The following is a 57,671-nucleotide window of genomic DNA, read 5'->3' as shown; positions in this document are numbered from 1 at the left end:
TGTAATGTAAAACATACCGGTTATTCTTCTTTGGTCTTTCTTTATAGGGCCAACCTCTTCATAATCGGGCATTTTCCGTCCCAGGGCATCTGTTGCAACCCATGTGTCAGAGTATAAATCCCTGTAATTACCTATTGTGTCGTATACAGCATTTTGTGTATTATTATGCGTTTCAATATAGGCTGCAGGTATTTTGCTGCTTGCTATATAATTGGAAGATAATAGAACAATAGATGATAGTAATATTCTGTATAAACTTTTTTTTTTCATTTCTTATTAATCGTGAAGCCATCCTGACTTTTTCAACACAGAGTAAAAAGAGTAGAAAAGAGTATTATTTTATGTAAATAATGAATATTTATCATAGATAGTGTATTCAATTTCACGTTAAAAAGAAAAAACTCCTTTAACTCTTTTTACTCTGTGGTAAAAAGGTAAAAAGTCGAGACGACTTTAGTCTTTAAACAATACAAGTGTGGGAGATAAAGCTTAAATTAAAATCTTTATATATTACCATTAAACCTATACCTTATTTACCTCCCACCTTGCATTACTTCATGTATTTTATCTAACTATCAATAATCCCATCCCGGATTTTGCCAGTTTTCGCCAGTTTGAGAGCGTATTTTATATAACTCATTCCTGTTTATAGGGAATATCAGGAACTTATCGGTGTTACATTTACGTTCGTCAAAGACAAACCTGTTATAGATGAAGTCTTTTCCATCTTTCTCAATTTTCATTCCTGAAATGTTCTTGTCTGTTTCGTTCAGTATTTTCCACCGGCGTACATCGAATGAACGGTGTCCTTCGAATGCCAATTCTATACGGCGTTCGTTTCTGTATTTCTTCTCAAAGTCGGCGGCAGACATTCCAGCCGGGAAGTCCGGCATCTGTGCTCTGGCTCTGACAGCATTCACTGCATCGCGTGCGCTCATGCTCATTCCCGGGCCAATCTCTACCTTAGCGTCCGGTCCGTGCGATTTGTAGGCGGTTTCAGCAAAATTCAGATAAAGCTCGGCTAACCTAAATACGCGCATAGCTCCGTCTTTGTTGGCTCCCTGTTTTGAATCGAAATGTGCATACTTACGGGTATAGTAACCAGTAGGAGTATGTTGTTTGTTTCCGATTTGTTGTCCATCAGAACCTCCTACATAGGTTTCTACCATATTTCCGACAGTTGGAGTAACTACGTTGATCTGGAAGTTTTTGAGATGTATGACAGCACCGGGTTGGTTACCAATATCGAAACGGATCCTGTGCCATTCAAATCCCCATCCCCAATTATAATAAGCTTCGGTTATATCATATTCGAATGTAGTCCATTCAGTTGCAGCGGCAATGAATACATCTTCACCAGTAGATACTCCACCTTCGGCTAAAGCGCGACCGTAGAAAAACTGAGCATTGTCTATATCTCTGTTCAGTTTGTAATCGAAGGTGATAGTTACCTTTGGAGGATCGTTCGGTACATTCAGGTTGTCCATCAATGGGCCGGAGTATACGTTAGGGTCGCCACCCAATGTAGTTATTATACAATAATCGCCTTTGTCCTGATAATCTATATCCCAAGGGAATACTGCCGGGTCTAATCCTATCATGAAGTGATCGTCTCTGACATTATCATCCGGAGGTGTTAGCAATCTCGGCGCTCCGTTATAATATATCGATGCTTCAAATCTTGGATCGCGTCCGGCATACGGATTTTTCTCATCATAGCCGGAAGCCGGATTTATTACAGGTATCAAGCCGTTGTTGTCGCTGTATCCTGTGATAGGGCTCAAGCCTGTTGCCTGCATTTCGTAGCTGTCTACTATATTCTGGCTTGGACAATAGCCTGCGCTAGTTTGCCCCGATGTGGAAGGTAAACCACATTCGTTCCAAAGAGACATTTGTCCGCCGACTCTGTAAATGGTTTCTTTGTCGGTCGCCCTTCTGTCATCAAGTGTGAGAAAATACAGGGCGTAGGCGTTTTGGGCCTGATCGGATGTAGAGTTAAACAATTCATAACCATGCGAAAGACATTCATACAAGGCTCTTCCTGTAATCTGTGTAGCATATTCTTTCGAGATACTGCCATCATCCCATAAGGGGCTGGTGGCATAGGTTACAGCCTCAGACATTACAGCATGTGCTCCTGCCGGGGTTAAATGTCCTTCCATTCTGTCCTGAAATCCCCAAGGGTAACCTATCGCTGTATCGGGCCCTTCCAATGCTTTTTCACAGTCGGCTATTACTTGCCTAACCACATCGCTGAACGGAGCTTTCTTGTCTGCCGTGAAATCATGATCGGGCTGTATTACATCAAGGAATAGAGGTACACCACCATACCTTTTTGCCAGTTGCCAATAGTAGTAGCCACGCATGGCATAAACTTCCGATTTCCAGCCTTCTTTCTGATCACGCACCAATCCGGCAGTTTCTTTATCAATATATGACAAGAAGATGTTACATCTGCGTATCATCCCGTAAGCACCGGCCCAGGGATCTCCTCCAAATGGATTTATAGGGTGGGTGTCTGTTGTTATCTGGCCTGTATACCACAAGTTAGTATTGTTGTCTTCATGGAACGAGGCATGCTGCCCTTCGTCACTAAAAGCCATACTCCTCAGGTCGGGTCCTATCAGGCCCGAAAGGCAGCTGTTATAGTAATTCTGTATCTTGTCCTGGTTTTTAAATATTTCTTCAAACTCGATACGTCCGTCCATTTCTGCATCGAGTGTATCTGAGCAAGAAGTATATAATACAACTGATGCAAGTATTGTTAGTAAAACTATATGTTTTTTCATATCTATTTTGTTATAAATTCGCAATATCAAAATTGAATACCAAATCCTAGGTTATACACTCTGAAAACCGGCAGGTGGTTATAGTCTCCAGCCTCAGGCCCAAAGTCATATTTATCCAGATGGTCCCATGTGATCAGGTTCTGGGCGCTTAATGAGATCCGGATATTACTTGCCCTTATAGCTTTTGATATTCTGGATGGCAGGCTGTATCCGATTTCAATATTCTTCAGCCTCAAATACGATCTGTCTACCAAGAAGTAATCGTTGACCTGGGTGTTTGCACTTGCACTTTGCAGGGTAAGTGCGGGATGAAGAATTTCTTCACCTGCATCATACCGATCTTTTGTCCATGCTTTAAGGTGGCGCGACGAATAGAGCCCATCGGTGAAGAAACCTTCGTTTATACCCAATGTATTGGAAGAACATGTCTTGTAATTCTCTACACCCTGAAACATTACACTGAAATCGAAGTTTTTGTATTTAGCGCCTAATGACAAAGCAAAATAATAGTTAGGTATAGCACCAGAACCTATTGGAGCCTTATCTTTATCGTCAATTACGCCATCATTATTCAAATCCTTATACTTAATATCACCCAGTCTTGGCTTATTGAAAGAATATGTAATACGCGACTGGTATTCATCCAGTTCTTCCTGGCTATTGAACAAGCCATTGCCGTTCGAAAAATCGGTAAGATATCCCCATGTTTGACCAACGGCATAGCCGACTGTACGATTTGGGTAAACATAGTCATCACCTCTGATTTCTTCTACTACTCTTGTATATTCATTCTTATTATACGAAAGGAATCCTCCGATATTGAAAGACAGGTCTTTATTCACATTTTTGATGTAAGAGGCTTCCAGTTCATATCCTTTGTTCTTTTTAGCGCCAGCATTAAGGCTAGGGAATACACCGGTATTGCCATGATAAGACGGGATATTGGAAGACACGTTTATATACATATTATCCATTTTGTGCCTGTATAAATCGAAAGATATATGCAGTCCGTCAAATAGTCCGAGTTCGATTCCATAGTTTTGCTTTTTCACCATTTCGGGGCTATAGTTAAGGTTGGCTATGAAACCCTCATCTACACCTTGTACGTTATTTATATAAGGATAGCGAGGAGCTCCGGTGTCATCATTTGCATTCTTTCCGTAAGAAGCCTTAAACTTCAATAACGATAACCATTTTACATTTTTCAGGAATGACTCGTTGGAGGCAATCCATGCTCCGGCAATAGCAGGGGTGGTATGGAAACGGTTTCCTTTGGCAAAGTTATCCGAACCCGAATATCCTGTACCAACAGAAAGTATATACCTGTTGTCGTAATTGTAAGAAGCCTGTATACCCGAATAGATATATTTAAGAGGAAGGTTCTCCCATCTTACTATCTCCTGATACATGGCATAGGCATAAGCGCTGACATTGTGTTTGCCAAAGCTGGCAGCATAATCCAATGCTCCCTTATAGTTGAGATTATAATAATTATACTCACTTTTGCTATATGAGAGGAATGTGTCTTCATTTGTTCCTTTTTTCTCAAATTTCAGTTCATCCCAATCAGATGGGGTATCAGTAACCCTGATCCAGCGTTCGTAATCCTGTGTTGTAAAAAGGCTTTTCCTGTTGTTATTCATAAACCCTACAGTTCCTGTGGCTTTAAGGCCGGGAGTAAGGAAAGACATATCCAGTTCGAGCCCAAAATTAGAGTATATCGAAGTAGTTGTATGCTGGGTATAGCCCTGGCGGTTAATCCTACCATAAACGTTATTGTCTATATTAGGAGTTACCAATATTTTCCCGCCTTCTTGTATTATTTCTCCGGTAACGGGGTCTATTATCTCCGGTGTAACATTTCCGTACAGAGTAGGTGGTAAGTCGAACATGCCTTGATATACATTTGTCATGTTTGCTTCGGTCGTTTTTTCCCTTTTCAGGTTTCCTGCAATATTAAGAAATGCTCTGAAATGTTTACCCAGATTGGCGTCGAGATTTGTTCGCATGTTGCCCCAGAAATAGTTTGGCGTAGGGTTGAATTTCTCTTTTTCCGAAATTTTGAAATTCGTATTCTGATTCATCATATTGACGTTAGAAAAGAACCTTACCTTATCGGAACCTCCGCTGAGGTTGAGTCCAACACGTTGCATGTATGAAAAATCTTTCATGAATTCCTTGTACCAATCCTGGCTTGGATAGTGTTCGCGATCGGCTCCAGAGGTAAATTTTCCTACCTGGTCTTCGGTAAACATCTGGTACATACCTCCCTCTGGATTATCGTTGTAGGCTGCCTGATTTCTCATGCGTACATAATCGGCAGAATTGGCCCGGTATGGTTTAGATGTCACATTTTGCATACTGCCATCTATACGGACACCTATTTTAAGTTCTCCGGGTTTTCCTCTCTTTGTTGTTACAACAAGAGCACCACTTGCGCCTTTTATTCCATATAAAGCTAGTAGGGAAGCATCTTTCAGTATTGTAACCGATTCTATTTCAGCAGGAGTGATGTGGTCTAAACTAGCCTGAGCATCGGTTGGGATAAGAAATCCATCGACAATGATAAGTGGCGTTTGTGCGCCATTTACATTGGCTCCCCTGATCCATAAGCTATTGTCGATACGCGCCCATTCCGAAGAATTCTCGCGGGTGGTAAGACCAGACAACCGGCCTGCCAAAGTCGAACTAAGAGTAGCTACAGGGGATTTCTGTAGCTCATTGCCACTTACTGTAGAAGCAGAACCTGCTAATGTCCCCTTCGACACGGAAGAAAAACCATCAGAGATCATTATATCTTCATTGAGTAGATCCCGCTTCATGACTATCTCCACTTTATCATTATCCTGAGCCTGAACTTTGTGTGTAAGGTAACCGATGCCAGATAATGTTATATACTTGCTCTTATCGGTCACATAGATAGAAAAAGAGCCTTCACTATCCGATGTTACCATGTTTTTCCCGAACTCAGATTGTATTACAACCCCGGCAAAGGGCTTTCCATACTCATCCTTTACCACTCCCTGTATTTCAGCATTCCGGAGGTTATCTTGCGCAAAGATAGTACTCGAGAAAAGGAATATTAAAAATGCTATCTGAATAAATTTTTTATATATCATAATTATATTTTTTTCGAATAGAAAATATTGTTACCAACCTGGATTCTGCCAGTTTACCCCTGTCAGATTATACATTTTGGAGGCCTCGCTCTTAGGAATAGGGGCCTTTAAATATTTATTGGTATAGCACAAGCGCTCTTGCGGACGTATAGATCTCCTCTTGTAAGAGAAATGAGAAAAACTGCCATCAGGATTATCGACTCTTGTTATCTCCATTGCTGTAAGCCATTTGTCTGTATCCTTTAGGTCTCCATCAGGTTTCTGCCAGCGGCGTACGTCAAAGAAGCGATGAGGCTCTAAAGCCAGTTCGACTCTTCTTTCGTGCCTGATGCGCAGAATCAATTGCTCTTTGTTGCCTTTTACATCGGCAGGCAGAGCCGGCATGGAAACACGTGCACGTACTTCATTTACCAGTGCGTAGGCTTCGTCAAGATGTCCTGATTCGGCCGCTGTTTCGGCGCAATTCAATATGATTTCGGCCAGCCTGAATAATTTTTCTACAGGTCCTACTACGCCCTGTCCCCAGCCTGAATTAGGATGTGTATATTTGCGACAATAGTAACCTGTACGCGTTTTGGTACGCGATTCGGTATCAATACCTGTTATAGGTTCGCCCAACCATGTAGAAATAATACGGGTGCGGTATACCGGGCCGTTTCCGTTAGGACTATAGTCAAAGTTATCTTTGCATTCCGGTGTTTCAGAAAATTCCCATTTACATGTCCTTTTCGATCCGTTGAAGTAGATAGAAGAGTAGAAACGTGGATCTCTGTTTTTGTACGGATTTTTAGGATCGTACAATGTATTGTCCTTGTTGTAGTTTGGATCAAGATGCTTTTCATCCAAATATGGTTTTTTCAGGTCTAGGACAGTTTTCCCGTTTGTGGTTTCATAAGCGTCTACAAGTTCCTGTGTTGGCACTGAACCCGATTTACCTCCTGTTTGTGCTCCGATACATCCAAAGTGAAACTCGTAATCTTCGGAGTTCCAGTGCGATTCTGTCCAGCTGGAATAGATAGTTTCTGTATCTATCGGATTGGCCGAATAATCGTAGTTCTGTGTAAAATATTCGTACATGAGACTTGAAGCTTTGGTAGGCACATGTGTTTCATTTTCAGGATTATCCTGATCGTTTGAGAAAATGTCAGGGAAGTGAACCTTATTATACAATTGATAACCATTAGTCCTTAGATTTTGAAGAGCAGTTTTGTTTACTTGATAAGCTTCTTCCCACAGGTCGGCTCCATCGTTGTACAAAGGGCTTGCTGCATAAAGCATCATGCGGGATTTTATAGCCTCGGCAAGTGCTTTTGTTGCTCTTGCTTTCTCTGTACCTGTTGTTATGCGCCAAGGTAGTTCGGCTGTGTTGAGCGCAACATCACAGTCTTCGATAATAAACCTTACTACTTCTATAAAAGATGGCTTTTCTATTTTGGTATAATCATCTTCAAGACTGTAGGGCTCCCGTATAATGGGTACTCCAGTCCCAAACCATCTCAATAATTCGGAATAGTAATATGCTCTAAGTAAATGTGCTTCGGCTTTCCATCTGTTTCTTTCCGCTTCTGTTTTTACATTGGCTCCACCTATTCTTTGGATAAAAACGGAACAATCGTAAATAGCGGCAAAATGACGTTCATATTTATGATTGTCTTTGAAGTCAAATTCGTGGCTTGTCATCGGATACTGATCGGCAGAAGCCACACCGTTCATCATGCGGGCCGATACTCCGTATGGATAAATAATCTCATCGTTGTCCCATGCATCATCACAGGTAGATACCGGCCCCCTGGATAACCATGACCAACTTTTTCCATATAACGGGAGTTTGGCATAGCATGTATTGAGGTAAGCCCCGGTCTTGAAATGGTCTGCAAATACTTCATCCAAACTGGTTTTTCCGTCAGGTGCCTGATCTAAAACATCGTTGCACGAAGTAAAGGCTAATAAACACAAAAATGATATAATGATTAGAATATTATTTATTGTTTTCATAATTCATTGATTAAAAGGTTACATTAAGACCAAATCCCATAAGTTTAGTAATAGGATATCTTCTCGGATCGGTTTTTTCCGGGTCCTGATGCTTTATTGTTAACTTATCCCATAAAAATAAATTCTGTCCTGTCACGTATAGTCTCAATTCACTCACACCTATTACTTTCAGTGTGTTTTTTGGGATAGTATATCCAAATTCGAGGTTTTTTAAACGGATAAAAGACCTATCTTGTAAAAAGAAATCATTAGGTACATGATTTGAACCATTCGATTTGCTCAGTGTAGGATATGTAATTTTTGCACCGCTTGCGTAACGTTCTGGAGTCCACGCATTTTTATGGTACTCGTAATAGGTTCCAGTACCTTCGGTCTCATAGATACCCAACCCATTCCAGATAGTTGAATATTTACCGACTCCTGAAAAGAATACAGAGAGATCGAAACCTTTGAAGGTTACATTTACATCCAGTCCATAAGTTAACCCCGGGATACCAGAGTTTCCGATGGGTGCATAATCTTTACTATTTATCAGATTATCTCCATTCAGATCCTGATATTTCAAATCTCCGGGACGCGGATTACCTATTTCGTAAGTGAGGCCGCTTGCATCTATTTCTTCTTGTGAAGTCCAATAGCCTTTGCCGGGAGAACTCTTATCAACTTTGAGTCCCCAGTTTTGATCTATTGCATAGCCTGTAGTACGGTATTGGTATGCGTATGAATCATCGGCAGGCACTTCATCAAAGGCTGTAATTTTGTTTTTATTTGTTGCTATATTTCCTTTTACCCTTAGATGCCAGTCATTGCTTAATTGTTTACTGTAGGCAAGTTCAAATTCTATTCCCTTATTTTCGGCTTTCCCCAGGTTGGCTTTTGGTAGAGCGCCCTGTGAAACTCCCTGGAACATTGGTACGGAATTTCTGGTAATCAATATTTTACTCCGGTTTTCCCTGAAATAATCAAATGCTCCTGTGAGGTTATTGGTTATCTGGAAATCGACACCAAAATTGTATTTATCGGCAACTTCCCATTGCAGGCTATGATTTCCCAGAAGAATGGTTGATACTTGCTGTCCCAGACCAACTCCTCCTACTGTTGTTCCCTGTCCTACAAGTTTTATATCATCCTGATATAAAAAACGGGAACCTCCGAGTTTATCGTTTCCTACTTTTCCATACGAAGCTCTCAGTTTGAGATAGGTAAGGTATTTGTTTTCTGCCAGGAATTTTTCGTTAGAGACTACCCATCCTACAGAGAAGGCCGGAAATGTACCATAACGATTGGCCGGCGCAAATTGTTCCGATCCATTGTAACCTATGTTAAACTCGGCAAAATAACGGCTTTTGTAGTTGTAGGTAGCACGTCCTGCCAGCCCAAGCATATTGTAAGGTATTTCGGCTCCTGAGCTTTCCCAATGATCGCGTTGCACAACAAACATACCTCCCACACTGTGGTCGCCAAACTTTCTGCTATAGTTTATCGAAGCCTGTGCATTTATCTGATACCGGCTCGAAGACCATCTGGATAAGGACATTGGATTTTCTGATCCTGCAATTCTGGAATATATTACTTTATCACTGCTGTAATCCGGATCGGCAAAATACTGGATTTCATCCCGTTGCCCTAACAACGAACTTGTAGGATATGAATCGTAGGCTATCATTCCCTTCAGAGATAGGCCTTTGGTCACAAATTCGCTCAAGTCCATTTCCATTTCTATAGACGTATTCAGGTTGGTACGTGTGTCTACATAATACCCGTTCCTGTTGATAAGACCATATACGGATCTGTCGCCACCCACTCTTGGACCAGTGTTAATAACTGCGTTGGCTGGAGTAGTTTCGTCTATTCCGGCAATTGTTGTCGGACCTATAATTGTTGGATTAAGGCGGTATACCTCCTGGATAATTCCCCTGAAAAACTCTTCGTAAGTACTGAAAGGCCTGTAGTTAGGAGAGTTTTGTTTCTCGATATATGTTCCAATGTTCAGCTTTGCTTTCAGCCAGCTTGTCATATTGTAATCCATATTGGCTCTGAAGCTCCACCTGTCTAGTTTGAGTGAAGGATCGTATCCCAGTTTCGATTTTGGTTCTGTTTTGAGATGTCCTCCCTGATGCAGATAGCCTACATTCATGAAGTAAAGGACTTTTTCGGTTCCTCCTTGTATATTAGCATTTATACGGGTTTCGGGAGCATAGTCTTTGAAGAAATCATCGTAATAATAATGATCGGGGTATAAATGTTTCCGGTTTGCTGCATTTTGTGCATAGTCAGGATCGTTTGGATTTAATCCTAATAACGGATTTTCAAATTTGGCTCTTACTTCAGGCGAAAATGCCATCTCGGGTTCATTGCTATATTTATATGCTTCATTTCTTAAATCAATAAATTCAAGAGCCGATAATCTAGGTGGCTTGCGTGTTAATGATGTGAATACCTGAGAGGCCGAAACTGATAACTGGGCTTTTCCGGCAACACCGCGTTTTGTGGTTACTATAATAACCCCATTAGCTCCCCGCACACCAAATACGGCTGTAGCAGAAGCATCTTTGAGTACACTTACACTTTCTACCTCGGTAACATCGAGTGTACGCAGGTCGCGAGGTACACCGTCAACCAGTATCAATGGAGACTTTCCGTTTGTGGTAGCGGCTCCGCGAAGGTATATTTCAGCATCATCTAATCCGGGCGCTCCCCCTCCCGATTGGGTCGAACTAAGTCCTGTAATACGTCCTTGCAGGGCGTTACCAAAACTGGTAGACGAGCTTTTACGTATGTCGTCTGAGGTGACAGACGATACTGCTCCTGTGATGGATACTTTGGTTTGTGTACCATAGCCGACAGTTACTACAACATCTTTTAGGGTAGAAATGTCTTCTTCCATCTTAAGGTTTATTTCGGTTTTTCCTTTGATGCTGATTTTTTGTGTTTTAAAACCGATATATGAAAATATGAGTTCTGCTTCGGCATTGCTCACTTCAATGACGTATTTACCGTTTTCGTCGGTAAATGTCCCTGTTTGTGTATTGTTTTCCCTTACTGTTACTCCTACCAGAGGTTCATTCAGGTCGGTGGTTACTAGTCCTGTAACTACTATTTTTCTTTGTTGTTCAGGTTCGGGATTGGGGATAACATTATTAACTGGATTTTCTCTTTTCTTTCTGTATACTGAGATCTGTCTTCCTGTTACAACATAGGACAATGATCTTTCTTTCATCACGGCATCCAAAACTTCAAAAATGTTACCATTTTCGATATAAACGGAAACTTTTTTAGACAATTCTGCGTTTGCATTATCATTTACGAGAAAAACATATTCACTTTCATTTTCTATTTCTGTAAAAAGCTGGGCAAGCGTCACATTTTTTAAATTGAAAGAAAAATTCGTTTGTTGTGAATATGTATTATTTGCAAGTAATGAAAATACACAGGCAAAAGATAAAAACAATGTGATTTTCATAATTTTAATAATTGGATTGCGATTTAAATCAGCAATCCGATCTAAGATATTACTTTGTTTCATAAATTTGTAAAGAATTTGGTTTACAATTTTTTTGAATTTGTAAATTAGACTTATAATCGGGCAGTACTGGTACTACTGCTCGATTAGTTTTTTCATAGTTGTTAGTTCTAATAATTAGTGTTTTACCATAGGCATTCTATTTAGCGTTTTTAATATAAATTATATCTCCTTCTCTACTGTATGATATTGGTGCCAAGACAGAAAGAGCAATCATGACACTATCTATATTCTCGGCCAAGACAAGTTTACCCGAGCATGTTGTCTCCGACAGGGTTGAAGACTTGAGATTTTTAAAGTTAACATTATAGTGTCGTCCTACTTTATTCAGGATGTCAGCCAGTGAAGCTTTCTTAAAATTCAATATTCCTGTTTTCCAGCTTATATATTCTGAGGTGTCTACAATATCTTTGCTGATTGCTCCGCCATCAAAGGTCAGCCGGTCGTTGGGTTTCATTTCCATTGGCTTGTTTCCGGGAGCGTGTATTTTTACCTGTCCTTCGACAAGGACTACAGATTTTACTTGTGCGTCGTCATAAGCAGACACGTTAAATTTGGTACCCGTTACCTGAATATCAAATTGTGAAGTATGTATGTAGAATGGCTTTTTATCATTTTTTGCAACATCAATAAATATTTCGCCACGGATATTTATATCTCTTGTTTGCCCATCAAATACAGATGGAAATTCTATTTGCGTACCGGAATTCAACCATACTTTTGTTCCGTCGGCCAAGATCAGAGATGAGCGTTTCCCTAATGGGACTATAAGTTTATTCATTGTTTTGGAGGACAGGTTCAGGTTTTCTATGTTTTCTCCTTCTTTGGTTACGATGGCAGCATCACCGTTTTCCGTAAGTTGTATTTCTACATCCTGAGGCAAGATCATGGGTTTACCTGTACTGATAAATTGAATATCCATCGCATCTTGTGTTTCTCCTATTATTTGCACAACATTGTTTTCAGGGACAACGCGATTGTGCGTAATCAGCAGGGTGGATACGACAAGCACTGCTATACATGCTACAGAAGCGGCGTAATATTGTAGCCTTTTTATCCTTCTTTTTCGGTATAAGGTATCTTTCCTGATACTGTCTAATAGAGCCTCCTGTTGAGTTTCTGATGGTAAATAATTATTGATCCGGACATTTTTGAAAACTTCCACAGCTTTGTCTAAGGCTTCCTTATGTTGGGGGAACTCAATCTGATAATCAATCCAGTATTGATTTAGTTCTTCCGTTTGCAATATTTGCCATTTTACAAACTTATCATTATTCAGAAAGTCCCTATAGGTATACATAATTTTATCCGTCATCTATATTTTTAGTGCTATTAATGTAATAATATCTATATGACGAATGAAAAGAAAAAGTGTCTACACTTTTTTTAAAATTATTTGAAAAAAAAATTAAAAATTTCTGAATAAATAGAAAAACAAAAGGATAAGGAATATGTTTTTTTCTTCAGAAGTAAATGCTCTCATTTTTTCAATTCCTCTAAATACGAGCATCCGGGCTGATTTGGGGGTCATTCTCAGAAGTAATCCTATTTCGTTATAATTCATTTCTTGGATATACCGTAGATAAATGGCTTCTTTCTGGCGGTCGGTTAAGCAGTTCATCAACGATTCTACTTTTTTTATCATTATAGTTCTGTCCTCTTCTTCTATCATGGTGTCTATCACAGATATATCTGTTTTGAAAGGCAAATCCAAGGTTATATTTTCTTTATACTTGTCTTTTCTGTATATGTCAAACAATCTGTTTTTTAGACTTTGGAAGAGATAATGCTTTACATTTTCTATTTTAATAATGTCTTCATTTTTCAAATGGTATAATTTGCAAAACACATCATGTATTGCATCCATACATGTTTCTCCGGAAAAGCCTAAACTCATTCCATATCCATATAAACTATTGACATAGTTTTGGTACAGGATACCGGAATCGGCATCATTTCCATCTATAAATCTTTTTATTAAAGATATATCAGACATATATGTAATGGCAAATAATTTTTTTATTGATATAGGACAAAATACTATCAGCAATATATTATAGCATCGAAAGATAGTAAATTTTTTAATAATCTTTATTGTTGAAGGATATAAAACTCAGATATAGCTTATTTTCTCAATAAGTAGACTAAACATTGAATTGTCTATTGAATCTATTACCTGAAACATTTAGTAATTGTTTAAATTTTATTCGTTCAAATTTTTAGAGATGTTTTAGAGATGCTTTTTTCTTCCTCGAAACGATAATAGCGGGCTATTTGAATTGAGAGAAAGGAAAAAACAGCCGAAAACAGACTAAAAATGAACGAAGAAAAAGGTATAATAAAATATTCGTATAAAATTTAAACAGTTACTTAAAGTAATAGTTCTAAATAGCGAGATGAATTACTAACAATAGGCTGAAAACATGAAATTTAATACACTACACTGGCATTATTTTCATGCGTTTGCCCTACGTTATATACCCTAAAATTTGTTACTTTTTAAACCTGCCTGTTACTTTTTTTGTTCAGGTATTGCGAAGAACAGATGATGCAGCCCCGGCGACCAAGAGTTAACAACATGTAAACTTATTACCAAAAGTGATAAAAAGTCAAAGGTGCATTCTAAGTTATGACTAAAAACAGATAACTTTGCATCGAAAAATTTATATCTTTAGAACCTTTCTTAACAGATAGTTACTCAAAACAAAATATGGAAGTAAAAATATTTGAATTTAACCCGATTAGTGAGAATACATACATCGCTTATGACGAAACCAAAGAGTGTGTAATTATTGACCCCGGATGTTTCTTTCCGGATGAGAAAATGCTACTCTTAAACTTCATCCTAGACAATGACCTGATCGTAAAGCACCTGCTGAACACCCACTTGCATTTCGACCATGTATTTGGGAACAACTTCATCCACGAACAGTTCCATCTGGATACGGAAGCCAATAAAGGAGACGAGTTCCTCCTCGAACAGCTCCCCGCCCAGCTGCAAATGTTCGGATTCGTAAACGAAGACAACAGGATTCCCAAAATAGGTAAGTACCTGAACGAAAACGATGTTGTAACCTTTGGCAACCAAAGGCTCATCGTGATGCAGGTACCCGGACACTCACCGGGCAGCATCGTATTCTACAATCAGGATGCAGGCTGTGTATTTGTAGGAGACGTATTGTTCAGAGGCAGCGTAGGACGCACCGATCTAGCCGGAGGAAACCATCAGCAGCTAATAGACGGCATCAAGGAAAAACTGATGAAACTGCCGCCCGACACAGTCGTATATTCAGGTCACGGGCCACTGACAACAATAAGAGAAGAGGGCAGAAACAATTTTTATTTACAATAAAACAAGATAAAATCCATGGAAACCCAAAAATTTCAACATCGCCACATTGGCATCAATGCAGAAGACGAAAAACGAATGCTGTCAAAAATCGGTGTAAAATCATTGGATGAACTAATCGACCAGACTATCCCTTCCAATATCAGGCTACAGGGAGGGCTCAACCTGCCTGCCGCACTCAGCGAGCACGAATATGCGGAAGAAATGGCGCTGATAGCCTCCAAAAACCGTATTTGCGCTTCATACATCGGCATGGGATGGTACGATACTATATGCCCGGCACCTATCTACCGCAATGTATTCGAAAATCCGGTATGGTACACGTCCTATACGCCATATCAGGCAGAGATTTCGCAGGGACGCCTCGAAGCATTGATGAACTTCCAGACAATGGTAAGCGAACTCACAGGGCTTCCGTTGTCTAACTGCTCGCTCCTCGATGAAGCCACTGCCGGAGCAGAATCGGCGACTATGATGTTTGCCCTTCGCAGCCGCGACCAGATAAAGAACAACACCGATAAGCTGTTTGTAGATAAAAACATATTCCCGCAAACCCTTGCCGTAATCAATACACGCATGGAACCGCAAGGCATAAAAGTAGTAACGGGAGATTACAATACAATAGACCTTACCGACGGATTTTTCGGGGCAATTATCCAGTATCCCAACTCGAACGGTAACATTGTAGACTATAAAGAATTTACAGAAAAAGCCCATAGCGCAGGTTGCAAGGTGGCGGTTGCTACCGACCTGATAGCACTCACGCTGCTTGTTCCTCCGGGAGAATGGGGAGCCGACATCGCGTTCGGCAGCAGCCAGCGTTTTGGTATTCCTATGTTCTATGGCGGGCCTTCTGCCGGATTCTTCGCTACGAAGGACGACTATAAGCGCAACGTCCCGGGACGCATCATCGGGGTATCCAAAGACGCCTATGGCAAGCCTGCCTACCGCATGGCACTGCAAACGCGAGAACAACATATCAAACGTGAGAAAGCTACATCCAACATCTGTACGGCACAAGCCCTGCTGGCTACAATGGCGGGATTCTATGCGGTATATCACGGGCCGAAAGGCTTGAAGAATATCGCCAGCCAGATACATTCCGCTACGGCGCTGATTGCTGACGAACTGAAAGAACTGGGATACATAATACAGAACGAACAATACTTCGATACGCTCAAGATAGGCTTACCTAGCGGCGTTTCGCAATATACCGTCCGCGAATACGCTGAAATGCGCGACATCAACCTGCGCTACTACGAAGCCGGGGAAGTGGGCATCAGCATAGACGAAACCATTACAGAATACAAGGCGCATGAATTGCTGGCCGTATTTTCCCTTGCCGCAGGACGTATGGAAGTATTTATGATAGACGACCTGCCTGAGAAAATAATAATCAAAGACGAGTTTCTGCGCAAGAGCGAATACCTTCAGCACGAAGTGTTCAATATCTACCATACCGAAACGGAGTTGATGCGCTACATCAAACGTCTCGACAGGAAAGATATATCGCTGGCTCATTCCATGATTTCGCTAGGTTCGTGCACCATGAAGCTGAATGCGGCTTCCGAGATGCTTCCGCTTTCATTAGGCGGCTTCCAGAACATACACCCGCTGGCTCCTAAATCGCAGACACAGGGATATACCGAACTGATAGAAGAATTGGGCGAATACCTGAAAGAAATTACAGGTTTTGCAGGTGTCAGTTTCCAGCCAAATTCGGGTGCTGCGGGCGAATATGCCGGGCTGATGACTATCCGCAAGTATCAGGAAAGCATCGGGCAGGGACACCGCAACATTATCCTTATCCCCGCATCCGCTCACGGTACTAACCCTGCTTCGGCTATACAGGCAGGCTATGAAACCGTGACGATAGATTGCGACAGCCACGGCAATGTGGTCGTAGAAGACTTGCAGGCAAAGGCAGACCAGCACAGGGACAACCTTGCCGGCTGCATGATAACATATCCTTCTACACATGGTATATTCGAGAAGGAAATAAAGGAAATGTGCAAGATAGTACACGAAAAAGGCGGACAGGTATATATGGACGGCGCGAATATGAACGCGCAGGTAGGACTGACCAATCCGGGCTTTATAGGAGCAGACGTTTGCCACCTCAACCTGCATAAGACATTCGCCATACCTCACGGAGGAGGCGGACCGGGCGAAGGGCCAATCTGCGTAGCAGAACACCTGATACCGTTCCTGCCGCATCATCCCGAAGTGGATGGCAGCACAGTGAATACAGTAGCGTCCGCGCCTTATGGCAGCGCCGGTATACTGCCTATCACTTATGGCTATATCCGTATGATGGGCGGCGACGGCTTAACGCAGGCGACCAAAATAGCCATTCTGAACGCTAACTATCTGGCCGAGCTACTAAAGGATACTTACGGTATCGTTTACAGAGGTACATCGGGCAGAGTTGGTCACGAGCTGATACTGGAATGCCGCAATGTAAAAGAAACATCCGGTATCACAGAAAGTGACATTGCAAAACGCCTGATGGACTACGGTTATCACGCTCCTACTCTTTCGTTCCCGGTACACGGCACGCTGATGATAGAGCCTACCGAAAGTGAAAGCCTTGCCGAGCTGAACCGCTTTGTAGGCACGATGAACCAGATTTGGGAAGAGATAAAGGAAGTAGAGAACGGAACATATACGAAAGAAGACAATGTTCTTGTCAACGCTCCTCATCCCGAATACGAGGTGTGCGCAGATGAATGGAAGCACGCATATCCGCGCTCCAAGGCAGCTTATCCGCTGGAATTCGTAAAACAAAACAAATTCTGGATCAATGTAGCCCGCGTAGATAATGCCTTCGGCGACCGCAACCTGATCACATGCCTGTGCGATATGGGATAAATTATAATTTCAAGATTGACTAAATAATTCTCTTAATTTTGAAATCTGAAATCTTGAAATATCTCTAAAAAGTATCATTTTTTTAAACATTATATAAAGTAGTCTGTTTATAATTAAACACTAAACTTAGAGCTATTATGAATGCTAAAATTTTTGTATTATCATTTATTTTGATGTTAAGCGCAGGATTTACCCTAAACGCCCAAAATAAAAAAGACTTAAAGAATGACAAGGAAACAGTTGTTTTCGACGTATCGATGACGTGCGAAAATTGTCAAAAGCGAATCGAAAAGAATATTGCCTTTGAAAAAGGAGTAACCGACATGAAAGTTGATTTAGCGAACAAGACTGTACTGGTCGAATTTAAGAAAAGTCAGACAACAATTGAAAAGCTTCAGGAAGCCATTAAGAAATTAGGTTACGAAGTAACAATAAAAACAGACAAAAAAGAATAAGTAAAAAAATGAAAAAGTTATTTATCATTGCAGCAGCTATAGGTGTTTTGTATAGCTGTGGCGGCAATACTCAAAAGCCTCAGGAGCCTGCACCTTCTGAACCGGCACAAGTGGTCGACGAACACAATGCAAAGAACTCACTGGACTATAAAGGTGCTTACTCAGGCAAGGTGCCTACAGCCAGCGGGGAAGGTATGATTGTGAATATCGAACTGGGAGACAGCACTTTTGTCAGAAAGATTGAATATGTAGGCAAAAAAGGTACTTTTGAAGATAAAGGACAATATACATGGAACAGCGAGGGCAACACGGTTACGCTTGAAGGCGTAAAAGATTCGCCGAACAAATATTTTGTAGGCGAAAACACACTGACCCAGCTCGATATGGATGGCAACAAGATCACCGGAGATATGGCCGACATGTATATTCTGAAAAAACAATAATACAGCAAATTACATCATTGAAAAAGCCTCTTATGTAAATAAGGGGCTTCTTTTCGTCCAACAGAACGAATATGAAAACAAAATGTACAAATTTTAAAGTAAAATATTTTCATATTAACACAGAAACAATACCTTTGCAGTTCATTTAATATTAAAATAGGCAGAATTGCAAAAATGAGCTATTTAATAAAACCAAAAGAATACCATGCACTGCTAGACCTTCAGCAAACTGAAATGGGTATTAAGCAGATAAAAGATTTCTTCCAGCAAAATCTATCTTCCGAACTTCGACTGCGCAGAGTTACCGCCCCGTTATTCGTACTCAAGGGAATGGGTATAAACGATGACCTCAACGGAGTAGAGCGTGCCGTCAACTTCCCCATCAAAGATATGGACGACGAGCGTGCCGAAATAGTGCACTCCTTAGCCAAGTGGAAACGCCTGACCCTTGCAGACTACCATATCAACGAGGGATTCGGCATATATACCGACATGAACGCAATCAGAGCCGATGAGGAACTCGGAAACCTGCATTCGCTGTATGTAGATCAATGGGACTGGGAAATGGTAATGTCTCCCCAGAACCGGAACCTTGACTTCCTCAAACAGGTAGTAAGAAGGATATATGCGGCGTTGGTCAGAACAGAATACCTTGTGTACGAGATATTCCCCGAAATAGCTCCGATCCTGCCTTGCGAGATAAAGTTTATACACGCGGAGGAACTACTCCTGATGTATCCTGAACTGACAGAGAAAGAAAGGGAAAATAAGATAGCCAAAGAATATGGCGCCGTATTCATCTTAGGCATCGGAGGTGTGCTGAGCAATGGCAAGCCCCACGACGGACGCGCCCCTGACTATGACGACTGGACTACTAAATCGGAAAATGGATACAAAGGGCTTAACGGCGATCTCATCGTTTGGAATCCGGTTTTAGAACAAGGAATGGAACTATCGTCGATGGGTATCCGCGTCAACAGGGAGGTTCTGTTGGAGCAGCTGAAACAATCGGGTCAGGAAGACAGGAAAGAACTATACTTCCACAAACGCCTGCTGAACGGGGAACTCCCTCAGTCGATAGGTGGTGGTATAGGGCAGTCGCGCCTGTGTATGTTCTATCTCCGCAAAGGGCACATAGGTGAGATACAAGCCGGAATATGGCCTCAGAGAATGCGCGTGGAGGCAGAAAAGCTGGGGATGCCGCTGATTTAGAATTAATTGTTAATTTAAATTAGAAAAGAGAAGTATGTGAGAAGAAAACCGGAAAGGTAAGTCTTTTAATGAATAATTTTACTTAACTTTATAAACCGAAGGATGTTTTTTAACAGGAAACATCCTTTTGATTTTTATTACTATTTTACATTAGATTTATGGAGAACAGAGTAACTATTCATTGCACAAACACAGGCACATATCAGGATTTTCCGGCTGGAAGCAGCCTTATCGAAATCCTTGATAAATTTAATATCCAATCCAAATCAACTATAGTAAACGCCAGAGTTAACAACAAGACGGAACCGCTCGACTACCGTGTCTATCATAACAAGACCGTGAAATTTGTAGACCTCACCGAGCCTTCAGGTATGCGCACCTACGTGCGTTCCCTCTGTTTCTTGCTGGCTAAGGCTGTCGCCGAAATATTCCCCGAGGCGCAGCTGTATATAGAACATCCCATTTCGCTGGGCTATTTCTGCAAAATAAGCGACCGCGCCACTATCAACGAGAAAGCGGTGGAAGCCATCAAAGCCAAGATGCAGCAGTATATAGATGCCGATATGCGGTTTGAAGGCGTGGAAGAAGAAACCGAAAAAGTGGTAAGGATGTTCAGGAACAGGGGCTTTGAAGACAAAGCTTTATTGCTGGAAAGCACCGGAGACCTGTATTCGAAATACTACAAGTTAAACGGTTCGGTCGATTATTTCTATGGCTGCCTTGTTCCGTCAACAAAATACATCCATCTATTCGGTCTCGAATTATATAACGACGGGCTTCTGCTGCGTATACCTAACCGTAGCAACCCTGTAGAGCTTGAACCAGTTATTCCCCAGGATAAAATGTATAATATATACAAAGAACACTTAAAGTTCCTGAACATAATCGGACTCGACAATGTGGGAGATATGAACAAGGCAAGCAAGGAAGGCGCGATGCCGGGAATCATCAAAGTATCGGAAGCCTATCAGGAAAAAACCATAGCAAGCATAGCCACCGAGATTTCGAACCGTGCGGAAGACGGCGTTAAGGTTGTACTTATATCAGGGCCTTCATCTTCAGGTAAAACTACATTCCGCATGCGGCTCGAAGTACAGATGATGGTCAACCTGATAAAGCCGGTAGGGTTATCCCTCGACAACTACTTTGTAGACAGGGACAAAACTCCTTTGGATGAAGACGGGGCTTATGACTTCGAATCATTGTACGCGCTGGACATCCCTAAGTTCAACGAAGATCTGGAGAACCTCCTGAAAGGGGAAGAGATAGAGTTGCCAACATTCAACTTTACGACAGGGCAGCGGGAATATAAAGGAGACAAACTCCAGTTGGAAGAAAATTCCATCCTGGTAATTGAAGGTATACACGGGCTGAATCCTGAGCTTACAAGAAGCATTCCGGATAGTCAAAAATACAAAATATATGTATCCGCGCTTACGGCCATTTCCCTCGACAATCACAACTGGATTCCTACAACAGACAATCGCCTGTTGCGCCGATTGATACGCGACTACAGATACCGCAGCTATTCGGCTATAGACACCATTTCGCGCTGGCAGAGCGTCCGCAAAGGGGAAGACAAATGGATTTTCCCATATCAGGAAAACGCCGATGTCATGTTCAACTCGGCTATGATGTACGAACTGGCCGCCCTGCGCCGCTATGCGGAACCTATCTTATCTGAGGTTCCTAACAATGCGCCTGAATATGCAGAAGCTCACAGACTGCTTAAATTCCTCAAATATTTCAGTTATATAAACGACAGGGAGTTACCTCCTACATCGTTATTGAGGGAATTTCTGGGTGGAAGCAGTTTTAAATATTAAGAGATTAAACAGCTGTCTGTAAGTGTATTTTCAGACAGCTGTCTTTTTTATTCTGTTTATCCCATACTGAAATAGACTAACAGGCTTCTATCTTTCCAGCAGAGCGGAAGACGGGACTTAAAACCCGCGACCTCCGGCGTGGTAGGCCGGCGCTCTTTCGTCTGAGCTACTTCCGCGATATTTTTAAAGGATTCCACATTTTACAAAAACACCCTTAATACTCAGCTATTTAAATTCTTTATCCTATCTCTAATGTCTCCCCCTTATTCAGGCTAAACACAATCACTCCGTCGGCATTAGGTTGTAAGTCTATTCTCTTTCCACTTTTAAGGAATCGAACGGAGGTCATATTTTTCGGTAACTTGATGGAGAAACTATTAGCTATTGTGGCTTTCACTAAGGCTTTCTCCACTTTACTGTCTTTCCAACTCAGGTCAATCTCAGCTCCTCCTCTCACACACAATCCTTTGAAATATCCTGTGTTCCATTGCTGTGGTAGAGCGGGTAGGAATTCGATATATCCTTCGTGGCTCTGGATAAGCATTTCGGCAATACCCGCGCCCCCGGCCTCGTTACCATCATATATGAATATATCGTAAGGTGCTCCGGCAATACCCTCAGGCGAAATGGTTAATAGGTTTTCGCGTGTAAATTCGCGTTGCAACTGTACCACACTTTCATATGCTTTTTGTGCATCAAACAGGCGTGCATACAGGCAGATCATATTGGCACGGCTCCACTCTACATCTTCCCAGCCGGGTGCAGCCAGTCGGAGTTCTATTGTCTTGCGGGCAGCAGCAGCCAACTCAGGAGTCTTTACAGCCGAAATCTGTGAGAATGGATACAATGCCAGCAGATGCGTAGTATGGCGGTGGTTCGGCTGTGCTTCGTCAAAGTCCTCAAACCATTCCTGTATGCCTCCGTTTTTCCCTATCATAATAGGCGGAAGCTTCTTCAATGCAACTTTCATCTCTTCACGGAATGAGGCATCTACACCAAGTATTTCCGAAGCGGCAATACATGAAGTAAATGCTTCGTAGACAAGCTGCCTGTCGCAAGCCGGCATCATAGATATTGACAAAACCTCTCCGTTGTAACTGAAGGCATTCTCGGGAGAAGTACTCGGGCCTGTCATCAGATACCCCGTCTTAGGGTCTTGTACCATATAGTCAATCAGGAATTCGGCATTGCTTTTCAGAATCGGGTATGCCTTATTCTTTAAGAAATCCTTATCCAGTGTATAATTGTAGTGCGTCCACAAGTGGGATGCTATCCAAGTTCCGGCAAGTGGGAACAAGCCCCAGTTGACACCTTGCCCCGATGCTGTATATCCCCATACATTGGCTACCGTATTTGCAAGCCATCCTCTGGCTCCGTATGTGTTTTCTGCTGTTTTCTGACCATGAACCGAAAGGTCTTTGATGTAATCGAACAAAGGAACATTCGTTTCATGCAGGTTACCAATATTCGACAGCCAGTAATTCTGCTGTGTGTTGATATCCAGATGATAGTCATTCGTCCATCCCATATTGCAGGCAAGGTTATCGTTCCATAAGCCCTGCAAGTTTGCTGGTAACGGAGAATTTTCACGCGAAGCGGCAATCTGTAAATAACGGGCATACTGGAAGAATAAAGCATCCAGGCCAATATCGTTGTTTCCTGCTTTTACACGTTCCCATCTTTTATCAGTAGCCAGATTATCGAAATCGCTCTTTCCTAAAAACAGGTCGACTCTTTTATAAAGAGTGGAGTAATCCTTTACATGTTTATTCCTTAAAGCTGTATATTCCTGAGCCAGAACTTTGCCAACTGTCTTAATACAATCTTCTTTATATTGTTTATTATCAAAATCTGTTCTTAAATCAAGAACAATAGTTACAGAAGTTGCACCATCTATACTGATTTTATCTTTTGCAGCCGAGACCTTTCCATCTTTAGCTCTGACAGATACTTTTCCCATAAAGTTTACCCCGCCCGGGCCTTGTTTCGGGAAAGAAACTTTACCTGAAAACTCGATGCTATTGTTTGTAGTATCGAAAACCGATTCACGTAGCATATCCAAGGAAATATCGAATTTTAAGGCTTTGGATTTACTGGCAGTCAGACGGATAATAAGCGCATCATCGGGATTACTGCAAAAATATTCCCGTGTATATTCTACATTCCCGACTTTATATATCACCGTATTTATCGCATTATCAAGGCTTAACTCCCTCTTGTAATTTGAAACACTTCCTGCAGGATAATAAAATTTCATTTTCAAATCGCCAGCCGGAACATGTGAACCGAAGGAATGTGGTACACCTGCCATAAATTCGGATACTACACGGTTTCCTTCACTGTACTTTCCATCAAAGAAAAGCTGCCGTATATCGTTCAGCATCTCCTTGCCTACCGGGCGTTCCTGAAACTTATCAGGTTGTCCCGACCACATCGTTACCTCATTCAGTGCAACAGTCTCTGTTTCAACTCCGCCAAACACCATAGCCCCTATACGGCCATTACCTAACGGAACAGATTTCATCCATTGGTCAGCAGGCTGTTCGTACCACAGTTTATAAGACTGGTGATTCTGAGATACAATGCTCTGAATATTCGCTGCGAATAAAGCGATAATCAAGATGGTTAATAAAGAATATTTGTTGTTCATGGGTTATATACTAATAATTTATGTTCAATTGTTAAAAAGTGACAAAAGTGACACCTTTTTAGATTATATACATTGTTACCTTTTTCTCTGTAAAAACAATATGCTATATAATAGAGTTTATATTCAATAAAAGAATAAGATACATGTTTTCAGGGGTTTTAATTGCCACGACTTTCAAGTCGTGAATAATATTGAAAAAGGAATCGACTTTAGTCGAAACTGTTTTGGCTAAAGCCTTTTATTATCTTATTCATTGATCCCCCAGCTAAAGCTGGAGGCAATTAAAACACAGAAAATAATATATATAATCTTATGGAATATAAGTAATCAATAATAATTAATGCAACATTCTCTTTGTCATTGACTACACTTCGTTCCGTCGAACGCTGTTTCTGAGGCACGAAGGATCTCGTTCCTCAAAGGAGGAAAGAGACAAGAGATGCTTCCTGTCGTCAGCATGACAGGAACGAAAATTATGTTGCAATAAATACTTTCCATTACTTAAACCCTAATAGATAAATTTTTAGGAATGTGATAATTCTTTCACTGGTCTCTAACTTCTGATATCTTAATCAAGGTAACATCCTTAGCTGGAATAGTAAGAGACGATTTTAAATCGATATTATCTCCGCTCCATAACTCTTTAGCCTTATAGCTAATTGCCGTATCTAATCCTATGCGTTCGAAAGGTATATTCATCGTTATATTTTCTTCCGAATAATTGAAGATAACATAATATAAATTACCATCCGCATCTTTACGCATAAACTGGTTTTCCGACTTCGCTCCATTCCCTTCTACCGGACGGAAAGAGCGTCCTGTAGCTATTGCGTTTACCTCAGTATTGGTAAGGTATTTCATTGCTTTCACTTTACCTTCCTTCGAACCGCCATTACTAAAGTCATCCCCTGCAATATACAATCCTGTAATAACAGCAGAAGTTACCCTCGCCCTGTTTTCGCCATCGGTAGCCTCTTGCAATACAATATGGTCTGCATCGTTATACTGATATACATTGTCTATCCACCAGCCATACGAAACAGCATTCATGGTATATTCGGTATCCTTTATTTTGTTCCACGCATCGCAGGCTATACGGCGCGACTGCGCATACTGGGAAGGAAATGTAGGCGAAATAGAAAGATTAAGGTACATATCACCGAAATACTTATTCAGCAATTCCATGCCATAGTTATACGCCTGTACGCCTGTCTGTATATCTTTCTTATACCATTTATCGCCTTCCATAGCGCCATGTGTCATAAAATCCATTTTCACATATTCGAATCCACAACGGCGAAACAGCTCGGACTTCACCTTCATTTGCTGTTCTATTGCCGGATGCGTAGGGTCTACAGCAAATGCTCCATCCAGTTGTTGGGGCTTTCCGTTTGCATAAATATATATATCTTTATATTTATATTCGGCAACATCCTCTACTGTACGTTCCGGATTCTTCCCCCAGTCAGTAAAAGGTGTCCAGTATATTCCGGCTACCTGCCCGTTATCCTTACATTTCTGTACATAAGCTTTTAGTTCCTCTTCCGTAAACTTATTCCAACCGGAATCGAGCCCAATGAAAACCGTTTTGTCTGCATTTACAAAATTATTGTTTTGCAGGTTCTCTTTGAAGTAATCGGATACCTCAAGGGCTTTGGTATATGTCAGACGAAACTGAAGTACGCCCCAACTATTCCAACCGAAAGGAATCGCCTTGTCCCAAGCCTTTGGAGGTGCTATTGTAGCATTCGCACGTCCGTATTCTTCAAGGCCATCCCGCCAGTCATTAAAATATCCGATAAGGATTTTAGGTGATTTTATCATTTTACCGATGAGTGCCCCATGTTGTTTTGAGTCGCGGGTCAAGGAATCTGCAACACCACCGAAGCAGGTTAACGAGCCGATATTATCTTTGGTACTTTTACCGATATCTATGCCTGTTTTCCAGTTGTCATGTTCTATCGAACCGACAACCAAACCGTTGCGGCTATCATTGTTAAAAATCGATGTTACCTCATAACTTCTAAGATTGTCAAAAGCAAGTGGATGTGATTGATATCTTACCCAGCAATCGTTATCGAAAGGGATAAATAATGCACGATTATCACCTGCACCTAATATTTGTCCTGCATTATCTATATTTACAGGAGCCATATAATCGGATGAAATATCATCAGAACTTTGCAATGTAAATTCTGTTAAGACATAATCCTTATCCGGATATATGTAAAATGACTGAACCAGCGTAGGTAAATCCTTCTCTGAATATGTTATCTGTAATACAGATGATTTTCCAAACTTGTCAGAAAGGTTGTTTACTTTTACTGAATTTTTGCCGTAATCTTTTGTCGTTATCAGTTTATCACCTAATTTATAAGAAGCATAAATATTATTGAATACAGGCTTTGCCTCCTTATCAATATTTACACTTTTCTTATCAAGGTCATAACTTGCTTTCCATTTTCCTGTAGAAACAGAAGAGTCTCCACATGAAAAGAAAACGACACACAATAATACCACCAAACTTAAATTAAATACCTTCATAGCCTATATCTTTTATAAGTACATGACAAAAAATATTGACACTGGCTTGAAAAGCCTGATTTTCATAACCGTAGGTCATCGACCTGCGGAGATTGCAACATACAGAAACTACTGTCTGAAAGACAGGACAACACATTGTCTTGCCTTTCAGGCAAGTAGCTTTTTGCCTTTTCGTCCGCATGTTGCGCTACGCTTACATACGGTTATGAAAATATTGCCTTTCAGGCAATCTGTTTATTATCAACAATTTTCATATTGAATATTATTTTTTGTCATGTACTAAAATATCTTTTATAATTATCTCTTTTAGAACTTAAGCCATCTTTGTAATACAAATCCTATTTAATATGTATCATTTTCGTAAAAATAATATTATCCGAAGAATTCCCTATTTGTATTTCAAATTGGCCGGGCTCTACGACTTTATTCATTTTTGCATCGTAAAGGGCCAGTTCAGAAACCGGCACTTCCAACTCTATACGCATCTCATCCCCTTTTTTGATAAATACCTTTTTAAATGCTTTGAGTTGTTGTACCGGAGTTGCCACCGAACTTACCTTATCTTTTACATATAGCTGTACAACTTCTTTCCCGTCCATTTCCCCTACATTTCCTACTTCTATCGAAGCTTTTATTGTATCATCTATACTATAGATGCTATCGTTCAGGGTACAATTGCTGAATCTGAAATCGGTATAACTCAACCCATAGCCGAAGTTCCATAGTGCATACGGCTTTTCAAAAATATAATGCCCTTTAGGCTCTTCGTAAGAGCCTCCACTATCGAATTGTTGTTCGCGATCGGTAGGATAATAATTATAAAAACATGGTGTATTTCCTGTACTGCGGGGGAAGGAAACATTCAGTTTTCCCGAAGGATTGACATTACCCACCAATATGTCTGCCATAGAATTGCCCTGCTGCTCTCCACCGTACCACTGAACGAGAACCGCATCTGCATGTTCCTTAGCCCATGACATTACCATTGGCTTGCCGGCAATGAGGACAACTATGATTGGTTTGCCTGTGGATTTTACAGCTTCCAGCAACTTCTGTTGCTTGCCGGGAAGATCGAGAGATGAGAGATCAAAACCCTCACCTGCTGTCGAATATTTAGGAGAGCGTCCTAAGAAGGTACTGCGCGTCCCCACTGCAACAATTGCGATATCGCTATTTCTTACTAGTTCTACAGCTTTGTCTATATCACTTTCATCTTGGCTCCACCAGTCACAACCATCGGCTTGCAGAAGGGTAATCTTATTTTTAATTACATTTTGTAAACCCTGAAACAAGGTTACTCCTTCTTTCGTATCCCTGCTTGTCCATGCATAATCGCCAAATACTGTCTGGTTACTATTAGGGCCTACAACTGCTATTTTCTTGTATTTATTCAGATCGAGGGGCAAAATATTGTTTTCGTTCTTCAATAAAATTGCACTTTCGTCGGCTATTTCTTTAGCCAATGCTACTTTATCTTTACTCCGCACCTCGGCTTTCACTTTTTGAGGTTCGCCAAATGGATTGTCAAAAAGCCCAAGTTTAAATTTCACTGTAAGAATACGGCGAACAGCCTGATCTATATATTTCACGTCCATTTTTCCATCCTTTACCAAATCCGGCAGAAGGGTATATGTCCAATCCACATTGAGGTCTACACCAGCCTCCACAGACATCTGTGCGGCCTCATCGGCTGTCTCGGCTGCATAATGAAACGTTTTGAGACGCTCTACCGATCCCCAATCGGAATATACATATCCGTTGAAGCCCAACTCTCCGCGAAGAATTTCGGTCATAAAATAAGAGGAACCCGACGTTGCCACTCCATCGTAGGCACTATAAGCACTCATTATGGCTAAAGGTTTGGCTTCTTCTATTACCCTGCGGAAAGGGTACAGATAGAGGCTGCGCAACTCTCTTTCTCCTCCACTCACATGAGCACAGTTTAGTCCACCTACAGGTGTTCCGTGAGCAACGAAGTGTTTGGGCATACAGGCAACACCTCTGTTCTGATAGCCTTTTACAAATCCTATCCCCATTTCGGCTATGAGATACGGGTCTTCTCCAAAGGTTTCTTCGACACGCCCCCAGCGTAGCTCCCGTGCTATATCTAACACGGGAGATAATACCTGGCGTATGCCTATAATCCTTGCTTCTTCTCCGGCTGCTTCCGTCATCCGCTGTATCAATCCGGGATTGAAAGTGCTACCCTGAGCTATAGCATGGGGGAAAAGAGTACATTCATTTTGCAGAATACCCTGAATACCTTCGGCAGCTGTAAGAAGAGGAATACCCAGACGGGTTTTATCCAGCATATATTTTTGTGTGTTGTAATATATATTGGCACACTCTTGGGCCGATCTGCTCATTTCGTGAGTAGTTCCATAACTTTTCCCCTCGAATGTCTTTTCTATCTCATCTATATTACTGTTCGCTTTATTCTGCATTTGCAGAATCTTTTCTTCTAAAGTCATCCGGCTCAACAAATCCTCTACACGTTCTTCTACAGAGGCATTTTTGTCTTTATACAAAGGCTTTCCGTCATTGGCAAACCCTGCATTTGCGATCAAAGCCAACCCTATTATTAAGCTGATTTTTTTCATATTTATATCTATTAATATCCGTCTCTCAATGACACGACTTTCAGCTGCTTTTCAAAATTAGCCTGAGACGCAGATGTTTTCACCATAGTGGTTACAGTCTGCCCCGGAAGAATATCGAAATAGTTATTCTCAAAGAAATTATCGATTCCTTCGATAGACATGAATGCCGCCCGGGCAAAATTATCTGTAGTAAGAGATACTTCATAACCTCCGTTTACCGCCTTTACACTCTTACGGATACTCGCTTTAGGGAAGTTGATATACTTCTGTGGCAGCAGGAAATAATTGTTGGTATACATTTTTCCTGCGTTATCGGTTAGTTCCACATGTACTACAACATCGCCTTTGGCTGTTCCTTTCAGCAGGGTATTCACCGATGCAGAAAATACATTTTTACTGGTATTGGCAGGGATTGATACATTGAGTTTTTTCTCATCTACAACCGTACCATCCAGTTTTAATATTTTCAGGTTCAAAGCTGCTTTTGATTCGGCAAGTCTGTCGGATACAATATAGATATCCAATTTGTCATCCTTAGCAATAGGCGATACCAGTACATCCTTATAAGCCTCGCGGGTAAAATAATGCTGTGCTTTCCAGCGTCCATAATAGTCGCGGCTAGCCCATGACGCCACCGGCCAGCAATCGTTATGCTGCCAGAAAAGTGTACCCATACAATAAGGCATATCCCTGCGGTGTGCTTCCATCGCTATTTTGATTGCATCTCCTTGCAACACCTGATTCATATAAAGGAATGATTCGAAGTCTTTCGGTTTCTGATATTCATTCAACAGGTATTCCTCTATCAGATTGTTGGCATATGTACCTGCCCGCTGGTGATCCATCATTACCTCCGATGTTATTACCCAGTCTTCCTTCTTAGGCGCATATATCTTTACGGATTCGAATTCAGGGAACGACTGGAAGCCATATTCGCTAAAGAAGCGGCTGCGCTCTATGTTATAATCTGTAATAGGCTTACGTCCATGCCATACACCCCAATAGTGGCGGTCTCCGTGTTTAGGGTCGTCGCCCTCACCCGGATATCCATATGGAGATGACGGGCGATAGAATGATTCTGAATGGTATTCTTCTACCATTTCAGGCAATAATTTGTGGAAGAGGTCTGTATATTGCCTCCAGATTACTTTTGCATATTCGGGATTTTGGCTTGCATAATTCTTTTTTAAATCCCAGTTGTACCAGAAATAATAGGCTTCGTTGTTTCCGCACCAAACGGCTATAGAAGGATGGTTTCGCAGACGCTTGATATTATCTATAGCTTCATGTTTTATCGACTCCAAGAACTTACCTTCGGACGGATAGAGGCTGCATGCAAACATAAAGTCCTGCCATACCAGAATACCATATTTATCACAAAATTCATAAAAATTATCATCTTCATAGATACCACCACCCCATACACGGAGCATATTCATATTGGCATCTACTGCATCCAGAACTGTTTTTTCATATTTTTCCCTTGTTATTCTCGGAAGGAAATTATCCCCCGGAACAAGATTTGCTCCTTTGGCAAATATGCGTACTCCATTCAGTTCGAAATAGAGAGGTGAACCATCCTTATCAGGTTCGGTAATGACTTTTATCGAACGCAGTCCTGTTTTTACATCATGGCTGTCGAGTGTTTTTGAGTTAGCGGTCACCTCTGTATGAAAGTCATACAGATGAGCTTCGCCCAATCCGTTCGACCACCATAGTTTAGGATTGTTGATGGTGAAATCGACAGCAACAGTATTGATGCCTTTCTTTAAATCTGCGGTTGCAGTACCATAGGTTGTACCTGTTTGTTTATCTTTTACAGTAACCTTAGCTCCACGAATATCTTTATCAGCCAGCACTTCGGTTTCGAATGACAGAACAGCTTTTTGTTTTGTAATATCTTTTTGACGGACATACACATTTTCGATACGGGCATTGTCCCATGCTTCAAGGTAAACAGGACGCCAGATACCCGAAGTAACCAGACGCGGGCCCCAGTCCCATCCGTAATGATATCCGGCCTTACGGGCAAAAGGGCTCACTGTTTTTTCAAATATCCCCCCTTGTTGAGATTGGTCGGGTCCTGTCTGATAACGGTATGGATAAGAGTCGAATTTTGGAATATCTTCTTTGATAGGTGAACGGAAAAAGACTTCCAGCTTGTTGTCTTTTTCTTTCAGTTTATCTTTTATATCCACCTTCCATTCACGGAACATATTATCTCCTTCGAGGATACTTTCTCCATTCAGATAGACATGTACATAGGTATCGAGCCCCATAAAATGCAGGCGGATATTTTCTTTTCTGAATGTTTCACTATCTACGTCGAAATGAGTCTCGTACATCCAGTCTTCCTTATCTACCCATTGTACACTTCTTTCGTTCAGCCTGTAGAAAGGGTCTTCGATAATTCCGTTTGCCATCAGGTCGGTATGAATTACACCGGGTACAGTGGCAGGATACCAGTTATTGAGTCTCCATTGACGGAATTTCCATCCTGAGTTTAATTCTTTTTTTATTGGTGTTGCCGATACTGACTCGCAGGATAGTATGACAAATGCCAATAAAGCTAATTTGATACAATAATTTTTTAATAAACTTTTCATTTTTATATTATTTGTTAATTAATTATTATTTACGATATAATCCAGGTCCGTCGAACTCATACCTGAACCAGTTGAAGTCTGCATTTCCTCCATCTTTTTCGGTATTATATGAGTACAAACCTACACGTGCCCCTTTCCAGTCGCTGGACTGTAAGGCATACGGAGATTCGCATGCAATAAAGGTTGAATTGTCGAAGCTATAATAGAGTTGATGCCCGTTTGTATTTGCATTTAATGATACTTTCAGGTATACCTTTTCTGTTGCGACAGGAGTTATCTTTTTGCTCTTTCCATCACTTTCATAATAGATGTAATTCTTTCCATTCTCGTGTAATACACCTATTGCATTATAGAGGTTACCGGCACACAAAAGCCCTACCCGTTGTCCGTTCAGCAGGTTACTACAATCAATTTCGGTAGAAGCCTCACCCTCATATCCCATTACCTTTTGGGTAATCATATTTTTTGAACCTCTCAGATTATCAGCCTTTAAAGCCTTTATGCGTAAATAGCTGGAGCGTTCGGATAACGACCAGTTTTCATTTACAGGATTATGATTGAACTGCCATTGCAGGTTTAGCTTATCAGAAGAGAATTCATCAGAACCTTGCGGCGCAATTATTGATACAGTCTTTCCGGTCTTAGGCTTTATCCATTCTTTCACTGGCTCTCCCACCCCGTTCTTATCATAGTCTACACCTATCTGTGGCCATCCGTCTACCCATTGCACGGGTTGTAAATGAACAATGCGTCCCAGCGGGTCTTTCGACTGAAAATGATAGAACCACCATTCACCGTCAGGTGTATCAACCAATGCCCCCTGATGAGGACCGTTTACGTCTGTTACTCCCGGTTCGAGAACAATTTTTCTTTCGTATGGCCCATAGATGTCTTTTGAGCGTAACACCGTTTGCCATCCGGTAGCAACTCCACCTTCGGGAATACTCATATAGTAATAGCCATTCATCTTATGGATCTTTGTACCTTCGGCAACAGGCCCTTCGTATACAGTTACACCATCATCCAAAAGCCGGGTTCCGTCCGGACTCATTTTGTGGAGGATGATAGGCCCTGCACCCAGCTGGCTACGACCTACATATGCCTGTCCGTCTTCATCCCAGAATGGACAAGGGTCTTCCCAGCCTTCGATATGCTTCACGTTCACCAACGGAGCCCACGGCCCTGCCGGATTGGTTGCATTCGACATAAATAAACCTTCGTGCGGTGTGCAGAAGAAAACCCAGAATTTCCCATCATGAAAACGGATAGCCGGAGCCCATGAGCCGCCTCCATAGCGTTGGTTGGTTTCCCACTCGGGGAAGTCGAACTTATCGTATACCTGGCTTATAATTGTCCAGTTTACCATATCATCGGATTCAAGCACAGGCATCCCAATGAAATGGAAATCGGAGCAGACCATGTAATATTTTTCTCCTACCCTGATAACATCCGGATCGGAATAATCGGCATTGAGTATAGGATTTACATATCTCCCATTTCCCTGATCGCCCCAGCGGTTATCCGTATTTATATTCTCTTGGGCTGAGAAAGTAGATACCTGCAATAAAAGAAATGCAGATAAAGTTATCTTTTGTAGTACTGTTTTCATGATAATAAAGACTCGAAAGAGGAGGGTGTCTCAAAAGTATCTTTTCATATCTTTTTGTCATGTTGAACGGAGTGAAACATCTCGTATCTGGTAGGTCGAGATTCTTCGTTGCACTCAGAATGACAAAGAGAGTAACAATTTGATAGAGATGTTTTACTTTTGACACACCCCCTTCTGTGAAATATGAACCCGCTACCCTAAATCAAAATAGCAGACAAATTGAAAGTTTATTTATTCCTGAGAGATAAGTAGGACAGCACTGTCGAACGGATTTCCGATATTCAGGTTGATTCCTGCTTTCATCAGGTAATCACCCGAAAATGTTTGTCCGTTTCCATAGAATGAGCTTTGACCCGGTTTTACATTCAGCTCTGTTATTTTATAATTTTTGGTAGGATCCAAGCCTTTCAGTTTTGTTTCAAAATAGGTAGTACGTCCGTGATATTTGAGGCTGTAAGCGAAAAGTACAGATTGTTTCTTATCTTTTGAGACGTACATATGTGATGCCCAGTCATTTTTATCATAAGGAGAGATGAGCCTGTATAAATCACCTAACTGAACTATCGGCCTGATTTGCTTATAGTCTTTGATTGCATTTGCTGCAAATTCGTATTCATCACCTTGTATATCCTTCGGCTGTAACTCCATACCCAGACGACCTGACATAGCTACATCGAAACGGAACTTAAGCGGAGCCATCATTCCTGTCTGGTGATTGGGGCTGGTGGACACATGCGAACCTGTAGCAATAGCCGGGAAGAAGAGATTGGTTCCATATTGTATAAAGATACGGTCTAAGGCATTTGTATTATCACTTGCCCAGAATTCGTCATGATACTTCAACGCGCCGAATTCGACACGGCCTCCGCCGGAAGAGCATAACTGTATCTGGATATCAGGATATTTTGCCCTGATTTTTTCATATACATTATACAATCCCTTTACATATTCGTACCAGAAATGAGTCTGCTCACTAGCAGGCAGGTAGTCCGAACCAACATTGTCGACATGGCGATTCGCATCCCATTTGATGTAGCTGATATTAGGAGACATGGAAACCACATCGTCAAATGTTTTGAAAACAAAATCCTGAACCGCCGGGTTACTCAAATCCAGTAACCACTGGTTACGCATAGGAAGAATATCGCGTTTACCACTTTTCACAATCCATTCAGGATGTTTTTTTGCCAGTTCGCTGTCAGGATTCACCATTTCGGGTTCAATCCAGATACCAAATTTTAAGCCTTTGTTAACAGCGTAATCTGCAAGGTATGGAATACCTCTCGGCAATTTCTTCTTGTTTGTCTGCCAGTCTCCAAGACCTGCATTATCACCATTGCGCGGATATTTGTTGCCAAACCAGCCGTCATCCAGAACAAACATTTCCACTCCGAATTTAGCGGCATTGTCCATCATGTCGGTGATTGTCTTTTCATCGAAAGTGAAATATGCGCCTTCCCAGCTATTGAGAATAATCGGGTGTAATTGATCGCCATGTGCCATTGCATATTTGCGAGCCCAATCATGATAATTTCTTGATATTTGTCCGATACCATTGGCGCTATATGTAAGAACCATTTCAGGAGCTTCCAGTTTTTGTTCAGGTTTCAGATAGAAAGTAGATGCAAAAGGGTTCATTCCTGATGTAATACCCAACTTGCCTGTTTCGTCCAGTTCGAAGGATAGCTTGTAGTTACCCGACCATGCCAGAGATCCGGCATATACTTCTCCCGAATCTTCCTTCGACGGACCATTCAGGGACAGGATGAAAGAAGGGTTTTCAGATTGGGTTGTTCTGACACCTTTCTTCGATTCTACCACTTTTATCCCATGAGTAAGGGCTTCTTCTTCCATTTGCATTTCTGCCGCCCATGTGCCATTAAAGTGTGTCAGATAATATGATTCGGCATGCAGAGGAATATAAGAAGACGCAAAGTTTTCTACTTTGACTGTATTTTTTTCGTTGTGGTAGATGGTAGCCGACTGAGTTATTATGTTTTCTTTTTGATAAGCGACAAAACGAATATCCACATATACAGGATATAGCTTGTCTTTGAGGCTGACAACAGTTTCTTTTTTATTGCTGTCGAGTGTCTTTGTCCGGCTTCCTGCATATACCAGTTCTGAAGTTAGAACACCATCATCGTGAGTCAGTTTCAATGCCGGATTGAGATAATAACGCCCTCCGTATGCAGGATACAGTTGTGATATAAAATCATCGTTTGTGTCCGGCTGACCTTTCACTTTTCTGTCGAGGAAGGAGGAAACTCCATCCAGTTTATTACCCCAGTACTGAAAAATAACTTTTTCGTTCTGGCTCGCCGTAAAAATCATCGTTAAGTCATTCGTTTCAACTTGTATGACTTCCTTGCTCTGTCCTTGTATATTGATCTGAATCAAAAGAAGGAAGAGAATACTAAATACCACCGTTCTCATTTTCGTAGAATTTTAGAAAGAATACAATGCCTGAATCCGGCAAATATTCCCTGTGTTATTAATCTTTATTTATTTTCCAATACCTTTTCAGAAAGATAACATATATGCCCGCCAGGCAGGCATATATGCACCTAGTGATAACCAAACTTAAATCACCGGATAAGCTTATACACCCTTGCGTCCTGTGGTGGGACAGAGTACTGAAGCATACTTTCTTCAACAAGAACTTCCGATGAAGTCCACAGTTCCTTACCTTTTACCTTCTTACCGGCCAGTCCGATTCTATCCAAACTTATGTTTCCCTCCTTGTTTGCTGCCTTATCAAAGTTGAATACAGCTACATAGGTACAATCTGCTGTTTCGAGCATATACACCGGTTCTGCTTTGCCCGGAGCTTCTGCTACATAGCCTTCTACCGGATAAAACGATCTGCCTATACGGGCTATATCATTGATATCTTTATTTGTAGCAACTTTCAATGCTTTATCCCTTGCCTCTTTACTACCCGGAATTTTGCCTTTCCGGCTAAAATTATCGCCAAGCATATATATCCCTGTAATAACTGCTGAAGTTATGCGTGCACGGTTTGCACCTTCTTTGTAGTCACCAGCTTCCTGTGGCTTATAAAGAAGGATATGATCGGCGTCATTGAACGGATATACGCGGTCGAGCCACCATCCGAAAGAAAGGCTGTTGAGCATGTAGCCTGTCGTACCCCAGTCGCCTTCGGTCATTGCCCCCCAGGCATCGCAGCTGATACGCTTCGATGTACCGTATTGCGAAGGGAATGTAGGTGCAATAGACAGAGCCATAAACATATCTTCTCCACACAGATCCGACAGGTACTTCATCCCTTCGTTGTAAGCCTGTACACCCGTGGTTACAGCCGGATTATGAAATGAATCCGCTTCTAATGTACCATTATTGATAAAGTCGAGCTTTACATATGTATATCCCAGTTTCTTGAACTTGTTGATATAGTGTTCCATCCGTTGTTTTGTTCCCGGATGGGTAGGGTCTACAGCAAGCGATTCCACTTTGCGTGGCTTGCCATCTGCATAGATGTATATATCCTTATACTTATAAGCATTGTTTGTCCCTTCCACGAAGGCTTCTGCATTACCATGCCAGTCGGAGAACGGGCACCAGTAGATACCTGCTTTCTGACCATTTGCTTTGCAATGCTCTACAAACTGACGTAATTGGTCTTCCGAAAAATTATCCCAGAAAGAGTCAAGTCCGATATACGTTACATTATCATTTTCAAAGCTCTTCGACTGCAACTCATTCTTTATAAAGTCGGAAACATCTACAGCGCCTTCATAATTCACCTTTTCGGCCATAGCTCCCCAGCTGTTCCAGCCGAAAGGCGTACCACTGTTCCATTTGCGTGGAGGAGCAACCACAGCATTAGCCTCACCAAAAGCTTCCATGCCACGACGCCAGTCTTTGAACATACCAAAGAACATTTTAGGAGATTTCAGGCTTTTACCTTTAATGCTGCCGTGCCCTTTAATGGAAGGCCTGTCGGGCTTTTCGCTGATATCTCTGGTCAGTTCGTGAACAACACCGCCATAGCACTCCAATTCGGCTATATACTGATTTTCCTCGGCTTTATAACGGATGCCTGTTTTCCAAGTATCATGCTCTACAGAGCCGATAACCAAACCATTACGTTCTTTTCCGTTAAATACGGATGTAACCTCGAAAGATATATCTTCGACAGATAACGGAGAAGACAGATAGTGAACAAAAGCATCGTTATCGTATGGCACACGCAGCACTCTGTTGGTTTCGTCCGATGGAAGGAATGCAGACTTTGTGGTAGTGTATATGGGAGCAATATAATTGCTTGAAATATCAGATTCGGATTCTAAATATACTTCGGTAAGGAAGTATTCTTTTTCCGGATAGAAATAATATACCTGTTTGATATCAGGCTTGCCTGCCAGTCCTGTATAGCTGACCGTAAATTTTTCACCTTTCCCGAATATATCGGAAACGGATTCTTTATTAATACTCATTTGCGGATAACTTGTGCTTTCTACAAAGTCATCTCCAACTTTTGCTTTTACAAACACACCTGACAAAATATCTTTACCTTCGTGTTTGTAATCCAATGCTTTGGTTTCCTTGTTATAAACAATAGACCACTGTTTATACTCAATTTTATCATTGGCAAGAGGTGCACATGCCAAAAGGCATATGCAACTCATGCTAATAAGAATGATAAGACTGTTGATTGTCCTGTAAGTCATCTTATTTTTTAATTAATTATTAGTAACCAGGATTCTGATCATCTGCAGTAATATCTGTACTGTTATTGATCTCAGTTTCCGGAATCGGGTAACGCATGTGATATTCCTGAATCGTATTGGATTCTTTCGCCCAACGGTTGCGTTCTTTAATCAATTCGACAAATTTGCCGGTTCTGATAAGGTCCATGCGTCTCCAACCTTCGAAACAAAGTTCACGCATACGTTCGTCCATTATCTCTGTTCTGAATTGTTCCTGAGATAGCCCCTTCCATTCCTTATCGGCAGGAAGCGTTCCACCCCAAGCACGCTTGCGCACCTGGTTGTTCACTACATTCATTGCTTCGGTGGTTTTTCCCGTTTCATTTAAGCATTCGGCATAACAAAGCAATACATCAGCAAAACGAATCATCGGATAGTTCTTACCTACCCTGTAGTAGCTCCTGTTGAAAACATTCGAATAATCGGGTGCGAATCTATCGATACGTCTGTCCTCCCATTTCTTAACATGCGGATCCAACTCATCGGCAGCATCTGTAGGAACAGTATAGGTAATACCATCATAGGTCCACTCGTAGCGCAGATTTACATTCTTGCGTACGTCTCCGTCTTCCCATACTCCGCCCTCTGCTTTCGTTTTGTAGGCATATTGTGTAGGCATAATCACATCCCATCCGCCCAAATAGCACTCTTCGCTATAGCCGGCTTGCCCCAAAGTTTTGGAACCAAAGTCCCACTGCCATCCGCTTCTTCCCATATCATTGGGTTCGTAGTCGATCTCAAATACCGATTCGGCAGAGTTAAACTCTAATGTACCCCATTCGTCAAATAATGTTGCATAACTTGGCTCTAAAGAATAGCGTCCGTCATTTATCTGCTCAAAATAACCGATGGCTTTTTGAAAATCGCGGTAACCGCTTTCCTGAGGCGCATACATACATACTTTGCCCAGCATGGCAATAGCGGCTCCTCTTGTAGCACGGGGTCTGGTCTGTTTTCCTTCGTCCAGGTTTCCCGATGCATATTCGAAGTCTTCAAATATTTGTTTCCATACTTCAGATAATGGTCTCCTGGATCTATCAATATCAGTTTGATTCAGGTCTGCAATTTCAATGACCGGAATCTCTCCCCAATACATGGAAACTTCGAACATAGACATGGCGCGCATGAAACATGCATTTGCTTTCAGCACCTTAATCCTTTTTAGTTTTGCCTCGTCCGTTTCCGATTTCTCGAGAGCGTCCAGCCCGCAAATACTCAACGATGCCGCATTTATGATAGGCCATTTACCTTGCCACATATTAGAAATTCTATCCGATGCGCTGTTTAGCTGGCCATTGTAGTAATCCAGTCCCGGTTGGCTTGCGTATGTCAATACTTCCTTGATACCTTGCTGGGCTTCATCTGTACCTATCATAAAGAAAGTAAATCCCTGCCGCTGTACCTTCGAGTCACGGAAAGATTTGTATAACCCGTCAACTGTAGGTTCCAAGATCTCTAAATCCGTAAAAACCTGATCTGCCGACAGTGAACTTTTAGGTCTCTCGTCTAAAAAATCACTACATGAATAGCTTCCAAATAAGCTTGCAGCAGAGAGCAATATTATATTTATTTTTTTCATAGAAATTTGTTTTAATGCTAGTTAATTCTACAATAGTTTCCCTTAAAAAAGAATTAGAATGATACATTTAATCCCAAAACAAACATTTTTGTTGGTGGATACCAGTCTCCGGTTTCTGGATCGTAACCTTTGTATGGAGTCAGACAGAATAAATTTGATGCTGTGCTGTACACTCTCAGGTTATCCAATTTCAGGCTGTTGACAATCTTTTTCGGGAAATTATATGCTAATGTCAGTGTAGATAAGCGCAGATAAGAAGCTTTTTGTACAGAAAAATCCATCTGGCCGGCAGTAAACGGATTGTATGCCGGAGCTCCATCATTTCCATCCTGTAACATCGGACGAGGGAATTTGGCATCTGTATTTTCAGGTGTCCAGCGATCCAGCAAGTCAACTGATGCTAGTCCCCTTCCGTTGCTTCCAATCAGCGATTCATACAAATAGCTTAATTTTTTTGCACCGTATGAATAATTAAATACAGCATTTAATGAAATACCCTTATAGGAGATATCAGTTGAAAATCCACCATAAAATTTAGGATCGGGAGAACCTACTATTACGCGGTCATTCTCATCTATTTTTCCATCAGGCTTACCGTCTACTCCTGAAATATCCAGCGGATATAAATCACCCGGGCCTACATTCTTACCCTGCCAATTGATTTGGTTTAGGCGATCCATATCACCAACCTGTGCAATACCTCCGGTTTTCCAGATATAAATAGTGTTACGCGATTCTCCTAAAAACAGGTTACCCTCTTTTTGCAAACTTTGCCAGTCATCATATTTGAAGATATGATTTACATTGTCAAATAATTTGGTTACTTTGTTTCTGTCTCTTGAGAAGTTTGCTGATACATTCCACTCCAAATCTTTTGTTTTTATGGCATTCACATCTACTGTAAACTCCACACCCCGGTTTTTAATTTCACCAATGTTCACAACGGCTGTTTTGAAGCCCGATGATTCAGCTACAGTCCTGGTCATAAGCAGGTCGCTATTGGTAATATCGAAGTAGTCTGCTGATATTTTAACTCTGTTGTTAAGGAATGACATATCTAATCCGATATTGAATTGACGTTGTGATTCCCAGTTAATATCTGATGTACCTTGTTTTGAGTCCGGAATATAAACTGTAGAATTATTGCTTACACTTGGTTTGTACAGTGTAAGAAAAGAATAGTTGTCAATTTCTTGATTACCAACAATACCGTATCCGGCACGCAATTTCAATTGGTCGAAGAATGTAACATCTTTCATAAAATCTTCCTGAGTAATATTCCATGCTGCAGAGAAAGAAGGGAATAATCCCCATCTGTTGCCTTGGGCAAATTTAGAAGAGCCATCGTAACGGGCAGTAGCAGTCAGGTAATATTTATCGGCATAGGTATAATTGGCCCGTACAAAATACGACAGCAAAGATGAAGCATAGAAATCCGACTCGATACGTCTGTCGCCGGTTTGTTCCGATGCACCTATATTGTGATATCCGAAAAGGTTGGAATCAAATCCGCGTCCTATAACGTTGGTGTAGTTGCGGGAACTTTTAGATGCACTTGTTCCGATTAATGCATTAATACGATGAACACCGAAGATATTGTCATATGAAACAGTATTATCCCATTGCCAGGTAGTCATATTGTCTCTTTTGTGTTCGGCCTCACCATGATTAGAATAACGGATAGCTTGTTGAATATCGTTCGGCTGATATCTGAAAGTAGATTCTTCAAAACTATTAATCGCAAAAGTCGTTCTGATATTCAGTCCTTTAATTGGATTAATGTTCAAGAAGTTAGAACTAATGATACGGTTTCTTACTCTGTCATTTTTTATACGCAATGTTCCCAGAGGATTGAAATAGTTTTCATCATTATAATCTCCATAGTTTAGTGTAAGCAAGTCGTAATCGATCGGTAACATAGGATTAGCGCCTCTTGCCTTATCAAACACATCGTCGTTGGCTTGTATTTGCGACTCGGTACGGATATACGAAGTATTTGTTCCTACCTTCAGCCAAGGCTTGATGTTGTAATCAGCATTGATACGGCCGGTATAGGTCTTGCTTCCCAGTTTCTTTACCATACCTTCCTGATTAGCATAACCAAGACTCAGATAATAAGTCCCACTTTCATTTCCTCCGGTAAAGCTCAAAACATGATTATGCTCTACGGCATTGCGGGTTACTTCGTCCAACCAGTCATAATCCTTAAAGTTCGGATTGTTATAAGCATCCAATTCGTATTGACCGAATACATATCCACCACCACCATGAGGGTTATAAGCATTCATAATGCGATTTTGCATGTTGTCGTTTATTTCAGCTTCGGTAGCATTCGGATGCCTTGCCATAAAACTGTTCATTGCGGCATCTCTGCGAAGCTCGAACAATTGTTTCGAATTCATTGTTTTAGGCCTTTTTGCATAAGAACGGAATCCTACCCATCCGTCATAATTCACTTTGCCTTTACCTTTACTACCCTTTTTGGTAGTAATCAGGACAACGCCATTAGCAGCACGGGAGCCATACAAAGCTGTCGCCGAAGCATCTTTCAGCACTTCAATGGAGGCTACGTCATTCAGGTTGACAGAATTAAATCCTCCACCATAATTATCCATAACCAGACCGTCAACTACATAAATAGGGTCGGTTTTTCCATCAATGGTATTAATACCCCTGATTTTTATCGAAGAATCATCACCCGGTTTTGCGGCAGGGTTGATAAACACACCGGCTACACGACCTTGAAGTGCCTGATTGATACTAGTTACCGGTCTTTCCTGCAATACTTTGCCACTAACACCTGAAACAGCACCAGTCAAATCTCCTTTTTTCATGACGGTACCTACAATAACGATATCTTCTACCTCAAAGTCTTGATTTTCCAGGACAACATTCAATACAGAGCCTGTTACTCTTAACTCCTGCGTAAAATATCCCAGAAAAGAAACAGTTATTATACCATTTCTGGGTACATTCAATGAGTATCTACCATTTTCGTCAGAAAATGTTCCTGTAGTTGTGCCCTTCACCGCAATAGATGCACCAATAATAGGTTCTTTGGTCTGGGAATCGGAGATAAGCCCTGAAACGGCTATATCCTGAGCAAATGCAATGCCTCCAGACACGATAAACAGCATAATCATAAATGCTGTTCTTAGTTTGGAATTAAAGTTAATACACATGATCATAAATTAGTTTTTAAGATTAAAGATTATTTATGGTAATACTGAATATATGATTGTCTGCTTTACAGTTAATAGGATTCATGGATTGATTAGTTGATTTTCAAGAAATGCGTGTTTTTTGATATTAAGCTAAAATATAAGTTCCTTAAAAAAATGTAAAATATTACTATTTACATTCTGGTATCTCTACATGGTTTACGCCACGAAAATAATACTAACACTCAAAAAGGTAAGGTTTACATTCAGCAAAAAATAAAAGAAATGTAGATTCTGTGTATTTCTCGACAGGTTTAGGACATATGTTATATTTTCTGAAACCGTTGTGATTTTCATTTTATGTATATTTGCCTAAAGGCTGAATCACTTTTATAAAATCTATATCATGAAGCGCTTATTTTTCATCTTATTTATTATATTTTTCTCATTTTTCGAATTTCAGGCCAGTAATTATTACTTCACTAAAATTGACGGAAATTCGGGATTATCCCACAACAATGTTAAATCTATCTATCAGGATAGCTATGGCTTCATGTGGTTCGGCACCCGAAACCGCCTGAACCGATACGACGGGGTTTCCCTTAAAACATTTGAATGCTACGACTATGATGTAAAAAGAGGTGACAATAATATTGGCGTCATATTTGAGAGTACCGATAAAAAATTATGGCTGGGTACCGACCGCGGAGTATTTATATTCGATCCTATAAGCGAGAAGTTCAGTTCCTTCGATCTGAAAACTATGCATAACATAAATATCACTACATGGATCTCCGACATACAGCAAGATCAAAATAATAATATCTGGATTGTCGTACCCAATCAGGGAGTGTTCAGATATGATATTATAAATAATAAATTGCATATGTACACTGTAGTACAGGATTTGAGACCCAGTATCAGCAATCCCCAGTGTATAGCTATAGAAAAAAACGGCAGGGTGTGGATCGGCTCCAACGGCTCCGGTATGTTTCTGTATAATAGTTCCAACGATACTTTCACCCAATATATGGGAAACAGTGATGGTAAACTGTCGCTGGAAGGGAAAAATATATATACCATATGTCACGATGGCGATCATATTATAATAGGTATCCATGAAGAAAAGATATTGTTCCTGGATAAAAGGCGTAACATATTATATGATATGCATATTTCCCAGGTAGAGAACAAAATAATACGCCATATCACTATGCCCAACGACAGGGAAATATGGGTGGCAACACAATCGGGGCTTTTCATCATAAATAAGGAGTCGGAGACTATTGAAGAAGTTACAGAAGACCCTCTGAATAACCATTCCATATCGGACAACTTCATTGAGAAGATATACCAGGACAAAGAAGGAGGAATGTGGATAGGAACTAACTTCGGCGGGGTGAACCACTTACCCAACAGAAACAGCAAGTTTGAAAAGTATTTCCCCGTAAGCAAGAAAAGCTCTATCAATTCAAAACGAATCCGCGAAATGAAGGAAGATCGGCAAGGCAATATCTGGATAGGAACTGAGGATGCTGGAGTATCTGTTTACAACCCCAATTCTGATGAGTTCAGGCCTATAAATAACTCTTATTACAGGCAAACATTAGCCCTGTTGCTACAAGATTCAAAGACATGGATTGGCTATTTCAAGAACGGACTGGATATCATAGAATTTCCTCAGAACAAAGTACGCCACTATTCGTCAGCCGATTTGGGACTAAACGAAGAGAGTATCTATGCACTATGCGAAGACCGTTACGGAAAAGTGTGGCTCGGAAACGCATGGGGTGTATTTGTGGCGGAGAAAAACAGCATGGACTTCAAGCGCCTCGATATATTCGGGCTATCGTATATATATGATATAATGGAAGATTCGGAAGGCTATATATGGGTTGCCTCGATAGGCAATGGAGTATTCCAATATGACCAAAAACAGGATATACTCAAACATTACACTACAGATGAAGAGAACGGCCTGAGCTCAAATGCTGTAAGCAGTATTACCGAAGACCACCTGGGGCAGATATGGTTTTCGACCGACCGGGGAGGAATTTGTGTATACAATAAGAAGAAGAACAGTTTTAAAAGTTATTCGATAAAAGACGGATTGCCAGACGATGTAGCTTATAAGATACTGGAAGACAAGAACCATAACCTCTGGTTTGGGACAAATCAGGGACTGGTCAGATTCAATCCTGTGAATAAGGAAATAAGGGTTTTTACCCAGAATGAAGGACTGCCATCCAATCAGTTCAACTATAAGTCGGGGCTGGTGAGCAGCTCAGGGAAATTATACTTTGGGTGCCTGGAAGGCCTGATAGCCTTTAAGCCCGAAGAATTCCAGGAAAACAAATATATGCCCCCTGTATATATCACCAAACTGTCTATTTACAACAAAGAGGTTGGTCCTAACACTACCGATTCTCCATTGAAAAAGAGTATAGAACACACAGATAAAATAACACTCCCCTATTACCAGTCCAATATCACACTGGATTTTGTATCGCTCAGCTATACTGCCCCGCAAGCAAATATGTATGCTTACAGAATGGACAATATAGATATAGACTGGATATATACCCAAAACAACCATAGCGCATCTTATTCTAAATTGCCTCCGGGGAAATATATATTCAGGGTAAGGGGGACGAATAATGACGGGTTGTGGAACGACAAAGAAACCACCCTCGAAATCATCATTTCGCCTCCGTGGTGGGCTTCCAATGCGGCTTATCTCCTTTATTTTGTATTATTCTTTGCCATATTGTACTATTCCATCAGGGTTTCGCTGAAAAAATACAAAAGGCGCAACATGGAGCAACAAAAGCTGTTTGAGATAGAAAAAGAACGCGAGCTGTATGAAGCAAAGGTAGATTTCTTCACCGATATTGCCCATGAGATACGCACTCCTGTAACGCTTATCAGCGGCCCTCTGGATTCTATTATAGAAATGGATATCCCGGATGACAAGGTAAAGAAGAACCTGGACTATATAAAGCAAAATACGAATAGCCTTTTAGACCTTATCAATCAATTGCTGGATTTCAGGAAAGTAGACAGTCATAAGTTCCTGTTAAACTTCAGAAGTACAGACATTAATTTATTATTGGAAGAAATAACCGACCGGTTTCAGCAACAGGCCAAATCGGAAAAGAAAATACTTAAACTGCACCCTGTTGCAGACAATGAGCATATAATAGCTACAGTAGACAAAGACGGGATAACCAAAATAATAAACAACCTGCTGTCTAATGCTGTAAAATATTCGAAACAGGTGATAGAAATATCCCTGATATCTGATGAAACTTACCTTACCATACAGGTATCCAATGACGGGGAATTGGTACAAGAGGACTATAAAGACCGGATATTTGAGCCGTTCTTCCAGATAAATGCGCTCAACAGGGAAACAACAGGTTCAGGAATCGGCTTATCTCTGGCTCGTTCGCTGGCGGAACTGCATGATGGCTATCTATTTTACACTTCATCTTCAAGTATAAATAACTTTATACTGAAAATACCTCTGTTACAACATTCTATCAATGAGGAACAAGACACGCTGGCATCTTCCGGCTTCATTGTCGAACATGAGGAGGAAACCGAAAAGAAAAAACAGGCTGAGACGATCCTGGTGGTAGAAGACAATCCGGACATGCTGAATTTCATCGCCGAAAAGCTAACTGAAAGCTACATTGTGGAGAAAGCTAAAGATGGTATAGAAGCTTTGGAAATCCTGAAAATGAAAAGTATAGATATCGTAGTCAGCGATATTATGATGCCCGGAATGGACGGTTTTGAACTATGTGAAAAAATTAAATCGGATAACGAATACAGCCATATAATTGTAATACTGCTCACCGCTAAGAACGATCTGAACAGTAAAATAAGAGGGCTGGAAATAGGAGCTGACGCTTATGTGGAAAAACCATTTTCATTCCAATATCTTCAAACGCTGCTTATTTCCCTGATGAATAACCGGAAGCGGGAAATGGAACTCTTTATGAAAAAACCATTCCTGCCTGTGCAACAATCGGGAATGAACAAAGCGGATGAACAGTTCCTAAATAACATAATAGAAATAATAAATAAAAATATATCAGATTCCGATTTCAATGTGGAAAGTCTCGCAGATGCCATACATATGAGTCGTTCAAGCCTGCACCGAAGATTGAAAGCGACAATCAATACAACCCCGACCGACTTTATCCGGCTGGTTCGCTTGCAGGAAGCTGCCAGACTGATACAGGAAGGACAGTATAGGATAAGTGAAATTTGTTATCTGGTCGGAATCAATTCTCCCTCTTATTTTATTAAACTATTCCAGAGCCAATATGGTATGACACCTAAAGAGTTTGAAAAACAAAATAAAGGATAGATTATTTTTCGGCTCCGAATGAATAGATGATCAAGTCAGTCTTCTCTTCATCGGGTTCGAGTATATTTGATACAAAGTCAGTATGATTCATTGCATCAGGGTAATATTGAGCTTCGAGGCATAATCCCTGAAAGGGTATAAATTGCCCGGATAAGAAATCCCCGGTATAAAACAAGATGCCGGGCATAGTGGAATAAACATCCAAGACTCTGCCGGAAATTATATCTTTGACCGAACCAAGAGACTCCTTATTATCCTGTCTGATAAAATAGGCATTATATCCTTGCAGATTATCTTTCTTTAGCAATGACATTTCTTTCACAGTTCTATAATCGCTAAAGTCGAAAGCAGAGCCAAGAGTATCTAAAACGTGTCCTGTAGGTAAAAATTCGTTATCAGTTTCCAGATACTTTTCAGCATTTACTTTCAGTTGATTATCAAGTATAGTATTCTTTTTACCCGAAAGATTAAAATAGGCATGATTTGTAAAATTAACAGGTGTTCTCTTATCCGATAAGGCTTTATATTCAATTTGAAAATCGTTATTATCAGAAAAAGAGTAGGTTACCCAGAGTTCCAAATTTCCGGGAAACCCACCTTCTCCATCCGTGCTTCCGGTGTAGAAAGTCACGCTTTCATTGTTGATATGGTAATTGAATATCTTCCTGTTTAAGCCGTTATATCCGCCGTGATTAGAATTTTTGCCATCATTCTTATCCAAATGATAACCTATGCCATCCATCAAAAAGCAGGCATTGGATATGCGATTGGAAAAACGACCGATAGTAGCGCCAAGATAAAAAGTATCTGAAAGATAATCTTTTAATTTATTATATCGTAAAACAACATTGGAAAGTACTCCTTTCTTATCAGGCACAAATATAGATACAATACTCGCACCTATATTTGTGACTTCGGCAAATGCACCCGAAGAATTAGAAATTCGGAATAATGCAATCTCTTGTCCTTCGTGAAAAATACTTTCTTGTTTTACTATATTCACCATTTCATCTTACACTATTAATTTGTAGAACAACGCTTTCGTACTCGTTGTAAATAGGGAATGTAAGCCCCACTGTCATAAGATAGTCTCCACTAAATTCTTTTCCTTCGTAGGCTGAGGAGCGCGACCATTCCGGCGAAACCTTATTGATTTCTTTCACGGTATATCTCTTATCCGGGTCAAGCCCCTGCAAATATATAGTCTGCATATTCGGCTTAATTTCTTTTCGAACTAAGAAATTGAAAACTATAGCTTCATTCTTGTCTTCGGAAACGTACATAAAGACAGTCCTGTTATTTTTGTAAGGAGAAAGTATTCTGTAAAGGTCTCCATGCAGAACTGTGCCTCTTATTTGTTTATATGTTTCTATAGCATTTCTGGAAAATACTTTCTCTTCATCAGTCATTTGCACAGGCTGCAAATCCATACCCAGTTTGGCTGCCATAGCAATATCAAAGCGATATTTCAAAGGGGTACTGCGCCCTGAGATGTGATTAGGCGATACAGAAACATGGCTTGCCAGCCCAACAGTAGGGAAAAAATATTGTGCACCCCATTGTGTAAAGATGCGTTGAAGCGGGTCGTTATTATCACTAATCCAGTATTCGTCGAAATTTTTCATCGAAGCATAATCGATACGTCCGCCGCCACCGGAACATAACATAAATGTTACGTCAGGATATTTCACCCTTATCTTGTTCATTATCTCCAGTAAGGCATTGCTGTAATCTATCCATAGATGAGATTGCCTGTCGGCAGGAAGATACGATGAGCCCGGATTAAATACAAAACGGTTGCAATCCCATTTCACATAATCGATACCCGGATTTTCCTGTAATATATTATCCACAGTATTATATACAAATTCCTGTACTTTAGGGTTGCTCAGGTCGAGTATCAACTGATTGCGTTGTTCGGTACGCTCCCTGTGAGGCTGTGCAATTATCCAATCAGGATGCTTTTCATACAGTTCACTTTTAGGGTTTACCATTTCAGGCTCTATCCAGATGCCAAATTTCAGACCCTTTTTGTGAGCTTCATTTATCAGGTATGGAATACCGTTCGGTAGTTTTTTCTTATTTGTCTGCCAGTCCCCAAGTCCTGCATTATCACCATTGCGCGGATATTTATTACCGAACCAGCCATCATCCAGAAGGAATAATTCAAAGCCCATTTTGGAAGCGTCGTCAATAATCTGAGTTAGTTTCGGTTCGTCAAAATCAAAATAAGTAGCTTCCCAGTTATTTAGCAGGACACTTCTGTCTTTGTCCCCGTTTTTAATGCCATATTTGCGTGCCCAACGATGAAAATTGCGGGTAACTTCACCACTACCCTCACTGCTGTATGTGTACAGCAATGCGGGAGTCTTAAATGATTTGTCTTTATCCAGGGTATATGCTGAAGCATAAGGATTTATTCCTGACAGCACACGTAGTTTCTGGTCATTATTCACCTCAAAGCAAAACTGAAAGCTTCCGGGCCAAGCCAGTGTACCCCCTATTACTTCACCGTGATTTTCTTCGGCAGGGTTACCCAGCGATAAAAGGAAACATGGATGTGTATATTGGTTTGATCTTACACCTAGTTTGGAATCTATGACTTTAATCCCTGCTGTTAATTCCTGCTCGGCTATATTCATCTCTTCTGCCCAATCTCCATGAAACTGGCTTACATAATATTTCTTAGCATAGAATGACATATCGGAAGAAGCGAAGTTTTCAAGTTTCACGCTTTTGTTTTCTCCATTGCGTATCTCTGTCCATTGCTCGATAATATTTTCTTTCTGATATGCATTGTAATGCAAATCAACATACAGCCCATAATAAGCATCTTTCAGCGATACTACGGTATGAACAATATTATCACTTGGCCTGTCTGACTTTGAAGAGAGATAAACCAGTTCGGTAGATGTATTTCCGTCCGCATGAGTTACCCTCAATGCCGCTTCGAATACATGGTTGGTACCAAATGTAGAATATGCACTGTAATCTTTTAGTGGAACTTTTTCAAGTTCGCCCATGTGCTTGATTTTCTTACCGAAATAAGTCTGTTCCAGCTTTTTCTTTTCATTTACTTTCAGCAACAGACATGCATTGTCCGTTGCTATTGTTATGTAATCATTTGCAAATACCCCAATAGAAAACAGAAGGCATAATGCTGTAATCAGTTGTCTCATTTTTCAATATTGTTTAGAGTCTGTTTGAATTTTATAGCTGAACTTTTTTATAATTATTTTAGAGAGCCATAAGAAATATTTTCGCTAAAATTTGAATAGGCTCTTAATAATGCGAATCAAGGGTTAAATGTGCTATTTTTTGTCCCTTTAGGGACTGAATGTTGGTAGAAAGAAGCTTTAACCGGTTAATTGCGTGCCGTCAGGTACGCAATATCTACAGAACAATTCATATTTTGTACCTGACGGCACAAAAAAACGAATTTCATTCATGCTTCTACCAATATGATGTGCCTAACGGCACATTTAACCCTTGATTGGCATTAATATTAGTTGACTATCCAAATGGTTTATATCCAGCTCCCTTACTTTTTCCAGATATTCTTTTGCTTTCTTCAAATTTCCAAGTCCCAGATGACCAAGCCCCATCACATAGTAGCAGTGTATCTGGTTGCGGACGTTCAAGTCATCTTCCCAGATAGCTAGGTCAGGCAAAGAAACCGCAAAATAATCGATACGGCAGTTATTAAATAAATGTTTTTCACCATGGTCTACCAGTTTATTGTAACGGCTATGTGCTTTATCGGTATTTCCCAAAGCTTTCCAGGCTAATCCCTGATAGTAAATCTTATCCGGTTGCTGGTCATTATAGAAGAATGCCTGTTGTGGCTCAGATGAACCGACAGTTGCTTTCTGCAGGAAGAACTGAGCTTTTTGTTCATCACCTAGTCCTTTGTATGCAATGCCTTTGTAGTAGTCGATATCGTTTTCTTCTGCATTTGCCAGCTTGCCTTCACCCAGATTGTGAGGATAAGTGTCTGTTTCATGCAGGAGTTTCAATGCTTCCTGATATTGTTTATTTGCAATAGCTTCTTTTGCCAGTTCCATCCTGCAAACGGTATATTGCTTGGTAATCTTACCTTCGCCGCCTTCCCACGGATGGAATTTGCGGTTGCTGATAAGTTCCATTGCTTCTTTATATCTGCCTAACTGATTATAAAGAGTGATTCGTTCTATACAAAGGTCGTCACGCTGCTCTGTCAGTTCAGGATATTTTTCGAGTAAAGCGAGACGTTCGGCATGAGGAACTCCCATTTTTTTATAAAGCTGGTCAAGTTCCATCAGCAAGCGCGAATCAGTAGTATCTATGGCAAACGCTTTTTCCAGAAGTTCTTTCGCCTCTTGCTTTTTATCATATTTATTATAGTATGCCAGAGCGAGGTTACGCAATACAGTAGGGAATTTATCATTCAGTTCCATAGACCTTTCCCAGCATGACCGAGCCTCGTCGTACTGGCGGGCAGCATACCAGAAGTTACCAAGATAATATGGAGCGAGGGAATCCGAAGGATTTACTTTCATAGCATCCTGCAATATATTCACTTCTTCTATACGGTTAGGGAAACACCTGTCGGGAGACATTTGCGATGCTTTTGCATAATAGTCTTTTGCTTTGGTGGTATCGCCTGATTGCGAAGCAAAATAACCCAATGTATAATACACCATCGGATAAACATTATCCTTATCTGTAATACAGTACGACAAAAACTGACTTGCTTCATCATACATTCCACCTCCTGCAAAATCAAGGGCATACTCTATATAAGGATGAGTTGCTCCCCGCATCAATTCTTTTAGCTCGTTCAGGTCTTTCGAGTCATTCGTCAAGAGGTACTTTTCGAAACGGCATCCCATATTGAATTTATCAATCTTCAACGATTCTTCAATCAAGGAGAGAGCTTCCTCCTTTCTTCCAAGCTTTTTCAAAATAGACGCTTTGAGCTGACGTGCCTTATGATTATGCCAGTTTCTGATTAAGCTTCTGTCTACTCTGTCCAGAGCATCTTCATACAACCCTTTTTCCGTATCGATACGTGCCAGAGCATAATAGCCAGAATCCTGCCACGCAGCATTCCATGTCGCCTTAAAGAATGCACTGTAAGCTTCATCTTTTTTACCCTGCATAGTCAGACACCAGCCCAGGTTATAATGCGGCTCCCCATCATACGGATTGGGGCTGCGCTCAATCTGAGTTTCTATGGTCTTACGCAGGAATGGCTCTGCTTTCGCAAACTGTCCTTTCCGTATTAACAAGAGCCCCATTGCATTGTTGCAACGGATATCGCCCGGTTCGCGGCGCAGGGCTTCCATATAATAATCAATCGGATTGTAGGTAGCATGTCGGTATTGTTCCAGATGAAGTCCTGTAAGATAAAGCTGTTCAATAGAAGCGATATCTTTAGGGTCTTTTGCTGCTTTTGCAGGGTCGGGAGTTGGTTTTATCTCCGGTTTATCCGCCTTATAGGTAAGCAATTCTTTTCCATCTGATGTATACAGTTCAAATATCAGGTTTTCAGGAAGAAGTTCACCTACTGTTACTTCTTTTAGGTATGATTCTGCCGGTGAAGTATTTGTATAATCATCCAGAAAGACCTTTCCTTCTGTATTTTTTAGTACAACACGCAGATTTTTAAATTCTGACGTTGTGTAAAGTATAATATTAGCTTTGCTGCCTTCAATTTCTATATTTACAATAGCGTCTTTATTTGCATTTTTTACATAGCCCACTTCTGCATACGGCATAAAGTATTGTACCCATGATTTTTCTTCATTGGGTTGCAACCATGTGAAGTCGGGCTGATTATCAGTATAAACACCTGTCATCAATTCGATATACGGCCCATCCTCATCCGTAAGGTTCCTATCCCATGCAATACCGAAGTCGCCATTTCCCCATGTCCATTGCTTCTTACCGGGAGAAACATTATGGTTAGCAACATGCAACAAACCTCCTTTTGCATCATCTTCGTATCCGCCTACAAAGTCGAACTTGGATTCGATAGCCATATAGGAAGTAGGTACTGGAATATTCTTATATTTTGAGATATCTACTCCTGCTGAATAATCTTGTTTGTAATATTCCCCTGTGGCAATCGGAAAATTGGATACAGCCCGTTTTCCGTGGTCAAACACAGCGTGTACATCCGGCGGGAATACCGATTTGTATCCGTCATTCACTACCACGGCAGGATTTGCCCACCACAGGAATGTTTGAGGGAATGCCGTACGGTTATATACCTTCACATTAATTTCTATATATGCTTTTCCCGGATACAGGGTAAAGCCTTGCATACCTTTGGTGCGGAACATGCGTTCTACCTCATTACACCATACGGTAACGCTTCCATCCTTATTTTCTTCTATCAGGTAGTCTGTAGGCAGGAATGTACTAGGCCGGTGATGTTGCGGCCAGTTAAATTCTATACCTCCCGATATCCACGGACCTGTAAGTCCAACCAATGCCGGTTTGATAACCTGATTGTAATATACAAAATGACGTTGCTTTACTTTGTCGTACGCCATTTGTATACGTCCGCCAAGTTCGGGTAATATCATCACTTTGATATATTCGTTTTCGATAAACAACGCTTTATACTGTTTATCTTTCTTTTCGTCAGAAACCTTTTCTACTACAGGATAAGGATATACTACACCCGAACTTCCCTGATATACACGTTTCTCTAGAAATATAGGATTCTTTTCTTCCTCTCCTATTTCGTATGTAGGCAGCATGATATTCTCTTCCCATGCGCGCACTACATTCTTTTCATTCACAGTGGACTGAATCAGATAATTAGTTATCTTTTCCATTATGCTTTCGCTTTTTGATTAAATGTTTAACAATTTATTAAAATTCAAATATTTAATGATTTAAGAGTTTAAAGATTAAGAGAAATTAGAGTATGTGAGGTAGGATATCCAATTATCATATGCTTCCTTTTTTGAATCTTTAAATTTTATAATCTTATTTGGTGAGCTCTTTTTCAATTTCTTCAAGGGATTTTCCTTTTGTTTCCGGAAGGTTCTTCTTCACAAATACAAAACCCAGCAGGCAGATAAATCCATATAGCCAGAATGTACCGTATGCACCTAAACTGCTATTCAACAGAGGGAACGTATAGGTTAGTACAAAGCATGCAGACCATAGAGAGAATGTTGATACTGCCATTGCCATTCCTCTGATGCGGGTTGGGAATATTTCGGAAATAACTACCCATGTAATAGGTGCCAGTGTCATTGCATAGCAGGCAATTGCCAGCATAACAAGAATTAATACTGCCATGCCCGATATCTGGAAATAGTAGCATGCACCAAGAATCGCATAGATACATGCCAGACCGATTGCACCGAACAGAAGCAACGACCTGCGTCCCAGTTTGTCAACTGCATACATGCCAATAATCGTAAATATCACATTGGTAACCCCTGTTATCACAATATTGAATAGAATGTCGGAGACACCATAACCTGCGGCAGAGAATATCTCCTGAGCATAATTGAATATTACATTTATTCCGCACCATTGCTGGAAAGCAGCTATAACAATACCGATTAGTAATATTTTGGGCATCTTTCCTTTAAACAGTAGCCTGAAATCTACTTTCTCTGTTACTTCAGATAAAGAAGCACGTAAAGCTGCAACCTCCGACTGAGCATATTCTTTACCTCCAATCTTGGTCAGGATTTTTTCAGACTTATCAAATTTGAGTTGTGTACCAAGCCATTTAGGGCTTTCGGGTACTATAAATATCATTATAAAGAAGAATACAGCCGGAACACCTCCAGCCCAGAACATCCAACGCCAGCCCATCTGTCCGTTCCATGAATTTAAAATATCTTCGCCCGGAGCAATAGGGTCTGCAATCATCCAGTTTACCAATTGTGCAGATAAAATACCAATAACCACTGTCAGCTGATTGAGAGAAACAAATTTACCTCTCACATTGGCCGGAGATACTTCGGCTATGTACATTGGAGACAGATTTGAAGCAATACCGATACCGATACCTCCCAATACCCTATATACTATAAACCACGATAATGTGTCGCTGATGCCTGTACCTATAGCGGCTACAATAAATACAAGGGATGCTATTATCATCAGAGGCTTCCTTCCGTAACGGTCTGATAAACTACCGGATACCATCACACCTATCAGGCATCCCAAAATAGCGCTACCCATTACCCATCCCTGCATCGCCGGGGAGCCTGTAATATCAAAAAAGACTTCGTAGAATGGTTTTGCACCGCCAACAACTACCCAGTCGTAACCGAAGAGTAATCCGCCCATGGCCGAGACAAATGTAATAAGTAGTAAATATGAACTATTACCTGGTTTCATCGTGATATTGATTTAATATTAGTTTAACAAACGTAAAATTACTTTCTTAATCTGAATTAAAAATGTAATGATTTTTCAAAAACATGGAAAATATTATTATTTTAGCAGATGATTTATTATTTATTTAATTCGCTAAATAGTTGATAAATATCATTGTTGTATATTATTGTTCTTTAATTTTATGCATAAATGCTATCTTGGGTTAAAACTTTTATCATTAGCTTCCTGCTGCCGCGCCCTCCCGGGCTTGCCCTCCCTTTTGGCATTGCCCAAAAGGAAGCAAAAGGCTAGTGCTTCGTCCCTCGGCGACCCACCAACGGCTTGCCGGCTGAAAGGGACAAACGGGCTATCGCCCCATCCCTTTCTACGCCGCCTGCACCGGGTGGGTACCCCGCCTGCGGAACGTATGCACGGAACCGCAATGCGGCGACAAGGCAGAGGCTTATTCATTATTCTTGTCGTGCGTCAGCCAGCGCCGTTAGCTTCAAGTACGGGGCACCCGTCGGGCGAAAACGGCGTAGAGCAAAAAGCTGTTTGAGCTTGTACCAACACAAAAAGTTCATACAAACATTGGAGCGAGTTCTTTTTGCTCAGCCGTTGAGCACGTAACGGGTCGGACGTTGAAGTGGGGGCGCAAAAGCGTTTTTGGTTCCTTTTGGGGCTTTGGCCAAAAGGAACACAAGCAATCTTCGATTGCGCGTAGCATAAAATCAAAAAACAATAACATACAACAACAATCAAAAGAATTTATCATGGAAAATATCGAAATTGCCGAAGGGTTTAAAGGAGAGAAGGCTATTGTTACACCCTATAATATAAGGGAATACCAGGAATCGAATGAAATAACCAGACAGTTGTATGTGACTCACATCGGTTATTATCCGAATGCAAAATTCCATTTTCGCCGAAGGCCGGAAGGCGCAAATGAAAATATCCTTATCTATTGCGAAAAAGGTCGGGGATGGATTGAATGTGGAGATGAAAGGTATACGCTTTCGGAAAACCAGGCTTTTATCATTCCGGCAGGTGAAAGTCACGCATACGGTGCTGACACAAGAAATCCGTGGAGTATATACTGGATCCACTTTAAAGGCAAAAATGTATATATGTTCAGTTCTATTATAGGGAGACAACTGGTGATAAAAGAATCCGACAACAGCAGGTATAACGATCGTATTACCTTATTCGAAGATATGTATCAGAATTTGGCAATGGGATATAATCCCGAAAATCTGGAATATATCAGTTTTTGCCTGATGCACTTTCTGGCTTCGCTGAAATATCTCACCCAGTTCAGGGAAATTAAGAATGTGAGGGTAGATGATGTGATACAGCAAAGTATTCATTACATGAAAGATAATCTCGAAAACAAGATAACATTGAAGGACATTGCAGATGCAGTAGGGTATTCGAGTTCACACCTGACTACGTTGTTTTCACAGAGAACTTCTTTCTCGCCTATGGTATATTATAATCAGTTGAAGATACAAAGAGCCTGTACATTTTTGCAGTTTTCCGATCTGAAAATAAAAGAAATAGCGTTCCTGCTTGGGTATTATGATCCGTTTCATTTCTCCAATTCATTTATTAAAGAGATGGGCATCACACCAAAAGAGTACAGGAAAAGGTATAAGGAGGAGTTGGTGTGATAGGATAAGAAAATGTTAAATTATCCAACTTCACCTCCAAATACCAATACTTTTACTTACATTTGCCTCTAGTATAATAACTGAGAAAAAGTCTGTCACTATATAAGCGACAGACTTTTTGTTTTGTAATATTATCTATACTTCTGGTATATAGTTGTTTATGTCTTTATTCCGAAAAAAACAGCAATCTTCCGACCCTCTTTTATATCGCTGTTTACCAAT

General features: G+C 40.8%; 29 protein-coding genes and 1 tRNA gene (1 of these 30 running past the window's edge). 9 read left to right on the top strand and 21 right to left on the bottom strand.

Translation table 11 applies throughout. The annotated features are described in order from the left end of the window. The 7 genes from D0T84_RS03425 to D0T84_RS03395 form a co-directional block, all read right to left on the bottom strand. Positions 1-270: the start of a hypothetical protein gene (locus tag D0T84_RS03425; protein ID WP_163306052.1), read on the bottom strand. Its footprint begins 1,794 nt before the window's first position; 270 of the gene's 2,064 nt are visible here — the first part of the coding sequence; the start codon lies at positions 268-270; its stop codon lies beyond the left edge, outside the window. Positions 271-575: 305 nt separating this feature from the next. Continuing rightward, a complete protein-coding gene (locus D0T84_RS03420) occupies positions 576-2,789 on the bottom strand; it encodes a RagB/SusD family nutrient uptake outer membrane protein (RefSeq protein ID WP_163306050.1) in 2,214 nt (737 codons plus the stop codon). Positions 2,790-2,815: 26 nt separating this feature from the next. Continuing rightward, positions 2,816-5,908 carry a SusC/RagA family TonB-linked outer membrane protein gene (locus D0T84_RS03415; protein WP_163306048.1) on the bottom strand — a complete coding sequence of 1,031 codons (3,093 nt, stop codon included), beginning with the start codon at positions 5,906-5,908 and terminating at the stop codon, positions 2,816-2,818. A gap of 30 nt (positions 5,909-5,938) precedes the next feature. Then, complete coding sequence (locus D0T84_RS03410; protein WP_163306046.1) at positions 5,939-7,903, bottom strand: RagB/SusD family nutrient uptake outer membrane protein; 1,965 nt, start codon at positions 7,901-7,903, stop codon at positions 5,939-5,941. A gap of 10 nt (positions 7,904-7,913) precedes the next feature. Further along, entirely contained in the window at positions 7,914-11,366 is a 3,453-nt protein-coding gene (locus D0T84_RS03405) for a TonB-dependent receptor (protein ID WP_163306044.1), read from the bottom strand. Between the two features lie 199 nt (positions 11,367-11,565). After that, the gene (locus D0T84_RS03400; protein WP_163306042.1) at positions 11,566-12,726 is read right to left on the bottom strand and encodes a FecR family protein; all 1,161 of its coding nucleotides are present in this window, start codon (positions 12,724-12,726) and stop codon (positions 11,566-11,568) included. A gap of 108 nt (positions 12,727-12,834) precedes the next feature. Then, positions 12,835-13,422 carry an RNA polymerase sigma factor gene (locus tag D0T84_RS03395; protein ID WP_163306040.1) on the bottom strand — a complete coding sequence of 196 codons (588 nt, stop codon included), beginning with the start codon at positions 13,420-13,422 and terminating at the stop codon, positions 12,835-12,837. Between the two features lie 714 nt (positions 13,423-14,136). Here D0T84_RS03395 and D0T84_RS03390 point away from each other — a divergent pair. The 6 genes from D0T84_RS03390 to D0T84_RS03365 all read left to right on the top strand — a co-directional run bounded on the left by D0T84_RS03390 (position 14,137) and on the right by D0T84_RS03365 (position 21,582). Continuing rightward, positions 14,137-14,778, top strand: a complete 642-nt coding sequence (locus D0T84_RS03390) for an MBL fold metallo-hydrolase (protein ID WP_163306038.1) — start codon at positions 14,137-14,139, stop codon at positions 14,776-14,778. A 15-nt stretch (positions 14,779-14,793) separates the two neighbouring features. Beyond that, the gene (gene gcvP, locus D0T84_RS03385) at positions 14,794-17,646 is read left to right on the top strand and encodes an aminomethyl-transferring glycine dehydrogenase (RefSeq protein WP_163306036.1); all 2,853 of its coding nucleotides are present in this window, start codon (positions 14,794-14,796) and stop codon (positions 17,644-17,646) included. A 137-nt stretch (positions 17,647-17,783) separates the two neighbouring features. After that, on the top strand, positions 17,784-18,101 hold the full coding sequence (locus D0T84_RS03380) for a heavy-metal-associated domain-containing protein (RefSeq protein WP_163306034.1): 318 nt from the start codon (positions 17,784-17,786) through the stop codon (positions 18,099-18,101). An 8-nt stretch (positions 18,102-18,109) separates the two neighbouring features. Further along, entirely contained in the window at positions 18,110-18,544 is a 435-nt protein-coding gene (locus D0T84_RS03375; RefSeq protein WP_163306032.1) for a copper resistance protein NlpE, read from the top strand. 174 nt (positions 18,545-18,718) lie between these two features. Continuing rightward, entirely contained in the window at positions 18,719-19,756 is a 1,038-nt protein-coding gene (gene asnA / locus D0T84_RS03370) for an aspartate--ammonia ligase (RefSeq protein WP_163306030.1), read from the top strand. A gap of 158 nt (positions 19,757-19,914) precedes the next feature. Further along, positions 19,915-21,582 (top strand): nucleoside kinase, encoded by a 1,668-nt coding sequence (locus tag D0T84_RS03365; protein WP_163306028.1) that lies wholly within the window; start codon positions 19,915-19,917, stop codon positions 21,580-21,582. Positions 21,583-21,684: 102 nt separating this feature from the next. On the opposite strand, the gene D0T84_RS03360 is transcribed toward D0T84_RS03365, so the two are convergent. The 10 genes from D0T84_RS03360 to D0T84_RS03315 all read right to left on the bottom strand — a co-directional run bounded on the left by D0T84_RS03360 (position 21,685) and on the right by D0T84_RS03315 (position 43,046). Continuing rightward, positions 21,685-21,758, bottom strand: a tRNA-Gly gene (locus tag D0T84_RS03360). A gap of 62 nt (positions 21,759-21,820) precedes the next feature. Further along, complete coding sequence (locus D0T84_RS03355) at positions 21,821-24,232, bottom strand: glycoside hydrolase N-terminal domain-containing protein (protein WP_163306026.1); 2,412 nt, start codon at positions 24,230-24,232, stop codon at positions 21,821-21,823. Positions 24,233-24,775: 543 nt separating this feature from the next. Further along, positions 24,776-26,776 carry an alpha-galactosidase gene (locus D0T84_RS03350; protein ID WP_163306024.1) on the bottom strand — a complete coding sequence of 667 codons (2,001 nt, stop codon included), beginning with the start codon at positions 26,774-26,776 and terminating at the stop codon, positions 24,776-24,778. Positions 26,777-27,114: 338 nt separating this feature from the next. Beyond that, entirely contained in the window at positions 27,115-29,376 is a 2,262-nt protein-coding gene (locus D0T84_RS03345; RefSeq protein ID WP_163306022.1) for a glycoside hydrolase family 3 N-terminal domain-containing protein, read from the bottom strand. 11 nt (positions 29,377-29,387) lie between these two features. Further along, positions 29,388-31,982: a glycoside hydrolase family 2 protein gene (locus tag D0T84_RS03340; RefSeq protein ID WP_163306020.1), complete on the bottom strand. Its 2,595-nt coding sequence runs from the start codon at positions 31,980-31,982 to the stop codon at positions 29,388-29,390. 25 nt (positions 31,983-32,007) lie between these two features. After that, the gene (locus tag D0T84_RS03335; RefSeq protein ID WP_163306018.1) at positions 32,008-33,591 is read right to left on the bottom strand and encodes a glycoside hydrolase 43 family protein; all 1,584 of its coding nucleotides are present in this window, start codon (positions 33,589-33,591) and stop codon (positions 32,008-32,010) included. Positions 33,592-33,822: 231 nt separating this feature from the next. Beyond that, positions 33,823-36,027: an alpha-galactosidase gene (locus tag D0T84_RS03330; protein ID WP_163306016.1), complete on the bottom strand. Its 2,205-nt coding sequence runs from the start codon at positions 36,025-36,027 to the stop codon at positions 33,823-33,825. A 152-nt stretch (positions 36,028-36,179) separates the two neighbouring features. Beyond that, complete coding sequence (locus tag D0T84_RS03325; protein ID WP_255495154.1) at positions 36,180-38,243, bottom strand: hypothetical protein; 2,064 nt, start codon at positions 38,241-38,243, stop codon at positions 36,180-36,182. A gap of 61 nt (positions 38,244-38,304) precedes the next feature. Beyond that, positions 38,305-39,903, bottom strand: a complete 1,599-nt coding sequence (locus D0T84_RS03320; RefSeq protein ID WP_163306012.1) for a RagB/SusD family nutrient uptake outer membrane protein — start codon at positions 39,901-39,903, stop codon at positions 38,305-38,307. A 53-nt stretch (positions 39,904-39,956) separates the two neighbouring features. Continuing rightward, positions 39,957-43,046 (bottom strand): TonB-dependent receptor, encoded by a 3,090-nt coding sequence (locus tag D0T84_RS03315; RefSeq protein ID WP_163306088.1) that lies wholly within the window; start codon positions 43,044-43,046, stop codon positions 39,957-39,959. A gap of 424 nt (positions 43,047-43,470) precedes the next feature. Between D0T84_RS03315 and D0T84_RS03310 the strand changes: the two genes are divergently transcribed. After that, a complete protein-coding gene (locus tag D0T84_RS03310) occupies positions 43,471-47,442 on the top strand; it encodes a hybrid sensor histidine kinase/response regulator transcription factor (protein ID WP_163306010.1) in 3,972 nt (1,323 codons plus the stop codon). Between the two features lies 1 nt (position 47,443). Here D0T84_RS03310 and D0T84_RS03305 read toward each other — a convergent pair whose 3' ends face one another. The 4 genes from D0T84_RS03305 to D0T84_RS03290 all read right to left on the bottom strand — a co-directional run bounded on the left by D0T84_RS03305 (position 47,444) and on the right by D0T84_RS03290 (position 55,800). Next, complete coding sequence (locus tag D0T84_RS03305; RefSeq protein ID WP_163306008.1) at positions 47,444-48,448, bottom strand: aldose epimerase family protein; 1,005 nt, start codon at positions 48,446-48,448, stop codon at positions 47,444-47,446. 1 nt (position 48,449) lies between these two features. Then, the gene (locus D0T84_RS03300) at positions 48,450-50,621 is read right to left on the bottom strand and encodes an alpha-galactosidase (protein WP_163306006.1); all 2,172 of its coding nucleotides are present in this window, start codon (positions 50,619-50,621) and stop codon (positions 48,450-48,452) included. Positions 50,622-50,924: 303 nt separating this feature from the next. Beyond that, complete coding sequence (locus D0T84_RS03295; protein ID WP_163306004.1) at positions 50,925-54,269, bottom strand: DUF5107 domain-containing protein; 3,345 nt, start codon at positions 54,267-54,269, stop codon at positions 50,925-50,927. Positions 54,270-54,423: 154 nt separating this feature from the next. Next, positions 54,424-55,800: a sugar porter family MFS transporter gene (locus D0T84_RS03290; protein ID WP_163306002.1), complete on the bottom strand. Its 1,377-nt coding sequence runs from the start codon at positions 55,798-55,800 to the stop codon at positions 54,424-54,426. Between the two features lie 181 nt (positions 55,801-55,981). On the opposite strand from D0T84_RS03290, the gene D0T84_RS22780 reads away from it, so the two are divergent. Next, entirely contained in the window at positions 55,982-56,338 is a 357-nt protein-coding gene (locus D0T84_RS22780) for a hypothetical protein (protein ID WP_255495152.1), read from the top strand. A gap of 214 nt (positions 56,339-56,552) precedes the next feature. Next, a complete protein-coding gene (locus tag D0T84_RS03280; RefSeq protein ID WP_163306000.1) occupies positions 56,553-57,449 on the top strand; it encodes an AraC family transcriptional regulator in 897 nt (298 codons plus the stop codon). Positions 57,450-57,671: the final 222 nt, after the last annotated feature.

Origin of the sequence: Dysgonomonas sp. 521 (genome assembly GCF_010501055.1) — a bacterium.
GTDB lineage: Bacteria > Bacteroidota > Bacteroidia > Bacteroidales > Dysgonomonadaceae > Dysgonomonas.
Note: the sequence above shows the minus strand (reverse complement) of the source record. Positions and strands in the feature narration are given on the sequence as shown.

Bases quoted from the DNA above. Each gene is read 5' to 3' on its own strand.
- D0T84_RS03355 (WP_163306026.1), bottom strand. From the start codon at position 24,232: ATGAACAACAAATATTCTTTATTAACCATCTTGATTATCGCTTTATTC.
- D0T84_RS03420 (WP_163306050.1), bottom strand. From the start codon at position 2,789: ATGAAAAAACATATAGTTTTACTAACAATACTTGCATCAGTTGTATTA.
- D0T84_RS03335 (WP_163306018.1), bottom strand. From the start codon at position 33,591: ATGAAAACAGTACTACAAAAGATAACTTTATCTGCATTTCTTTTATTG.
- D0T84_RS03350 (WP_163306024.1), bottom strand. From the start codon at position 26,776: ATGAAGGTATTTAATTTAAGTTTGGTGGTATTATTGTGTGTCGTTTTC.
- D0T84_RS03415 (WP_163306048.1), bottom strand. From the start codon at position 5,908: ATGATATATAAAAAATTTATTCAGATAGCATTTTTAATATTCCTTTTC.
- D0T84_RS03320 (WP_163306012.1), bottom strand. From the start codon at position 39,903: ATGAAAAAAATAAATATAATATTGCTCTCTGCTGCAAGCTTATTTGGA.
- D0T84_RS03305 (WP_163306008.1), bottom strand. From the start codon at position 48,448: ATGGTGAATATAGTAAAACAAGAAAGTATTTTTCACGAAGGACAAGAG.
- D0T84_RS03410 (WP_163306046.1), bottom strand. From the start codon at position 7,903: ATGAAAACAATAAATAATATTCTAATCATTATATCATTTTTGTGTTTA.
- D0T84_RS03400 (WP_163306042.1), bottom strand. From the start codon at position 12,726: ATGTATACCTATAGGGACTTTCTGAATAATGATAAGTTTGTAAAATGG.
- D0T84_RS03290 (WP_163306002.1), bottom strand. From the start codon at position 55,800: ATGAAACCAGGTAATAGTTCATATTTACTACTTATTACATTTGTCTCG.
- D0T84_RS03395 (WP_163306040.1), bottom strand. From the start codon at position 13,422: ATGTCTGATATATCTTTAATAAAAAGATTTATAGATGGAAATGATGCC.
- D0T84_RS03375 (WP_163306032.1), top strand. From the start codon at position 18,110: ATGAAAAAGTTATTTATCATTGCAGCAGCTATAGGTGTTTTGTATAGC.
- D0T84_RS03300 (WP_163306006.1), bottom strand. From the start codon at position 50,621: ATGAGACAACTGATTACAGCATTATGCCTTCTGTTTTCTATTGGGGTA.
- D0T84_RS03390 (WP_163306038.1), top strand. From the start codon at position 14,137: ATGGAAGTAAAAATATTTGAATTTAACCCGATTAGTGAGAATACATAC.
- D0T84_RS03295 (WP_163306004.1), bottom strand. From the start codon at position 54,269: ATGGAAAAGATAACTAATTATCTGATTCAGTCCACTGTGAATGAAAAG.
- D0T84_RS03280 (WP_163306000.1), top strand. From the start codon at position 56,553: ATGGAAAATATCGAAATTGCCGAAGGGTTTAAAGGAGAGAAGGCTATT.
- D0T84_RS03365 (WP_163306028.1), top strand. From the start codon at position 19,915: ATGGAGAACAGAGTAACTATTCATTGCACAAACACAGGCACATATCAG.
- D0T84_RS03310 (WP_163306010.1), top strand. From the start codon at position 43,471: ATGAAGCGCTTATTTTTCATCTTATTTATTATATTTTTCTCATTTTTC.
- D0T84_RS03325 (WP_255495154.1), bottom strand. From the start codon at position 38,243: ATGAGTTGCATATGCCTTTTGGCATGTGCACCTCTTGCCAATGATAAA.
- D0T84_RS03330 (WP_163306016.1), bottom strand. From the start codon at position 36,027: ATGAGAACGGTGGTATTTAGTATTCTCTTCCTTCTTTTGATTCAGATC.
- asnA (WP_163306030.1), top strand. From the start codon at position 18,719: ATGAGCTATTTAATAAAACCAAAAGAATACCATGCACTGCTAGACCTT.
- D0T84_RS03315 (WP_163306088.1), bottom strand. From the start codon at position 43,046: ATGATTATGCTGTTTATCGTGTCTGGAGGCATTGCATTTGCTCAGGAT.
- D0T84_RS03340 (WP_163306020.1), bottom strand. From the start codon at position 31,982: ATGAAAAGTTTATTAAAAAATTATTGTATCAAATTAGCTTTATTGGCA.
- D0T84_RS22780 (WP_255495152.1), top strand. From the start codon at position 55,982: ATGCATAAATGCTATCTTGGGTTAAAACTTTTATCATTAGCTTCCTGC.
- gcvP (WP_163306036.1), top strand. From the start codon at position 14,794: ATGGAAACCCAAAAATTTCAACATCGCCACATTGGCATCAATGCAGAA.
- D0T84_RS03380 (WP_163306034.1), top strand. From the start codon at position 17,784: ATGAATGCTAAAATTTTTGTATTATCATTTATTTTGATGTTAAGCGCA.
- D0T84_RS03405 (WP_163306044.1), bottom strand. From the start codon at position 11,366: ATGAAAATCACATTGTTTTTATCTTTTGCCTGTGTATTTTCATTACTT.
- D0T84_RS03345 (WP_163306022.1), bottom strand. From the start codon at position 29,376: ATGAAAAAAATCAGCTTAATAATAGGGTTGGCTTTGATCGCAAATGCA.